At 73.2% G+C, this 55,265-nt stretch carries 57 protein-coding genes, 1 pseudogene and 2 riboswitches (2 of these 60 cut by a window edge); of the genes and pseudogenes, 33 read left to right on the top strand and 25 right to left on the bottom strand.

The genetic code is table 11. The features are described 5' to 3' along the window. The 4 genes from NP048_RS15290 to NP048_RS15275 form a co-directional block, all read right to left on the bottom strand. Positions 1–33, bottom strand: partial view of an SDR family NAD(P)-dependent oxidoreductase gene (locus NP048_RS15290; protein WP_227576478.1) — the beginning only. It extends 720 nt beyond the left edge of the window; only the first 33 of its 753 coding nucleotides appear in the window; its start codon is at positions 31–33; its stop codon lies beyond the left edge, outside the window. Then, on the bottom strand, positions 30–1,133 hold the full coding sequence (locus NP048_RS15285) for a sugar kinase (protein ID WP_227576477.1): 1,104 nt from the start codon (positions 1,131–1,133) through the stop codon (positions 30–32). Before NP048_RS15285 ends, NP048_RS15290 begins: the two co-directional genes overlap by 4 nt. A 35-nt stretch (positions 1,134–1,168) precedes the next feature. After that, entirely contained in the window at positions 1,169–1,792 is a 624-nt protein-coding gene (gene eda, locus NP048_RS15280; protein ID WP_227576476.1) for a bifunctional 4-hydroxy-2-oxoglutarate aldolase/2-dehydro-3-deoxy-phosphogluconate aldolase, read from the bottom strand. 85 nt (positions 1,793–1,877) lie between these two features. Then, on the bottom strand, positions 1,878–2,891 hold the full coding sequence (locus NP048_RS15275) for an NAD(P)-dependent oxidoreductase (protein WP_227576475.1): 1,014 nt from the start codon (positions 2,889–2,891) through the stop codon (positions 1,878–1,880). 141 nt (positions 2,892–3,032) lie between these two features. On the opposite strand from NP048_RS15275, the gene NP048_RS15270 reads away from it, so the two are divergent. Beyond that, the gene (locus tag NP048_RS15270) at positions 3,033–4,355 is read left to right on the top strand and encodes an L-fuconate dehydratase (protein ID WP_227576474.1); all 1,323 of its coding nucleotides are present in this window, start codon (positions 3,033–3,035) and stop codon (positions 4,353–4,355) included. 62 nt (positions 4,356–4,417) lie between these two features. Next, entirely contained in the window at positions 4,418–5,161 is a 744-nt protein-coding gene (locus NP048_RS15265; RefSeq protein WP_227576473.1) for a FadR/GntR family transcriptional regulator, read from the top strand. A gap of 19 nt (positions 5,162–5,180) precedes the next feature. On the opposite strand, the gene NP048_RS15260 is transcribed toward NP048_RS15265, so the two are convergent. From NP048_RS15260 to NP048_RS15220, 9 genes are all read right to left on the bottom strand, one after another. Beyond that, positions 5,181–5,936, bottom strand: a complete 756-nt coding sequence (locus tag NP048_RS15260; protein ID WP_227576472.1) for an SDR family oxidoreductase — start codon at positions 5,934–5,936, stop codon at positions 5,181–5,183. Continuing rightward, positions 5,933–6,967, bottom strand: coding sequence for a zinc-dependent alcohol dehydrogenase (locus NP048_RS15255; RefSeq protein WP_227576471.1), 1,035 nt, complete (start codon positions 6,965–6,967; stop codon positions 5,933–5,935). The genes NP048_RS15260 and NP048_RS15255 overlap by 4 nt, the downstream gene beginning before the upstream one ends. Before the next feature lie 3 nt (positions 6,968–6,970). Beyond that, positions 6,971–7,990 carry a C-terminal binding protein gene (locus NP048_RS15250; protein ID WP_227576470.1) on the bottom strand — a complete coding sequence of 340 codons (1,020 nt, stop codon included), beginning with the start codon at positions 7,988–7,990 and terminating at the stop codon, positions 6,971–6,973. Then, positions 7,987–8,769: an SDR family oxidoreductase gene (locus NP048_RS15245; RefSeq protein WP_227576469.1), complete on the bottom strand. Its 783-nt coding sequence runs from the start codon at positions 8,767–8,769 to the stop codon at positions 7,987–7,989. Before NP048_RS15245 ends, NP048_RS15250 begins: the two co-directional genes overlap by 4 nt. Before the next feature lie 29 nt (positions 8,770–8,798). Next, positions 8,799–9,587 carry an IclR family transcriptional regulator gene (locus NP048_RS15240; protein WP_227576468.1) on the bottom strand — a complete coding sequence of 263 codons (789 nt, stop codon included), beginning with the start codon at positions 9,585–9,587 and terminating at the stop codon, positions 8,799–8,801. A gap of 31 nt (positions 9,588–9,618) precedes the next feature. Next, positions 9,619–10,449, bottom strand: a complete 831-nt coding sequence (gene kduI, locus NP048_RS15235; protein WP_227576467.1) for a 5-dehydro-4-deoxy-D-glucuronate isomerase — start codon at positions 10,447–10,449, stop codon at positions 9,619–9,621. 101 nt (positions 10,450–10,550) lie between these two features. Further along, positions 10,551–11,861: a TRAP transporter large permease gene (locus NP048_RS15230; protein ID WP_227576466.1), complete on the bottom strand. Its 1,311-nt coding sequence runs from the start codon at positions 11,859–11,861 to the stop codon at positions 10,551–10,553. Between the two features lie 14 nt (positions 11,862–11,875). Further along, entirely contained in the window at positions 11,876–12,379 is a 504-nt protein-coding gene (locus NP048_RS15225) for a TRAP transporter small permease (protein ID WP_227576465.1), read from the bottom strand. A gap of 29 nt (positions 12,380–12,408) precedes the next feature. Continuing rightward, positions 12,409–13,467, bottom strand: a complete 1,059-nt coding sequence (locus tag NP048_RS15220) for a TRAP transporter substrate-binding protein (RefSeq protein ID WP_227576464.1) — start codon at positions 13,465–13,467, stop codon at positions 12,409–12,411. 253 nt (positions 13,468–13,720) lie between these two features. Between NP048_RS15220 and NP048_RS15215 the strand changes: the two genes are divergently transcribed. Both NP048_RS15215 and nhaA read left to right on the top strand, forming a co-directional pair. Beyond that, positions 13,721–14,677 carry a DUF4862 family protein gene (locus NP048_RS15215; protein ID WP_227576463.1) on the top strand — a complete coding sequence of 319 codons (957 nt, stop codon included), beginning with the start codon at positions 13,721–13,723 and terminating at the stop codon, positions 14,675–14,677. Positions 14,678–14,865: 188 nt separating this feature from the next. Next, a complete protein-coding gene (gene nhaA / locus NP048_RS15210) occupies positions 14,866–16,125 on the top strand; it encodes a Na+/H+ antiporter NhaA (protein ID WP_227576462.1) in 1,260 nt (419 codons plus the stop codon). A 43-nt stretch (positions 16,126–16,168) separates the two neighbouring features. On the opposite strand, the gene NP048_RS15205 is transcribed toward nhaA, so the two are convergent. Continuing rightward, positions 16,169–16,957: an IclR family transcriptional regulator gene (locus NP048_RS15205; RefSeq protein WP_227576461.1), complete on the bottom strand. Its 789-nt coding sequence runs from the start codon at positions 16,955–16,957 to the stop codon at positions 16,169–16,171. A 122-nt stretch (positions 16,958–17,079) separates the two neighbouring features. On the opposite strand from NP048_RS15205, the gene NP048_RS15200 reads away from it, so the two are divergent. Both NP048_RS15200 and fbaA read left to right on the top strand, forming a co-directional pair. Then, entirely contained in the window at positions 17,080–17,775 is a 696-nt protein-coding gene (locus tag NP048_RS15200; RefSeq protein WP_255619834.1) for a TrmH family RNA methyltransferase, read from the top strand. Positions 17,776–17,881: 106 nt separating this feature from the next. Next, complete coding sequence (gene fbaA, locus NP048_RS15195) at positions 17,882–18,904, top strand: class II fructose-bisphosphate aldolase (RefSeq protein ID WP_227576460.1); 1,023 nt, start codon at positions 17,882–17,884, stop codon at positions 18,902–18,904. A gap of 73 nt (positions 18,905–18,977) precedes the next feature. Here fbaA and NP048_RS15190 read toward each other — a convergent pair whose 3' ends face one another. Further along, complete coding sequence (locus NP048_RS15190; RefSeq protein WP_227576459.1) at positions 18,978–19,394, bottom strand: STAS domain-containing protein; 417 nt, start codon at positions 19,392–19,394, stop codon at positions 18,978–18,980. 212 nt (positions 19,395–19,606) lie between these two features. Here NP048_RS15190 and NP048_RS15185 point away from each other — a divergent pair, with 212 nt between their 5' ends. After that, a complete protein-coding gene (locus NP048_RS15185; protein WP_227576458.1) occupies positions 19,607–21,625 on the top strand; it encodes an ATP-binding SpoIIE family protein phosphatase in 2,019 nt (672 codons plus the stop codon). Between the two features lie 52 nt (positions 21,626–21,677). Here NP048_RS15185 and NP048_RS15180 read toward each other — a convergent pair whose 3' ends face one another. Next, on the bottom strand, positions 21,678–22,043 hold the full coding sequence (locus NP048_RS15180; RefSeq protein ID WP_227576457.1) for an STAS domain-containing protein: 366 nt from the start codon (positions 22,041–22,043) through the stop codon (positions 21,678–21,680). A 171-nt stretch (positions 22,044–22,214) separates the two neighbouring features. Here NP048_RS15180 and NP048_RS15175 point away from each other — a divergent pair, with 171 nt between their 5' ends. The 5 genes from NP048_RS15175 to NP048_RS15155 all read left to right on the top strand — a co-directional run bounded on the left by NP048_RS15175 (position 22,215) and on the right by NP048_RS15155 (position 28,529). Next, on the top strand, positions 22,215–22,631 hold the full coding sequence (locus NP048_RS15175; RefSeq protein WP_227576456.1) for a DUF3151 domain-containing protein: 417 nt from the start codon (positions 22,215–22,217) through the stop codon (positions 22,629–22,631). Between the two features lie 207 nt (positions 22,632–22,838). Next, entirely contained in the window at positions 22,839–24,125 is a 1,287-nt protein-coding gene (locus tag NP048_RS15170) for an adenylosuccinate synthase (RefSeq protein ID WP_227576455.1), read from the top strand. 124 nt (positions 24,126–24,249) lie between these two features. Continuing rightward, positions 24,250–25,542, top strand: a complete 1,293-nt coding sequence (gene purD / locus NP048_RS15165) for a phosphoribosylamine--glycine ligase (protein WP_227576454.1) — start codon at positions 24,250–24,252, stop codon at positions 25,540–25,542. Positions 25,543–25,720: 178 nt separating this feature from the next. Then, complete coding sequence (locus tag NP048_RS15160; protein ID WP_227576453.1) at positions 25,721–27,514, top strand: fibronectin type III domain-containing protein; 1,794 nt, start codon at positions 25,721–25,723, stop codon at positions 27,512–27,514. Between the two features lie 88 nt (positions 27,515–27,602). Next, positions 27,603–28,529: a phosphoribosylaminoimidazolesuccinocarboxamide synthase gene (locus NP048_RS15155; protein ID WP_227576452.1), complete on the top strand. Its 927-nt coding sequence runs from the start codon at positions 27,603–27,605 to the stop codon at positions 28,527–28,529. A gap of 7 nt (positions 28,530–28,536) precedes the next feature. Here NP048_RS15155 and NP048_RS15150 read toward each other — a convergent pair whose 3' ends face one another. Then, entirely contained in the window at positions 28,537–29,355 is an 819-nt protein-coding gene (locus NP048_RS15150; RefSeq protein ID WP_227576451.1) for a DNA/RNA non-specific endonuclease, read from the bottom strand. A 282-nt stretch (positions 29,356–29,637) separates the two neighbouring features. Here NP048_RS15150 and NP048_RS15145 point away from each other — a divergent pair, with 282 nt between their 5' ends. The 4 genes from NP048_RS15145 (at position 29,638) to NP048_RS15130 (ending at position 33,280) form a co-directional block, all read left to right on the top strand. Then, a complete protein-coding gene (locus NP048_RS15145) occupies positions 29,638–31,161 on the top strand; it encodes an amidohydrolase (RefSeq protein ID WP_227576450.1) in 1,524 nt (507 codons plus the stop codon). Positions 31,162–31,456: 295 nt separating this feature from the next. Beyond that, positions 31,457–31,744, top strand: a complete 288-nt coding sequence (purS, locus tag NP048_RS15140) for a phosphoribosylformylglycinamidine synthase subunit PurS (protein WP_227576449.1) — start codon at positions 31,457–31,459, stop codon at positions 31,742–31,744. After that, positions 31,744–32,439, top strand: a complete 696-nt coding sequence (gene purQ, locus NP048_RS15135) for a phosphoribosylformylglycinamidine synthase subunit PurQ (RefSeq protein ID WP_227576448.1) — start codon at positions 31,744–31,746, stop codon at positions 32,437–32,439. Before purS ends, purQ begins: the two co-directional genes overlap by 1 nt. A 112-nt stretch (positions 32,440–32,551) precedes the next feature. Then, a complete protein-coding gene (locus NP048_RS15130; RefSeq protein WP_227576447.1) occupies positions 32,552–33,280 on the top strand; it encodes a DUF72 domain-containing protein in 729 nt (242 codons plus the stop codon). Between the two features lie 3 nt (positions 33,281–33,283). Here NP048_RS15130 and NP048_RS15125 read toward each other — a convergent pair whose 3' ends face one another. Continuing rightward, a complete protein-coding gene (locus NP048_RS15125; protein WP_227576446.1) occupies positions 33,284–33,928 on the bottom strand; it encodes a DUF1345 domain-containing protein in 645 nt (214 codons plus the stop codon). A gap of 201 nt (positions 33,929–34,129) precedes the next feature. Here NP048_RS15125 and NP048_RS15120 point away from each other — a divergent pair, with 201 nt between their 5' ends. Further along, positions 34,130–34,669: a hypothetical protein gene (locus NP048_RS15120; RefSeq protein WP_227576445.1), complete on the top strand. Its 540-nt coding sequence runs from the start codon at positions 34,130–34,132 to the stop codon at positions 34,667–34,669. A 105-nt stretch (positions 34,670–34,774) separates the two neighbouring features. Next, positions 34,775–35,377 (top strand): pyridoxamine 5'-phosphate oxidase family protein, encoded by a 603-nt coding sequence (locus tag NP048_RS15115; RefSeq protein WP_227576444.1) that lies wholly within the window; start codon positions 34,775–34,777, stop codon positions 35,375–35,377. Positions 35,378–35,447: 70 nt separating this feature from the next. On the opposite strand, the gene NP048_RS15110 is transcribed toward NP048_RS15115, so the two are convergent. After that, positions 35,448–36,458 carry an aldo/keto reductase family protein gene (locus NP048_RS15110; RefSeq protein WP_227576443.1) on the bottom strand — a complete coding sequence of 337 codons (1,011 nt, stop codon included), beginning with the start codon at positions 36,456–36,458 and terminating at the stop codon, positions 35,448–35,450. Positions 36,459–36,587: 129 nt separating this feature from the next. On the opposite strand from NP048_RS15110, the gene NP048_RS15105 reads away from it, so the two are divergent. After that, complete coding sequence (locus NP048_RS15105) at positions 36,588–37,085, top strand: hypothetical protein (protein WP_227576442.1); 498 nt, start codon at positions 36,588–36,590, stop codon at positions 37,083–37,085. A gap of 24 nt (positions 37,086–37,109) precedes the next feature. On the opposite strand, the gene NP048_RS15100 is transcribed toward NP048_RS15105, so the two are convergent. Then, entirely contained in the window at positions 37,110–38,366 is a 1,257-nt protein-coding gene (locus tag NP048_RS15100; RefSeq protein ID WP_227576441.1) for an O-succinylhomoserine sulfhydrylase, read from the bottom strand. Further along, the gene (locus NP048_RS15095) at positions 38,363–38,806 is read right to left on the bottom strand and encodes a rhodanese-like domain-containing protein (protein ID WP_227576440.1); all 444 of its coding nucleotides are present in this window, start codon (positions 38,804–38,806) and stop codon (positions 38,363–38,365) included. Before NP048_RS15095 ends, NP048_RS15100 begins: the two co-directional genes overlap by 4 nt. A 4-nt stretch (positions 38,807–38,810) precedes the next feature. Next, positions 38,811–38,908: riboswitch (SAM riboswitch) on the bottom strand. Between the two features lie 100 nt (positions 38,909–39,008). Between NP048_RS15095 and NP048_RS15090 the strand changes: the two genes are divergently transcribed. The 3 genes from NP048_RS15090 to NP048_RS19360 all read left to right on the top strand — a co-directional run bounded on the left by NP048_RS15090 (position 39,009) and on the right by NP048_RS19360 (position 42,516). Continuing rightward, positions 39,009–39,629 (top strand): GNAT family N-acetyltransferase, encoded by a 621-nt coding sequence (locus NP048_RS15090; RefSeq protein WP_227576439.1) that lies wholly within the window; start codon positions 39,009–39,011, stop codon positions 39,627–39,629. 33 nt (positions 39,630–39,662) lie between these two features. Then, a riboswitch (SAM riboswitch) is annotated at positions 39,663–39,776 on the top strand. 36 nt (positions 39,777–39,812) lie between these two features. Beyond that, positions 39,813–41,255: an aminotransferase class V-fold PLP-dependent enzyme gene (locus NP048_RS15085; protein WP_227576438.1), complete on the top strand. Its 1,443-nt coding sequence runs from the start codon at positions 39,813–39,815 to the stop codon at positions 41,253–41,255. 175 nt (positions 41,256–41,430) lie between these two features. Further along, entirely contained in the window at positions 41,431–42,516 is a 1,086-nt protein-coding gene (locus tag NP048_RS19360; RefSeq protein ID WP_308054100.1) for a GNAT family N-acetyltransferase, read from the top strand. 6 nt (positions 42,517–42,522) lie between these two features. Here NP048_RS19360 and NP048_RS15070 read toward each other — a convergent pair whose 3' ends face one another. The 4 genes from NP048_RS15070 to NP048_RS15055 all read right to left on the bottom strand — a co-directional run bounded on the left by NP048_RS15070 (position 42,523) and on the right by NP048_RS15055 (position 47,128). Then, positions 42,523–43,128, bottom strand: a complete 606-nt coding sequence (locus tag NP048_RS15070; protein WP_227576437.1) for a pentapeptide repeat-containing protein — start codon at positions 43,126–43,128, stop codon at positions 42,523–42,525. A 202-nt stretch (positions 43,129–43,330) separates the two neighbouring features. Then, positions 43,331–44,260 carry a MaoC/PaaZ C-terminal domain-containing protein gene (locus tag NP048_RS15065; RefSeq protein WP_227576436.1) on the bottom strand — a complete coding sequence of 310 codons (930 nt, stop codon included), beginning with the start codon at positions 44,258–44,260 and terminating at the stop codon, positions 43,331–43,333. Continuing rightward, positions 44,257–45,648 carry a 3-oxoacyl-ACP reductase gene (locus NP048_RS15060; protein WP_227576435.1) on the bottom strand — a complete coding sequence of 464 codons (1,392 nt, stop codon included), beginning with the start codon at positions 45,646–45,648 and terminating at the stop codon, positions 44,257–44,259. Before NP048_RS15060 ends, NP048_RS15065 begins: the two co-directional genes overlap by 4 nt. Positions 45,649–45,760: 112 nt before the next feature. Beyond that, a complete protein-coding gene (locus NP048_RS15055; RefSeq protein ID WP_227576434.1) occupies positions 45,761–47,128 on the bottom strand; it encodes an acetyl-CoA C-acetyltransferase in 1,368 nt (455 codons plus the stop codon). Positions 47,129–47,244: 116 nt separating this feature from the next. On the opposite strand from NP048_RS15055, the gene NP048_RS15050 reads away from it, so the two are divergent. From NP048_RS15050 to NP048_RS15010, 11 genes and pseudogenes are all read left to right on the top strand, one after another. Next, on the top strand, positions 47,245–48,162 hold the full coding sequence (locus tag NP048_RS15050; RefSeq protein WP_372456799.1) for a TetR/AcrR family transcriptional regulator: 918 nt from the start codon (positions 47,245–47,247) through the stop codon (positions 48,160–48,162). Then, a complete protein-coding gene (locus tag NP048_RS15045) occupies positions 48,159–50,234 on the top strand; it encodes an acyl-CoA dehydrogenase family protein (protein ID WP_227576433.1) in 2,076 nt (691 codons plus the stop codon). The genes NP048_RS15050 and NP048_RS15045 overlap by 4 nt, the downstream gene beginning before the upstream one ends. A 179-nt stretch (positions 50,235–50,413) precedes the next feature. Then, complete coding sequence (locus NP048_RS19435) at positions 50,414–50,782, top strand: hypothetical protein (RefSeq protein ID WP_489146103.1); 369 nt, start codon at positions 50,414–50,416, stop codon at positions 50,780–50,782. Positions 50,783–50,974: 192 nt separating this feature from the next. Continuing rightward, positions 50,975–51,466 carry a hypothetical protein gene (locus NP048_RS15040; protein WP_227576432.1) on the top strand — a complete coding sequence of 164 codons (492 nt, stop codon included), beginning with the start codon at positions 50,975–50,977 and terminating at the stop codon, positions 51,464–51,466. 335 nt (positions 51,467–51,801) lie between these two features. Next, positions 51,802–51,879 (top strand): annotated as a pseudogene (locus NP048_RS15035) (hypothetical protein); the annotation flags it as partial. A 184-nt stretch (positions 51,880–52,063) separates the two neighbouring features. Beyond that, the gene (locus tag NP048_RS15030) at positions 52,064–52,645 is read left to right on the top strand and encodes a hypothetical protein (protein WP_227576431.1); all 582 of its coding nucleotides are present in this window, start codon (positions 52,064–52,066) and stop codon (positions 52,643–52,645) included. Positions 52,646–52,669: 24 nt separating this feature from the next. Further along, complete coding sequence (locus NP048_RS19405; protein ID WP_227576430.1) at positions 52,670–53,071, top strand: DUF4259 domain-containing protein; 402 nt, start codon at positions 52,670–52,672, stop codon at positions 53,069–53,071. Between the two features lie 103 nt (positions 53,072–53,174). Then, the gene (locus NP048_RS15025) at positions 53,175–54,506 is read left to right on the top strand and encodes a Hint domain-containing protein (protein ID WP_227576429.1); all 1,332 of its coding nucleotides are present in this window, start codon (positions 53,175–53,177) and stop codon (positions 54,504–54,506) included. 10 nt (positions 54,507–54,516) lie between these two features. Beyond that, positions 54,517–54,867, top strand: a complete 351-nt coding sequence (locus tag NP048_RS15020) for a hypothetical protein (RefSeq protein WP_227576428.1) — start codon at positions 54,517–54,519, stop codon at positions 54,865–54,867. Positions 54,868–55,016: 149 nt separating this feature from the next. Next, entirely contained in the window at positions 55,017–55,178 is a 162-nt protein-coding gene (locus NP048_RS15015) for a hypothetical protein (protein ID WP_227576427.1), read from the top strand. Positions 55,179–55,199: 21 nt separating this feature from the next. Beyond that, positions 55,200–55,265: the start of a DUF4265 domain-containing protein gene (locus tag NP048_RS15010; RefSeq protein WP_227576426.1), read on the top strand. Its footprint extends 393 nt past the window's final position; only the first 66 of its 459 coding nucleotides appear in the window; its start codon is at positions 55,200–55,202; its stop codon lies off the right edge, out of view.

Here is a 55,265-nt window from a genome sequence, read left to right as displayed (position 1 = left end):
GAGCGCGGTGCGACCCTGCAGGGGACCGGTCACCGGTCGACCCGCGCGCTGCCGCCGCCCGCGAGCTTGAGCACCTCGGCCTTGGTCACCATGGTGGTGTCGCCCGGGGTCGTCATGGCCAGCGCACCGTGCGCGGCGCCGTACTCGACGGCCGTGGCGAGCGGCTGCTCGTCGAGCAGCCCGTAGACCAGGCCGGACGCGAACGAGTCGCCGCCGCCGACGCGGTCGAGGATCTCCAGGCGCTCGCGGTACGTGGCCTGCACGACGCCCGTCTCGCGCGACCACGCGAGCGCGCCCCAGTCGTTGCAGCTCGCGGAGTGCACGGTGCGCAGCGTCGTGCCGATGACCTTGAAGTTCGGGTAGGCGGCTGCGGCCGTCTCGATCATGGCGGCGAACGCGTCGACCTCGATGGCGGAGATGTTCTCGTCGACGCCCTCGACCTCGAACCCGAGGGAGGCCGTGAAGTCCTCCTCGTTGCCGATCATGACGTCCACGTGCTCCGCGATGCGCCGGTTGACCTCCTGCGCCTTCGCCTGCCCGCCGATGGACTTCCACAGCGACGGCCGGTAGTTGAGGTCGTAGGAGACGACGGTGCCGTGGCGCTGGGCGGCGGTCACGGCCTCCACGACGACCTCGGCGGTGGTCTCGCTCAGCGCGGCGTAGATGCCGCCGGTGTGCAGCCAGCGCACCCCGAGGTCCCCGAACAGGTGGTCCCAGTCGACGTCGCCGGGCTTCATCTGCGAGGCCGCCGTCAGCCCACGGTCGGAGACGCCGACGGCGCCGCGGACGCCGAAGCCGCGCTCGGTGAAGTTGAGGCCGTTGCGCACGCCACGCCCGATGCCGTCGTACGGCGCCCACCGGATGAACGACGTGTCGACGCCGCCGGTGAGGATGAAGTCCTCGACGAGGCGGCCGACCTCGTTGTCCGCCAGCGCGGTGACGACGGCCGCGCGCAGGCCGAACGCGCGGCGCAGGCCGCGTGCGACGTTGTACTCGCCGCCGCCCTCCCAGGCGCGGAACTGCCGGGCGGTGCGGATGCGGCCCTCGCCCGGGTCGAGACGCAGCATCACCTCGCCGAGGGAGACGACGTCGTAGCGGCAGTCGGCCGCGGGGCGGATGGACAGGGCGGTCATGGTGGTCCTCGGTCTCGTGGTCGGTGCGGGTGGGGTCAGCGCCGGGTCAGGGCGACGGCCTCGGCGGTGAGGCGCGTGATGCCCGCGAAGTCGCCCGCGCGGACCAGGTCCTTGCTCACCATCCACGAGCCCCCGACGGCGACGACCGACGGCACGGCGAGGTACTCGTGGAGGTTGGCGGCGCTCACGCCGCCGGTCGGGACGAAGCGCACGCCGCCGAACGGCGCCGCGAGGGCCGCGATGGCCTTGGCGCCGCCAGACGTGCCGGCGGGGAAGAACTTCACGGTCGTCAGCCCCAGCTCGAGCGCGGCCTGGATCTCCGTGGCGGTGACGGCACCGGGCAGCGCGAGGATGCCGTGCTCCTGGCAGCGCTCGACGACGGCGCGGCTGAGGCCGGGGGAGACGACGTACGAGGCGCCCGCGGCGACGGCCTGGTCGACCTGGGCCGGGGTCAGCACGGTGCCGGCGCCGACGAGCATGTCGCCGCGCTCGCTCATCGCGCGGATCGAGTCGGCGGCCGCGGCGGTGCGGAACGTGACCTCGGCAACCGGCAGCCCGCCCGCGGCGAGCGCGGCGGCGAGCGGTGCGGCGTCGGCGGCGTCGTCGAGCACCACGACCGGGACGAGCCGGGCGGCGGCGAGCTGGTCCAGGGTGTCCATCGGGGGTTCTCCTCGTGTGCGTTGCGCTAGGCGGAACGAGCGTCCCGTTGTGAGGAACACACTCTCACAACGGGACGCTCCGGCGTCAGCCGGCGTGCCGCTCGTGGTGCAGCGCGGACGGGTCCAGCGCGTGCACCGGCCGGCGGCCCTGGGCGACGTCGATGATCGCCTCCACCGCACTCGTCGCGACCGCGTCGGTGAAGTCCTGCGTCCAGCACAGCGCGTGCGGCGTCACGATGACGTCCGGGTGCGTCGGCAGCGGGTCGTCCGGCGCGGGCGGCTCGGGCTCGAGCACGTCCAGCCCGGCCCCCGCGATCCGGCCCGCGAGCAGCGCGGACCGCAGCGCGTCGTGGTCGACGAGCCCGCCGCGGCCCACGTTGACGAGGTAGGACGTCGGTCGCATCGCCGCCAGGAGGCCCGCGTCGACCAGGTGGTACGACGACGGCGTGAGGGCGGCCGTGAGGACGACGTAGTCCGACTCGGCGGCGAGCCGGTCGAGCGGCACGAGCTGCGCGCCGACGCTCTCGGCGCGCGCCGTGTCGGCGCCCGGGTCGGCGGCCAGCACGCGGACCCCGAGGGGGCGGACGAGCTCGGCCAGCTCGCACCCCACGCCGCCGAGGCCGACGATGCCGACGGTGCGGCCCGCGACGCCCGGCCCCCGGTACAGGCCGCGGTCGCCCCAGCGTCCCTCGGCCGCCGCCTGGTGGTTCTCGGGCAGCCGGTGGGCGAGCGCCAGCAGGAGGGTCAGCGCGGCGAGGGCGAGCGGCCGACGGACGGCGGTCGGGGTGTTGGTCACGACGACGCCCTCGGCCGCCACGCCCGGGACGTCGATGCCGTCGTAGCCCGCGCCGTAGCGCGCGAGGTGGCGCAGGCGGGGAGCCGCGGCCGCGGCGTCCCGCGTCAGTCCGAGGTGGCCCAGGGACAGGACCGCGTCGTACGGGGCCAGCACGTCGGGCGTGAGCTGGTGCTCGACGGACGGCAGGTACTCCCAGGTGAGGCCGGCCGCGGTGAGCCGGTCGAGGCCGAGGTCGCCGAACCGGGACGAGCCGTCGGGCAGGAAGCCGTCGGCGGTGACGCCGACGTGGTACGTGTCGCGCATGAAACCCTCCCTAATCATCTGATGTATCGAGTCCAACATAGCCGTCCCGCCGGGCGTGTGATGCGGAACGGCGCACGCTAGGCGCTCCAAAGGTCTGATGAATCGAGTACGGTGTCCTCACCCCCACTGAGAGGAAGCCTCGTGAAGATCACCGCCGTCGACGTCGAGGACGTCCGGTTCCCCACCTCGCTCACCGCCGACGGCTCCGACGCCATGAACAAGGACGGCGACTACTCCGCCGCCTACGTCGTCCTGCGCACCGACGGCACCGACGCCGACGGAGCGCCGCTCGCCGGCTACGGCCTGACGTTCACGACCGGTCGTGGCAACGACATCGTCGGCATCGCGGCGCGCCAGCAGGCGGCGCTGCTCGTCGGCCGGGACGTCGAGGAGATGGTGGCCGACATGGGCGGCGTCTACCGCGACCTCACCGCTGATGCCCAGATGCGTTGGCTCGGCCCTGAGAAGGGCGTCGTGCACCTGTCGCTGTCGGCCGTCATGAACGCCGCGTGGGACCTCGCCGGTCGCGTGGCCGGCAAGCCGGTGTGGCGGCTGCTCGCCGACATGACTCCCGAGCAGCTCGTCGACGTCGCCGACCTGCGCTACCTCTCCGACGCACTGACGCGCGACGAGGCGATCGCGCTCCTGCGCGCCCAGGAGGGCGGCAAGGCCGAGCGCATCGCCGAGCTCGAGCGCACCGGGTACCCCTGCTACACGACGTCCGCGGGCTGGCTCGGGTACAGCGACGAGAAGCTGCGCCGGCTCTGCCAGGAGGCGGTCGACGAGGGCTACCAGCACATCAAGCTCAAGGTCGGCGCCGACCTCGAGGAGGACGTGCGCCGCTGCGGCATCGCGCGCGACGTCATCGGGCCCGACCGTGCGCTCATGATCGACGCCAACCAGGTGTGGGACGTCGACCAGGCGATCGAGTGGACCAACGCCCTGGCGCGGTTCGACCTGCTGTGGATCGAGGAGCCGACGAGCCCCGACGACGTGCTCGGGCACGCCGCGATCCGCCGCGGCGTCGCACCCGTGGGCGTCGCGACGGGCGAGCACGGCCACAACCGCGTGATGTTCAAGCAGTTCATGCAGGCCGGTGCCATGGACTACTGCCAGCTCGACGCCGGGCGCCTCGCGAGCCTCAACGAGATCGTCGCGGTCCTGCTGCTCGCCGCGAAGTTCGGCGTCAAGGTCTGCCCGCACGGCGGCGGCGTCGGCCTGTGCGAGATGGTCCAGCACATCTCGATGCTCGACTTCGTCGCGGTCTCGGGGTCGCGCGAGGGCCGCGTCACCGAGTACGTCGACCACCTGCACGAGCACTTCACCGACCCCTGCGTCGTGCGCGAGGCCGCCTACGTCCTGCCGAGCCGGCCGGGGTACTCGACGCAGATGCACGAGGCGTCGGTCGCCGAGTTCCGCTTCCCCGACGGCGCGTACTGGGCCGGACGGCTCGCGTCGGCGTGAGCGACCCGACCAGGACGGCGGGGGTGGCGGTGGCCGCCCCCGCCGTTCGGCATACTCCAGGCATGTCACGCACGGACCGGGTCGTCGACGGCGTCACCGCGATGATCCTCGACGGCCGCCTCGGGCCGGGGCAGCGGCTGCCCGTGGAGAAGGACCTCGCGGACGCGCTCGGCGTGTCCCGCGGGTCGTTGCGCGAGGGCATCCGGGCGCTGGCCGTGCTCGGGGTCGTCGAGACCCGGCAGGGCGACGGCACGTACGTCACGGCGCTCGACCCCGGCAGCCTGGTGGCACCGCTCGGGCTCGTCGTCGAGCTGCAGGCCGCCGGGCACGCGCTGCACGTGCACACCGTGCGCCGGCTGCTCGAGACGGAGGTCGCGGGCCTCGCCGCGGCCGGTGCGCGGGCACCGGGAGCCGACCTCACGGCGGCGCGCGACGCGCTCGCGCAGGGCGCGGCGGTGCTGGCGCGGGCCGGGTCGCGGGAGCCCGCCGCGTCAGGTGACGCGGAGTCCGGCGACGGGCTCTGCGACCACGAGGCCCTCCTCGCCGCCGACCTCGCGTTCCACCGCGCCCTCGGGGCGCTCGCCGGCAACCCCGTGCTCGCGGCGCTCACCGACGCCATGGGCGGGCGCACGGCCCGGCACCGGCTGTCGCGCGGCGTCAGCGAGGCCGGTGCCGAGGCGCGGACGCAGCGCGAGCACGAGGCGATCCTCGACGCGGTCGCGGCCGGGGACGTCGACCGCGCCCGCGTCCGGATGGCGGCCCACCTGCTCGCGGTCGAGGACTTCCTGCGTACCGACGCGGGCTGAGGCGGGCCGCCGGTCGCGCTCAGCGCGCGAGCCACCCGCCGTCCACCGCGAGCACCTGGCCGTGCACGTACGCGGCCGCGGGGGACGCGAGGAACACGACGACGTTGCCGATGTCCTCGGGACGGCCCCAGCGCCCGGCGGGGATGCGCACCGAGAGCTGCTCGAGGCGCACGGGGTCGGCCAGCAGGGCCGCGTTCATGTCGGTGTCCATGTAGCCCGGCGCCACCGCGTTGACGTTGACGCCCTTGGCCGACCACTCGTTGCACAGCGCCTTGGTGAGCTGCGCGACCGCGCCCTTGCTCGCCGCGTACGCCGGCACCGTCAGCCCGCCCTGGAACGACAGCAGCGACGCGAGGTTGACGATCTTGCCGTCACCGCGCTCGAGCATCGGCCGCCCGAAGAGCTGGCAGAGCTGGAACACCGAGCGGAGGTTGACGTCGATGACGCGGTCCCACGCCTCGAGGGGGAAGTCGACGGCGGGGTAGCGGTCCTGCGTGCCGGCGTTGTTGACGAGGATGTCGACGCGGTGCTCGGCGAGCACGCGCTCCGCCGTGGCGGCGATCGCGTCGCCGTCGCCCAGGTCCAGCGGCTCGAACGCGAGCGTGCGCCCGAGCGCCGCCGCCTGGTCCGCCAGGTCGGACGGCACCGGGTTGCGCGCGAGCACGACGACGTCCGCGCCGGCCTCCAGCAGGGCCTGCGTGATGCCGCGGCCCAGGCCGCGGCCGCCGCCGGTGACGACGGCCGTGCGGCCCGTCAGGTCGAAGGGGGTGGTCATGCGTCTGCCTTCCCGTGCAGGGGGGTGAGGAGGACCTTGAGGCAGTCCTGGCCGGACGTCGCGGCCGCGAAGGCGGCGTCCACGTCGGCCAGGTCGAAGGCCCGGGTGGGGAACGCGGCCAGGCCGAGCTCGTCGGACGCGAGCAGCTCGATCGCGCGCCGGACGTCGGCGGACGTGTAGACCCGCACGCCGACCATCGACTGCTCCTTGAAGCACACGGCCTGCAGGTCCAGCGGCGTGGGCTGCTTGTAGACGCCCACGATGACGATCCGGCCGAGCACGCGGGTCGCGGCGGCGAGATCGGCTGCGACGGTCGGGTGCGCGGCGGAGTCGAACGTCGTGTCGGCGCCCTCGCCGTCGGTGAGCGGCGCGAGCACCTCGGACATGGTCGAGCCCTCGGGGACGACCGTGAGGCCCAGCTCCGCGGCGACCTGACGACGCCACGGGCTGGGCTCGGTGACCACCACGGTCCCGGCCCCGGCGTGCCGCGCCACGAGCGCGGTCAGCACCCCGATGGGCCCGGCGCCGTAGACGGCGACCGTGTCACCCTGCTCCATGCCGGACAGGTCGAGCGCGTGCACCGCGACGGCCAGCGGCTCGACGAGCGCCGCGAGGCGCGGGTCGACGCCCGCGGGCACCTCGTGCAGCACCTCGGGGGGCAGCGCGACGTACTCGGCCATGCCGCCGGGGGCGTCGATGCCGTACAGGCCGAGGCGGCGACACACGTGCCCGTGCCCGTCGCGGCAGGCCTTGCACTCGCCGCACGAGATGAGGGGCTCGGCGATGACGAGCGCGCCCTCCCGCGGACCCGTCGCACCGGCCTGCTCGACCCAGCCCGACAGCTCGTGCCCGGGGATCAGCGGGGCCTGCGCCCGCGGGTGCTTGCCGTGGAGGATCGACAGGTCGGTGCCGCAGATGCCGTTGTAGGCGACGCGGACCAGGGCCCAGCCGTCGGGGACCTGCGGCAGGGGGACCTGCTGGACGGCGATCTCGTCCGGGCCGGTCCACACCGCCGCGCGCATGGTGCTCATCGTTCAGGCTCCTGTCCGGGCCGCCGCGCCCACGGGCGCGCAGTCCTGGTTGCGGCCCGGGGCGCCGAGCACCTCGGGGTTGACGACGTTGCGCGGCGCCCGGCCCGCGCAGACCTCGACGACGTTGGCGACCGTGCGTCGCTTCAGCTCGTCGTAGGACTCCTCGCTGTACCAGGCGAGGTGCGGCGTCAGCACCACGGAGTCGAGGTCCATGAGCGGGTGGTCGACCGGCAGGGGCTCGGTCTCGTGCACGTCGATCGCGGCCGCGCGGATGCTGCCGGTGCGCAGCGCCTCGACGAGCGCGGCGGTGTCGACGACCCCGCCGCGGCTCGTGTTCACGAGGATCGCGTCGGTGCGCATGCGGGCGAGCTGGGCGGCGCCGATCATGCCGCGCGTGCTCTCGTCCAGCGGCGTGTGCAGGGAGACCACCTGCGCGCGCTCGAGCAGCTCGTCGAGGCCCACGGACGGGAAGCCGCGGTGCTCGGCGGCGTCGGGGTCGGCCGCGACGTCGTACCCGATGACCTCGTAGCCCAGGCCGGCGGCCTTGCGCGCGGTCGCGGTGCCGATCAGGCCCATGCCGACGACCCCGAACACCCGACCCCGCGTCTGGTACGCGGGCCGGATGGCGGCGAGGTCGAACGAGCCGGCCCGCATGCCGCGGTCGAGCCGCGGGATGCCCCGGGCTGCCGCGAGCGTCATGCCGATCGCGTGGTCGGACACGGCCTCGGTGCCGTAGTCGGGGACGTTGCACACGGCGATGCCGCGCGCGGTCGCGGCGGCGACGTCGACAGAGTCGATGCCGACGCCGTAGCGGCCGATCGCCCGCAGGCTCGGCAGCGCGTCCATGATCTCGGCGGTGATCGACGCGTACTGCACGAGGACCGCGTCGGCGCCGGCGGCGTTGGCGACCAGGGCCTCGGGCGTGAACGACTGCGTGACGACGAGCTCGGCCCCCGCGGCCGCGACGATCTCGCGCTCGGCGTCGAAGGAGTCGTGGTCGCACTCGGTGACGACGATCCTCATCGCGCGAGCCAGCCGCCGTCGACGGGCAGCACGGCGCCGTGCACGTAGTCCGCGGCGCGCGAGGACAGGTACAGCACGGCTCCGGCGATGTCCTGGGGGGTGGCCCAGCGGCCCGCGGGGATGCGGTCGAGGATCGCCTGGCTGCGGGCGGCGTCCTGGCGCAGGTCGTGCGTGTTGGCGGTGGCGACGTACCCCGGGGCGACGGCGTTGACGTTGACGCCCGCACCGGCCCACTCGTTCGCGAACGCCTTGGTCAGGCCCGCGATGGCGGACTTCGACGCCGTGTAGCCGGGGACGTTGATGCCGCCCTGGAAGCTCAGCATCGAGGCGGTGTTGACGATCTTGCCGTGCCCGCGATCGAGCATGCGGCGCCCGACCTCGCGCGAGAGCACGAACGCGGTGCGCATGTTGACGTCCAGGACGTGGTCGAAGTCCTCGTCCGAGTGCTGCGCGGCGGGCGTGCGGCGGATCGTGCCGCCGTTGTTCACGAGGATGTCTACGTCCCGCGCACCGAGGTCCGCGGCGAGCGCCGCGACCTGCGCGCGGTCCGAGAAGTCGGACCGCAGCGGCGTGAAGGCCCGTCCCGTGGCCTCGACCGCGCGGCGCACCTCGCTGTCGCCGTCCTCCATGTCGTAGCTGACGCCGATGACGTCTGCCCCGGCCGAGGCGAGGGTCTGCGCGATCGCCAGGCCGATGCCCTGGCTCGCACCGGTGACCACGGCCAGGCGGCCCTCGAGGGTGAACAGGCTCGCCGTGTACTCGGCCGGGTTCGTCGTCATGACGTGCTCTCTTCCTTCGGTGGTGCGCCTCAGGGCGTGTGGCCCAGGGCGGTGGATATCAGGCCGGCGGTCTCGACGACGGCCGGCGCGTGGGCCTCGAGCTGCTCGGGCGAGCACTCGACGGCCAGGGTGGAGATGCTGACGCCGTACGTGACGGTGCCGGTGTGGTCGTACACGGGGGCGGCGACGCAGACGATCCCGGGGACGTTCTCCTCCAGGTCGAACGCGTACCCGCGCTCCCGGACGCGCGCCAGCTCGGCCTGCAGGTCGCTGAGCTGCGTGATCGTGCGCTCGGTGCGCCGCAGCAGGCCCGAGCGGGCGACGAAGCGCTGGATCTCCTCGTCGCCGCGCGCGGCGAGCACGACCTTCCCGATCCCCGACGAGTGCATGGGGATCGCGTGCCCCACGCGCGACGGCATCTGGTACGGCTTGTCGGAGTCCATGCGGACGAGGTAGACGATCTCGTCGCCGTTGGCGACGCCGACGTGGGCGGTGCAGTGGACCCGGTCGACCAGCTCACCGACGAACGGCTGCGCGATCGCCGAGATGTCGAGCCGCTGCAGCGCCTGCCCCGCCAGGGACAGGATCTGCGGGCCGGGCTGGTAGAGCCCGTCCGACGTCACGACGATGAAGCCCCGGTCGACGAGCGTGGCGAGGACCCGGTGGGTCGTGGCCTTCGCCAGGCCCGTCGCCTCCACGACGTCGGTGAACCGCGAGTGGCGCAGCGCCGCCTCGAGCACGAGCAGCGTCTTCTCGCTCGCGCTCGTCTTCGCGCCCTCGACGTCGTGCTCGGGGGGCGTGGGCTGGGTCTGGGCCATGGGGCTCACCTCTCGTCGCGGGTCAGGACCGTCAACGCATGTCGGTGATGGGGAAGCCGTCCATGTCGTCGAACGACTGATTCTCGCCCGCCATGGCCCACACGAAGCTGTAGCTCGCGGTGCCGACACCCGAGTGGACGGACCAGCTGGGGGAGATGATCGCCTCCTCGTTGCCGACGACCAGGTGCCGCGTCTCGTCGGGGCGTCCGAGCAGGTGGACGACGCGCGCGTCGTCGGGCAGGTCGAAGTAGAGGTACGCCTCCATGCGGCGGTCGTGCGTGTGCGCCGGCATGGTGTTCCACATGCTGCCGGGGTGCAGCGTCGTCACGCCCATGACGACCTGGCACGAGCGCACGCCGTTCTCGTGGATGTACTGGTTGAGCGTGCGGCGGTTGGACGTCAGCGCGTCGCCGAGCTCGCGGACCGTGCCCTTGCCGGCCTCGACGAGCGTCGTCGGGTAGGCGGTGTGGGCGGGGGCGGAGACGACGTAGAAGCGCGCGGGGGTCGCCGCGTCGACGGACGCGAACGTCACGTCACGCGCGCCGCGCCCGAGGTAGAGGCACGAGCCGTGCGCGAGGTCGTACGTCGTGCCGTCGACCGTGACGGTCCCGCTGCCGCCGACGTTGACGACGCCCGCCTCGCGGTGCTCGAGGAAGTACTCGGAGCGGATCTCGGGGAACGTCGGCAGGGCGACCGGCCCGGTGACCGGCTTGGCGCCCAGCAGGACGACGCGGTCGTGGTGGGTGTACACCGCGTTCGCCTCGTCGTCGACGAAGAGGCCGGGCACGAGGTAACGGCGGCGGAGCTCGGCGGTGTCCATGCCGGGGACCTGCTCGGGGCTGGTCGCGTAGCGCTGTTCCATGAGGGACCTTCCTGGGGTGGGGCGTGCGGCGGCGCGGCGTGCGGCCGCCTGCCCGGGACGCTGCGCGACCTGCGCCGCGCAGCGTCCGGGCGGGGTGGTGGTCAGGGCGTGACGAGGCCGAGCTGCGTGGGCAGCCACATCGACAGCGCCGGCGTGAAGATGACCATGATCAGGACGAGGATCAGGGCGCCGAAGAAGGGCAGCAGGCGCCGGATCACGGCTTCGATCGAGATGTCGGCGACCTTGGCGCCGACGAAGAGGATCGGCCCGACCGGTGGCGTGATGGTCCCGATGGACAGGTTGAAGACCATCATGATGCCGAAGTGGACGGGGTGGATCCCCATGGCCGTGACGATCGGCAGGAAGATCGGCGCGAAGATCAGCACCGCGGGCGTCGGGTCCATGAAGCACCCGAGGATCAGCAGGATCACCGCGATGAGCAGCAGGATGACCACCGGGTTGGTGCTGACGGAGAAGATCGCCTCGGACGCCATCTGCGGGATCTGGGCGAACGCCATGACGAAGCCCATGATCGAGCTGACCCCGACGAGGAACATGACGACGGCCGTGGTGCGGGCGGCGTCCATGAGCATCGTGGGGATCTGGCGCGTCTTGATGGTCCGGTAGAAGAACGACAGGACGAGCGAGTAGACGACCGCGATGACCGAGCCCTCGGTCGGCGTGAACATCCCGGCGAGGATGCCGCCGATCACGATGACGATGAGCAGCAGGGCCGGCACGGCGGCGAGGATCGTCTTGGCGCCTTCGCGGAAGCCGATCCGCTCGGTCATCTTGAGCTCGGGCCGCTTGCGGGCGTACAGGTAGACGATGATCATGCAGGCCGCGGCCCACATGGCGCCGGGGATGTAGCCCGCGACGAACAGCGCGGCGACCGAGGCGCTCGAGACGAGCGAGTACACGATCATCAGGTTGCTCGGCGGGATGATCATGCCCGAGGGCGCCGAGGCGATGTTGACGGCCGCTGCGAAGGACTTGTCGTAGCCCTCGCGCTTCTGGATCGGGCCGATGGTGGAGCCGATCGCGGCGGCTGCCGCGACGCCCGAGCCGGACACCGCGCCGAACAGCGCGTTGGCGGCGACGTTGGTCTGGGCCAGCGAGCCGGGCATGCGCCCGACCATCACCTTGGCGGCGTTGACGAGCCGTAGCGCGATCCCGCCTTGGTTCATGATCACGCCGGCGAGCACGAAGAACGGGATCGCCAGCAGGGGGAACGAGTTGATGCCGCGGAAGACCTGCTGGGCGGCAGTGAGCACACCGTTCTCGACACCGAGTGCGGTGACGATCGCGGCGAGCGACGACAAGCCGACCGCGATGCTGATGGGTGCTCCGAGGAGCAGGAAGACGACGATGCCGGCGAGCAGGATGAGTGCTGCGAGCGCTGCGGGGTCCATGGGTCAGGCCTCCTTCACAGGACGTCAGGCTCGGCGTCCTCGACGGCGCGCTCGGCGCCGGTGAGGATCCTGACCAGGTGGTAGACGGTGTAGAGGGCGATGAGCACCCCGGAGATCGGCAGCGCCAGGTACAGCGGGCCGACGTTCACCGGCAGGCCGGTGAGGTTCTGGTCCCACGCCAGGTCGACGACCCGCAGCCCGCCCCAGATCAGGACGAGGGCGGTGAAGACGAGGATCGCGAGCTGGACGAGGACGGCAACGGCGACCTGGACCTTGGCCGGGAGTCTCTTCACGGCGAAGTCGACCGCGATGTGGCCGCGCTCGCCGAAGACGAGCGCCGACGCGAAGAGGCCCAGCCAGATGAACAGGTACTTGGCGAGCTCCTCGGACCACGTGCTGGGCTGGTCGAGGACCTGTCGGGTGAAGACCTGCCACGTGACGTCGACGACGAGCACGGCGAACAACACCACGCACGCCCACGTCAGCAGCTGGTCGAGGAGCAACTTTGCTCTGGTCATGAGTCGAGCCTCTTCGCGTCGGTCGCCGGTCACTTGGCCGCGGCGCGGACCTGGTCGTAGATCGTCTTGGTGACGTCGTTCGTCAGCTTCTTCTCCGTCAGCGGAGCGATCGCTGCGTTGAACGCGTCGGTGTCGACCTCGTTGAACTTCGCGCCGGCGGCCTCGGCTGCCTTGATGCCCTCGACGACCTGCTCCTTCCAGAGCTTGGCCTCCTCGACGCGCGCCTCGGCGAGGAGCTCGGTGAAGATCTCCTGGTGCTCGGGCGTCATGGCGTCGAAGACGTCAGGGCTGATGATCAGGTAGTCGGGGAACATGAGGTGGCGCGTGTAGCTGTAGTACGGCGCGACCTCGGCGTGCTTGAGGTTCGCGTAGATGAGCTCGTTGTTCTCGCCGCCCTCGATGACGCCGGACTGGATGGCCGTGTAGACCTCGCCCTGGCCCATCGGGGTGCCCGTGCCGCCCATCAGCGACATCATCTCGATGTTGGTGTCGGACTCGATGACGCGGATCTTCATGCCCTCGAGGTCGGCCGGCGTGTAGATCGGCTTCTCGGCGTTGTAGACCGACCGGACGCCGCCGTGGAACGCGCTGACGACCTTGATGCCCTCGTCCTCGAGGGAGGAGTACAGGTCGCCCACGATCTCCGGGTCGTTCGTGGTCGCGCTCTGGTGCTCCGGGGAGTCGAAGACGAACGGCAGGTTGAAGACCACGAAGTCCGGGTTGAAGTTCTCGAGCAGCGAGCCGCCGACGTAGGCCATCTCGATCGTGCCGGCCTGGACCAGCTCGATGGTCTCGCGCTGCGCGCCGAGCGTCTCGTTCGGGAACACCTCGATGTCGTACGCGCCGTCGGTCGCCTCGAACAGCTTGTCGCCGAGCTCGTCGAGCACGATGTACTGGGGGTGGTTCTCGGGCTGGTTGAACGCGGCCTTCATGACCAGCGTGTCCACGTTCGGCTTTGCCGCGTCACCCTCGGCCGTCGCGCTGGGGGTGTCCTTCGCGGCGGGTGACGTGCCCGCGCTGCACGCCGTGAGCGCCAGCACGGAGGCGCCGATGAGCGCGGTGATCGTCGCGGCCTTGTTTCGCCTCATGGGGGGTGTACTCCTCTGTCGGCTCACCGGGGGGGTGAGCGGGTGGTGCTCGGTGAGCGCCGCCCGGGTGGGGGCTGGGTCCCGACGACCGTGTCGCGACCCGTGCTGACCTCGCTGTCAGTGCCACGGGTATGGAACCATGTTCCGAGGCACGGAACAAACCTTGCCCGACGCCGAGGTCCCGAAGCACAACTTTGGTCCCGGGTGGGGGGTGATCCGCCGTGCCGTAGCCGACATCTGAGACGGAGCAACGATGCTTTCCACCCTCACCTCCGACCGCCCCCTGCTCGGGGCGTACGCGATGGCGCCGCGGGAGGGGGACCAGCGGGCGCAGTTCTGGGACGCCGTGGCCGACCTGCCGGTCGGCGGCCTCGAGCTGCCGCTGCCCGCGCCGGGCACGGGACCCGAGCCGGCGGCCCTCGCCGCGCGCAGCGACCTGCGCCTGCTCGTGACCTGCATCCCCACCGTCATGGGCCGCCTCGCGGAGCAGCCCGCGTACGGCCTGGCCTCGACCGACGAGGACGCGCGACGCAGCGCGCTGGCGGACGTCCGCCGGGCCCGTGACCTGGCCGAGGTCCAGGCCGCGACCGGGGGCGCACGCGTCGCTGCCATCCAGGTGCACAGCGCGCCCGGGCCCCGTTGCGGCAGCCGCGACGCCCTCGCCCGCTCGCTGGAGGAGATCCTCGCGTGGGACCTCGCCGGGGCCCGGCTGCTCGTCGAGCACTGCGACGCGCTGGTCGCCGGGCAGCAGCCCGCCAAGGGGTTCCTGTCGGTCGAGGAGGAGCTCGCCGTCCTCGCCGGTTGTGCAGGGTCCGACGGCGCCGGCCCCGGCCTCGCGGTCAACTGGGGCCGCTCCGCCATCGAGGGGCGCAGCCTGCACACCCCGCTCGAGCACCTGCACGCCGCGTCCGAGGCCGGGCTCCTCGGCGCCCTCGTCCTGTCCGGTGCGACCGACGCGCAGACGCCGTGGGGAGCGCCGTGGTCGGACGCCCACATCCCGCCGCGCGGTGACGCCCCCGCGCTCGGTTCTTCCGCCGACTCGCTGCTGGGGCCGGACGAGGTCGCCGCGGCCCTCGCGCTCACCGGTCCGGGCTGCCTCGTCGCCGTCAAGGTCGCCGTGCGGCCCGCGGACGCCGACGTCGCCACCCGGATCGCGGTCGCCCGCGCCGCGCTCGCCCAGGTGACCGCGGCGGGCACACCCCCGAGGTGACCGCGGCGGGCCGTGCACGACGGTGCTCGCACTCATCTCCGCGTGGCGCGGGCGGGTGCGAGTACCACCCACGGCGGGCGTCCTTCGGGGACGTCGCGCCTCCGAGGGGCTCGTGCCCCTCGACTACGTTTCCACCGCCGCTCCCGGGCACCGGCGCCCGGAGGGCCTGAGCACACGCGAGGACCGCCATGACCGACCCCACCCCTGATCCCCACGCCCGCGTCGGCGGGCGGTTGACGCCCGGTGCCCTGCGCAACCTGGCCGACACGCTGCGCGCCGAGAACGCCGGAGCGATCCTCCTGCTGCTCGGCGCGGTCGTCGCCCTGGCCTGGGCCAACTCCCCGTGGTCCGCCGGCTACGACACGCTGAGCGACACCGTCGTCGGGCCGGCGGCCCTGCACCTCGACCTCACCGTCGCGCAGTGGGCGACGGACGGGCTGCTCGCGATCTTCTTCTTCGTGGTCGGGCTCGAGCTCAAGCGCGAGATGGTCGACGGGCAGCTCCGGCGCCCGTCGACCGCGATCGTCCCGATCCTCGCCGCCGTCGGCGGCATGGCGGTGCCCGCGCTCATCTACACGGTGGTCAACCTGCAGGCCGGCGGTTCCTCCGAGGGCTGGGCGATCCCCGTCGCCACCGACATCGCGTTCGCGGTGGCCGTCCTGACGGTCTTCGGCAAGCGGCTGCCGACCGCGCTGCGCGCTTTCCTGCTCACGCTCGCGGTGGTCGACGACCTGCTCGGCATCGTCGTGATCGCGGTGTTCTACGCGGTCGGGCTGCAGATCGTGTGGCTCGCGGTGTCGCTCGCGACGATCGCCGTGTTCGCGGTGCTCGTGCGGCGCCGGACCTCGGCGTGGGTGCTGGTGCCGCTCGCCGTGCTGGCGTGGGCCTTCATGCACATGTCCGGTGTCCACGCGACCATCGCGGGCGTCATCCTCGGGTTCACGGTGCCGGCGCTGGCCCGCAAGGGCGAGTCGATCAGCCGCGCCGAGCGGCTCGAGCACCTGTGGCGGCCGGTGTCCGCCGGCGTCGCCGTGCCGGTCTTCGCGCTGTTCGCGGCAGGGGTCAGCATGAGCCCCACCGCGCTCGCGAGCGCGCTCGGCGACCCCGCGGCGCAGGGAGTCGCGCTGGGCCTGGTGCTCGGCAAGCCCGCGGGGATCCTGCTGGCGACGTTCCTGCTGGTCAAGCTCACGAAGGCGACCCTCGACCCGAGCGTGCGGTGGCCCGACCTCGCGGCTGTCAGCGTCGTGGCGGGCGTCGGGTTCACGGTCTCGCTGCTCATCGGTGAGCTGTCGTTCGCCGCCGACTCGCCGCACAGCGAGAACGTCAAGGCCGCGATCCTGCTGGGCTCGCTGACGGCGGCCGCGTTCGGTGGCGCGCTGCTCACCTGGCGGACCCGTGTGCAGGCCCGGCGGACGGTCGCCGCGGACGAGGTCACCGCAGCCGCCTGACGACGCACGCCCCCGGCGCCCGTGCGGTGCCGGGGGCGCGCGCTCAGGGACGGGGGAGGGTGAGCCCGTCGGGCAGCAGCGGCGGCAGCACCCGCAGGACGGTCGCGTGCAGGTCGGCGACGCGCCGGGGCGTCATGCGCTCGACAGGTGCCGTGACGGACACCGCCGCGACCGCGGCCCCCGCGCGCACGAGCGGCACGGCGACACAGCTGATGCCCGCCTCGTTCTCCTCGACCTCCGTCGCGTAGCCGGTGCGGCGGGCGCGCTCGACCACCTCCCACACGTGGTCGCCGTCGACCCTCGCGGCCGTGAGGTACCCGTCGAGCGCGGCGCGGTCCGTGCCGCGGTACGCGAGCAGCGCCCGCCCCAGCGCCGTGGTCACCGCGGGGCTGCGGCGCCCGATCGCCGACCACACGCGCAGCGGCCGCTCGGGCTCGACCTTGTCGAGGTAGACGACCTCGCGGCCGCTCAGCACGCCGAGGTGCACCAGCTCGTCGACCTCGCGGCTCAGCGCCAGCAGGGCCGGGTGCAGCAGCACCGGCAGGTTCTCGTCACTGAAGTAGGCGTCGCCGAGCCGCGTCGCCGCGGCACCCAGCGCGTACCGTCCCGACGGCTCCTGCGTCGCGAAGCCGCGGTGCCGCAGCGCCGCGAGCGTCCGGTGCACGGTCGTCTTGTTCAGGCCCAGGTCGACCGCCAGCTCCGCGAGCCCGGTGCCCGCCGGCCCCGCGGCGGCCAGCGCCTCGAGCACGCGCAGCGCCCGGTCGACCGCCTCGACGGGCGACGCGGCGCCGTCCCCGGAGGCGGGGGGCGCGGCGTCGTCCGGGTCTGCCATGCCTGCAGCCTAGGAGCCGTGCGGACACGGTGAGGACCACGCGCGTCGGCGACCGGGGGCCGGTGGTGCGCCGCCGCTAGTCTCGACGGGTGCCGATCCCCGACGACGCCGCAGGTCACGGACTGGACGGTGGCGCGCACGACGCCCCCGTGCCCGGGACGCCGCACGACACTCCCGCGGAGGTCGGCGTCGGTCCGTGGCCGGGCGGTCCGGACGCATGGCCCCGGCTCGCGTCGGGTGCGCCCGACCCGCGCTACGACCCTGAGCTGCTCGCCCACGGCGACCGGCGCAACGTCGTCGACGCGTACCGGTACCAGACCGTCGAGGCGATCGTCGCGGACCTGGACACCCGGCGGAACCCGTTCCACGTCGCGATCGAGAACTGGGCCCACGACCTCAACATCGGGTCGGTCGTGCGCACCGCGAACGCGTTCAACAGCGCGGGCGTCCACGTCGTGGGTCGTCGCCGGTGGAACCGTCGTGGCGCCATGGTCACCGACCGCTACCTGCACGTCCACCACCACCCCGACGCGGCCGCGCTCGCCACGTGGGCCGCCGGCGCGGGGCCCGACGGGGCGCGCCTGCCGATCGTCGGCGTCGACAACGTGCCCGGCTCCGTCGCCCTGGAGACGTACGTCCTCCCGCCGCGGTGCGTCCTGCTGCTCGGGCAGGAGTCGACGGGTCTGACCGCGGCGGCGCAGGAGGTGTGCGACGTGGTCGTGCACATCACGCAGCACGGCAGCACGCGCTCCCTGAACGCCGGTGCGGCCGCGGCGATCGCGATGCACACGTGGGCCCTCCAGCACGTGCCGAGGTGACGCCGGCAGGGCGTGACGGGGGTCCCGGTGGACGTCCCGGAACGCTTCCGGCCCGGTGGTGGCAGACTCGTGTCGTACCGCACCCCGATCACCAGGAGATGCCGCGATGCCCATCGCAACCCCCGAGGTCTACGCCGAGATGATCGACCGGGCGAAGGCCGGCAAGTTCGCCTACCCCGCCGTGAACATCACGTCGTCCCAGACCGTCACCGCTGCCATCCAGGGCTTCGCGGAGGCCGAGTCGGACGGCATCATCCAGGTCTCCGTCGGTGGCGCCGAGTACGCCTCCGGCTCGACGATCAAGAACCGCGTCTCCGGCACGCTCGCGCTCGCCGCGTACGCCACCGAGGTCGCGAAGAACTACGGCGTGACCATCGCGCTGCACACGGACCACTGCGTCAAGAAGAACCTCGACTCGTGGGTCCGCCCGCTGCTCGAGCTCGAGGCGGAGCAGGTCAAGCGCGGCGAGAACCCCACGTTCCAGTCGCACATGTTCGACGGCTCGGACATCCCGCTCGACGAGAACCTCGTCATCGCGGCGGAGCTCCTCGAGATGTCGCAGGCGGCACGCACGATCCTCGAGATCGAGGTCGGCGTCGTCGGTGGCGAGGAGGACGGCCACGAGGCCGAGATCAACGAGAAGCTCTACACGACGGCCGAGGACGGCCTGGCGACGGTCCGCGCGCTCGGCGCGGGCGAGAAGGGCCGCTACCTGACGGCCCTGACGTTCGGCAACGTGCACGGCGTGTACAAGCCGGGTGCCGTCAAGCTGCGTCCGTCGATCCTCCTGGACATCCAGAAGGCCGTCGGCGCCGAGATCGGCAAGGAGAACCCGTTCGACCTCGTGTTCCACGGCGGGTCGGGCTCCACGGCCGAGGAGATCTCGGAGGCCGTCGACAACGGCGTCATCAAGATGAACATCGACACCGACACGCAGTACGCGTTCACGCGTCCCGTCGTCGGCCACATGTTCACCAACTACGACGGCGTCCTGAAGATCGACGGCGAGGTCGGCAACAAGAAGGCGTACGACCCCCGCGCGTGGGGCAAGCTCGCCGAGGCCGGCATGGCCGCCCGCATCGTCGAGGCGTGCCAGCAGCTGCGGTCGGCGGGCACCAAGATCTCCTGATCACCCGCCCGCTCGACGCCGACGGCCCCGGTCCCCGCAAGGGGGCCGGGGCCGTCCGCGTCAGGTGAGGGGCTCAGGACGAGGGGTCCACCGGCTCGAACGGCTCGTCCACGTCGTCGTCGACGACGTCGAGGAGCTCGCCGATGCGGGTCACCTCGAGCAGGAAGCGCACGGTCGGCGGCACGCGCAGCAGACGCACCCGGTGCTCGCTGCGGATCGACAGCCGCGCGAGGAACGCCACGCCGGACGAGTCCATGAACGTCACGTGGTGCGCGTCGACCTCGATCGGGACGCCGTGCTGCTCCGCCTCGGCGGTCGCCTCCTGCAGCTCGGGGCCGAGGTCCGCGTCGACCTCCCCCGAGAGGACGATGCGGGTGCGGTCCGCACCCACGATGACCTGCACGGCGCCGGGTTCCCCGACCGTCGTGGCTTCGGTAGCGTCCGACGTGGCGGCGTCCTGGCCGGTGGAAGGACTGTTAACGTCTCGCACGATGCTCCTTCCGGGCGCTGGCGGGGCTCACCGGGGTGGTCGAGCCGTCCGTCGTTCGGCACGCTAGACGATCGGAGGTGGTGGTGGTCAACTCCCGCGCCACCGAGCCGATGCCAGAGCCTACGCTGCAGACGTCCGTCGACGGTGCAGCGAGCCGGACCGGGACGTCCCGCCCAGTGCTGGGGGCGGCCCTCGCCGCCACCCAGATCCCCATGGCGCTGCTGCACGCCGGCCGCGGCGTGCTGCGGGTCGGGTGGGTGAACGACGCGCTCGCCCAGGCCGTCGGTCACGCGGCGGACGAGGTCGTCGGCGTCGACGTGCTCGCCGACCCGCGGGTGCGGCCCTGCGACCCCGACGCCGTCCGCGACGTGTCGCGCGGACCGTCCGCCCACCCGGTCGTGCTGCGTCGAGCGGACGGCACGCACGTGCGCTGCGTCGTCCACGTGTCGCCGCTGCCGCCGGGTCCCGGCGTACCCGCCGGCACGCTCGTCGCCGCCGTCCAGGACCTCACGGCCGAGCTGACGGCGTCCGCCGAGCAGGCGGCGCTCGTCGCCGAGGAACGTCGTGAGCGGCGGAGCCTGGCGCTCATCGCGCGCGTCTCGGACCTGCTGATGGACGTCGACGAGCCGCGTGGGCTGCGGGAGATCGCCACCCTGCTGGAGTCGCAGGTCGTCGACCGCGCGGACTTCTTCCTCTTCGACCACGGGCTGTGGGCCGCCGACGGGTTCGCACCGTCCCACGGGTCGACGGCACGGCACCACGGCCCGTCGGGCCGGGTGCTGTCGCACTGCTCCCGCGACCCTGTGGGGCAGCTGCTGTCCGGCACGCGCGACGGCCTCGTCGAGCTCGACCTGGCCGGTGACCACCCCGAGGGCACGTACTCGAGGTGGCTGTCCGGGCAGCTGGCGGCGCGGGGCGCGGACGCCCGCGACCGGGTCGTCGTGCAGCCGGTCCCCGGGCGGCGGCGCGTCGTGGGCGTGCTCGTCGTTCGCCCCCACGGCGGTGGGGGGCGTGCCGCGCTCGGGGCGTCGGAGCGCACGGTCGTCGAGCTCGTCGCGCGGCGCGTGGGCCTGTCGATCGACAACGTGCGCCTCTACGACCGCGAGCACCGCCTGGCCGAGACGCTGCAGCGCGCGATGCTGCCGGAGCAGGCGGAGGTCGACGGGCTCGACGTGTGGACGTACTACTCGCCCAACGCCGACGACGCCCAGGTCGGCGGCGACTGGTACGACGTCCTGCAGATCGACCCCGAGACGGTGAGCGTCGTCATCGGTGACGTCGTGGGGCACGACATCGAGGCGGCCGCCACGATGGGCCAGCTCCGCTCGGTCGTCCGGTCCTACGCGTTCGACATCACGACGCCCGGGCCCGTGCTGGACCGCGTCGACCAGCTCTTCGGCGGCATGCGGATCCCGCGCGCCGCGAGCATGGTGTACTCCACGCTGCGGCGCGACGGCGAGGACGGCTGGGGCCTGCAGTACACCCGTGCCGGCCACCTGCCGCTGCTCCTCGTGCGGGACGGGCGCGCCCAGCAGCTGCGGGGCACCGGCGGGCGGCTCGTGGGCTTCGGCTCCGGCGGCCGGGCGACGGACGAGGTCGCGCTGGTGCCCGGGGACGTCGTGGTGTTCTACACCGACGGCCTGGTCGAGCGCCGCGACCGCAGCCTGCGGGACGGCCTGGAGGTCCTGGAGACGGTCGCCGAGGGCATCACGGCACGGGACGCGGCCGGGATCGGCGAGGACCTGCTGTCCCGGCTCGCCGACCACCCGGAGGACGACGTCGCGATGGTCGTGCTGCGCGTGCCGGGCGGCCACGACGACCTCGCGGGCGCCGTCAGCCCGCGTCGCCGACGCTGGGCGCTGCCGAGCGAGCCCGCGTCGATCGGGCGGGCGCGGCACGCGGTGCTGCGCACCTGCGAGGCGTGGGAGGTGCCCGACGCGTCGAACGCCGAGCTGGTCGTGTCCGAGCTGGTCGCCAACGCCGTGCTGCACGGCTGGGGGCACGTGGCGCTCCAGCTGTACGACACCGGCGACGGACTGCGCATCGAGGTCGAGGACGGCAACCCGGCGCCGCCCGTGACGACCGACGGGCACCCCGGTCGCGTCGGGGGGTTCGGGATGCAGATCGTCGAGCGGCTGGCCGACTGGGGCTGGCGCCAGTCGCGCGGCGGCAAGGTCGTGTGGGCGAAGGTGCGCCCGGGGTCCCTGCCTGCGGCGGCCCGACGGGCGTAACGAGCGCAGGCGTCGTCGCCCGGGGGGCCGGCGGTGCGGTCGCGCCGGCGGGTCAGACCGGAGCGGGCGCGCCCTCGGGGCTGCTCGGCAGCTCGGCGCCGAGCTCGCAGCGGTGGTCCGCGTCGATGCGGAACAGCTCGAGCGCGCCGCAGATCTCCAGGACGAACAGGTCGCGGTCGGCCGCGCCGCGCAGGACGGTCGCACCGCCGCGGCGCCGGCCCGCGTCGGCGAGCGAGATGAGGAACGCGGCGCCCGTCGAGTCCATGAAGGTGACCCGGCACATGTCGATGACCAGCAGCTGCCGGCGCAGACCGACGACGCGGGCGGTCACCTCGGGGAACTGCTCGCGCTCCGCCAGGTCGAGGTCACCGGCGACCAGGAGCGTCGTGGTGGTGGAGGACGTCGATATCTCGATCATGGGTGTCCTGTGGTCCGAGCCGACCGGGGGAGGGGGAGTCCGCGAGGTGTGCTGGTCGGCCGTTCGACTCTAACGGCGGCGTCCTGCGGGTGCGACCGCAGGTCCGTGTCGCGGCGGTTCGCGCGGGTCGGGTGTCGCACCTCCCGCGTACGCCGGTGCGAGACTGGCGCCATGACCCAGGAGAACCTGCTCGACGGCCCCGCCCCGACGCTGCTGCCCGCCGACGGTCCGGACGCGACGGCGCGTGCCGCCCTCGCCTCCGGGGCCGACCCGCGCGACGTGGTGAGCGCGGCGCCGGCGGCCTCGCTGGTGTGGGCCCTGCTGGCGGAGCGGGCGGACGACCCGGTCGCCGCGTACGCGTACGCGCGGACGGGCTACCACCGCGGCCTGGACGCGCTGCGCGGTGCCGGCTGGCGCGGGCGCGGCCCGGTGCCGGTCGCCCACGAGCCCAACCAGGGCTTCCTGCGGTCGCTGCTCGCGCTCGCGACGGCGGCGGACGCGCTCGGCGAGACCGCGGAGGGTGAGCGCTGCCGCCAGTTCCTGCGGGACTGCGGGACGTCGGCCGACGAGGTCGCCGCGCTGCGCTGAGGGCGTCGGCGCGAGCTCCTCGACGCTCGCGCCGTCGTGCACCGGACCTCGCGGTGTGGACGCGCACCGCTGGCCGACGCGGTCCTCCGGTACCCTTCCGGTGGTACGCGTCACTGCCGCGCGTCCTCGGGTCACCCGCGCCGCGAGCCCGCTCGCGCCCGTCTGCGGGCGGAGCCGCATCGCAGGCAGCGGGGAGTGGTGATCGTCATGCCGGCCGTCGTGGTGCTCGGGGCGCAGTGGGGCGACGAGGGCAAGGGGAAGGCGACCGACCAGCTCGGGGACCGCACGGACGTCGTCGTGAAGTTCAACGGCGGCAACAACGCCGGTCACACGGTCGTCATCGAGGGCGAGAAGTACGCCCTGCACCTCCTGCCGTCGGGGATCCTCACGCCGGGCGTCGTCCCGGTGATCGCCAACGGCGTCGTCATCGACATCGAGGTGCTCTTCGAGGAGATCGACGCGCTCGAGGCCCGGGGCGTCGACACCTCACGCTTGCTGGTCTCGTCCGCGGCGCACGTCATCGCGCCGTACAACCGCACGATGGACAAGGTCGCCGAGCGCTTCCTGGGCAAGCGTCGCATCGGCACGACCGGCCGGGGCATCGGCCCCACGTACGCCGACAAGATCAACCGCATCGGCGTCCGCGTGCAGGACCTGTTCGACGAGGGGATCCTGCGGCAGAAGGTCGAGGGTGCGCTCGACCAGAAGAACCACCTGCTGGTGAAGGTCTACAACCGGCGCGCGATCACGGTCGAGGAGACGCTCGACGACCTGCTGCGCCACGCCGAGCGCCTGCGCCCGTTCGTCGCGGACACCCCGCAGTTCCTCAACCGCTCGCTCGACGAGGGCAAGACCCTGGTCTTCGAGGCGGGGCAGGCCACGATGCTCGACGTCGACCACGGCACGTATCCCTTCGTCACGTCGTCCGCGTGCACCGCGGGCGGGGCGTGCACGGGCTCGGGCGTGGGACCGACCCGCATCGACCGTGTCGTCGCGGTCGCCAAGGCGTACACGACGCGCGTGGGTGAGGGGCCGTTCCCGACCGAGCTGCTCGACGACGACGGCGAGTGGCTGCGCCAGACCGGCGGCGAGTTCGGCACCACGACGGGCCGCCCGCGCCGCACCGGCTGGTACGACGCGGTGGTGGTGCGCTACGCGTCGATGGTCAACGGCCTGACGGACCTCGTCGTGACCAAGCTCGACGTCCTGACGGGCCGCGAGCGGATCCCGGTGTGCGTGGCGTACGACGTGGAGGGCCGGCGCGTCGAGGACATGCCGATCGACCAGAGCGACTTCCACCACGCCCGGCCGGTGTACGAGTACCTCGACGGCTGGACCGAGGACATCAGCGGCGCCCGCTCCGTCGAGGACCTGCCGAAGGCCGCGCAGCGCTACCTGCAGTACCTCGAGGACGTCTCCGGCACGCGCATCTCGTCGGTCGGCGTCGGGCCGGGGCGCGAGGCGACGATCGTCAAGCACGAGCTGCTGTCCTGACGTCCCCGCCGGGCACTGAGCCTGCGTCGTGAGGGGTTGCCGTCGTGTCGCGACGGCAACCCCTCACGTTCTTCCGGGGTCGAGCGGGTCAGGCGGCGGCGCCGGGCCGGTAGGGTCGGGCGCCGTGGAGATCCTCGTCATCGGCACCGGTGCCCGTGAGCACGCCCTCGCCCGCACGCTGTCCCTCGACCCGGCGGTGACGCGCGTCCACGCGGCCCCGGGCAACCCCGGGATCGCGCAGCGCGCGACGCTGCACGCGGTCGACCCGCTCGACGGCGCCGCGGTCGCGGACCTCGCGCGCTCGCTGGGCGTCGACCTCGTGGTCGTGGGCCCCGAGGCGCCGCTCGTCGCCGGCGTCGCGGACGCCGTGCGTGCGGCCGGGATCCCGGTGTTCGGGCCGTCGGCACAGGCCGCGCGGCTCGAGGGGTCGAAGGCGTTCGCGAAGGACGTCATGGCGGCGGCGGGAGTGCCGACGGCGGCCGCGCGGGTCGCGACGACGATCGAGGAGGTCGCCGCCGCGCTCGAGGAGTTCGGCGCGCCGCACGTCGTCAAGGAGGACGGGCTCGCCGCGGGCAAGGGCGTCGTCGTCACCGACGACCGCGAGGCCGCGCTCGCCCACGCCGCCGCCTGCCTGGCCAAGGAGGGGGGCAGCGTCGTCGTCGAGGAGTTCCTCGACGGTCCCGAGGTCTCGCTGTTCGTCCTGTGCGACGGCACCGACGTCCTCCCGCTCGTGCCGGCCCAGGACTTCAAGCGCGCGTTCGACGGTGACCAGGGGCCCAACACCGGTGGCATGGGCGCCTACTCGCCGCTGCCGTGGGCGCCCGAGGGGCTGGTGGACGAGGTCGTCGAGACCGTCGCACGCCCGACCGTCGCCGAGATGGCGCGCCGCGGCACGCCCTTCGTCGGTGTCCTGTACTGCGGCCTGGCGCTGACGAGCCGGGGCCTGCGCGTCGTGGAGTTCAACGCGCGCTTCGGGGACCCGGAGACGCAGGTGGTGCTCGCACGCCTGGCGTCGCCGCTCGCCGAGGTGCTGCTCGCCGCGGCGCAGGGACGCCTCGCGCAGGTCGGGCCGCTGCACTGGCGCGCGGACGCCGCGGTGACCGTGGTGATCGCGTCGCACGGCTACCCGGGGACGGTCCGCACGGGCGACCCCATCACGGGCCTGGACGGGGCCGGCACGGTCCCCGGCGTGCACGTGCTGCACGCGGGCACCGCGGTCCGTACCACGAGCGACGACCCGGAGAACCCGATCAACGACCCGCTGCTCGTGTCCGACGGGGGGCGCGTGCTGTCCGTCGTGGGCGTGGGCGAGACCCTCGCCGAGGCGCGGCGGGCCGCGTACGTCGCGGTCGACCAGGTCAACCTGGCCGGCTCGCAGCACCGCACGGACATCGCCCAGGCCGTGAGCGAGGGCTGAGCGGCATATCACGCCCACCCCGTCGGTCGTCACCCGTCCGGGGTGCCGGGTGTGCACCGTGCGCCGACGTACCGGGACATTGACGACCGGCTGCGGCTGAACCTGGACGATCGTCCTGGTCGGAGGCCCGTCTGCGGGACCCTTGCGCTGACCAGGGGCCCTCGTCCACGGAGCTGACATGACCTTCCGCCTCACCGGCAGGCGGGGCGCACGCGCCGCCGCCGTGCTGTCGCTCGCGCTCGCCGCGGTGCTCGTCCCCACCGCCGCGCACGCGGCCGAGACCGCCGGGGGTACCCGGACCGCCCCCGTGCCGCTGCCCATCGCGACGCTCGACGACTCGTTCGTGGCGTCCAACGCCCACGTCGACTCGGGCTCCGGCGCTGGCCAGCGCCACCACAACGTCGCGTGGTACTCGCTCACGCCGGCGGCGGACGTGTTGGTGTCGATCCGTGCCACGGCGCTCGAGCCGTCGTGGGACAACACGCTCGAGGTCTGGGACGGCGACACGCTGGTGCAGCACGTCGACGACCACATCGGTCTCGACGCCGCGCTCGCCATCGACCTCGACGCCGGGACGACGTACCTCATCGGCCTCGGCTCCTACTACCGTTTCGGCGGCGGCTGGGCCGTGAAGGGCTCCGCGACGCTCACGTTCTCCACGCGCGTCCCGACGGCGCCCACCGGCCTCGCCGGCGCCCCCGGCGACCGCAGCGTCACGCTCGCGTGGACCCCGCCCACGGACCTGGCGGGCGGCATCGACGCGTACGAGGTGTGGTGCGCGGCCCCGGGCGAGGACGAGGAGTGGTGCGACGCCGCCTACGGCTGGGACCCGGAGCCCTCCATCACGGTCGACGGGCTGACGAACGGTGAGCCGTACACGTTCCGCGTCGTCGCGACCAACGTGCTCGGCGAGTCCGAGCCGTCCGCGCCCGTGACCGTCACCCCGCGGGTCCCCACCACCACCACCGTCGCCGTCGACCCGGCCGCGCTCGAGGTCGGTCAGACGTTCGACGTCGTCGTCGAGGTCGCCGAGCACCCGGCCGAGGACGAGGACGAGGACGGGGAGGACGAGAGCCGCGAGGTGGGCCCGCTGGTCGACGAGGACTCGGCCGCCCGCCCCGCCGTCGGGACCGTCGACGTCACGGTCGGCGGCACGGACTACGACGACCTCGCGCTCGTGGACGGCGTCGCGGTGGTCGACGGCCTCGTGGCGACCGGTGGTGCCCTGACGATCACGGCCCGGTACGCGGGCTCCGACGAGGTGCAGGCGTCGTCCGGCTCGCTCGAGCTCGACGTCGCGCTCCTCCCCGACTCCGTGACGCTCGAGGTCTCGGACCTGCGGCTCGGTCAGCAGGTGCGCCCGGTCACGACGTCCACGTCGGGTCTGCCGGTGACGCTGAGCGCGACCGGCGCGTGCACCGTGGCGGACGGTGTCCTCACGGGGACCGGCGCGGGCGACTGCGTCGTCACCGCGAGCACGGCAGGCGACCGCGACACCCATCCCGCGACGGCCACGGCGACGGTCCGCGTGACGGTCCCCGACGCGGCCCTCGCCATCGACGTCGCCGCGCGGCCTGGTGACCGCGTCGCCGGGGCCGTCGTCACGGTCACGGGCCAGGGTCTGCAGCCCGGCTCCGGCGTGACGCTCGTGGTGCACTCGACGCCGCGCACGCTCGCGACGGGCGTCGTCGGCGCCGACGGTGCGGTCGTCGTCACCGGTGTCCTGCCCACCGGGCTGGAGATCGGCTCGCACCGCCTCGTCGTGAACGGCGTGGCGTTCGACGGGACGGCCGTGACCAGCGAGGTCGCCTTCACGATGGCGTCGGACGGCACGTTCCTGCGGATCGGGGACGTGCGCGCGCAGCTCGCGGCGACCGGTGCGGACCCGATCGACGCGGCCGGTCTCGCAGCCGCGTGGATCGTGCTGGGTGCCGGCCTCCTCCTCGTCGCCCGCCGGCGCACGGCGGCCTGACCCCGACGGACGGAGGGTACGGGGCGACGCACGACCGCTGGACGGTCGTGCGTAGCCCCGTACCCGCGTCGCACGCCACACTGTGCCCGTGAACGCACCTCTCGACGTCCCCGCGCAGCTGCCCGGATGGCGGCACGTCTACTCCGGGAAGGTCCGCGACCTGTACGAGCCCGACGGCTCGCCCGCCGGTGCCGCGCTGCGGGACCTGCACGGCGACGTCGTGCTCGTCGTCGCGTCGGACCGCGTGTCCGCGTACGACCACGTGCTGTCGCCCGGGATCCCCGGCAAGGGTGTCGTCCTGACGCAGCTGAGCCTGTGGTGGTTCGAGCACCTCACGGACCTCGTGCCGAACCACGTCGTGTCGACCGACGTGCCCGACGCCGTGGCCGGGCGCGCGATGGTGTGCCGACGGCTGGACATGTTCCCCGTCGAGTGCGTCGCGCGGGGCTACCTGACGGGCTCGGGGCTCGCGGAGTACCAGGAGGGCGGCGAGGTCACGGGCATCCCGCTGCCCGCGGGGCTCGTCGACGGCTCACGGCTCCCCGAGCCGATCTTCACACCCGCCGCCAAGGCCGAGCTCGGCGAGCACGACGAGAACGTGCGGTTCTCGGTCGTCGTCGACACCGTGGGCCCCGCCGCTGCCGAGACGCTGCGTGACCTCACGCTGGCCGTGTACGCGCGGGCCGAGGGCGTCGCCCGCGAGCGCGGGGTCATCCTCGCGGACACCAAGCTCGAGTTCGGCACGGACCCGGTGACGGGCGCGATCACGCTCGGCGACGAGGTGCTGACCCCCGACTCGTCGCGCTTCTGGCCGGCCGACGCGTGGGAGCCGGGTCGCCCGCAGCCGAGCTTCGACAAGCAGTACGTGCGGGACTGGCTGACGTCGCCCGCGTCGGGCTGGGACCAGACGTCGGACGCGACCCCGCCCGCGCTCCCGGCGGACGTCGTCGCCCGCACCCGCGACCGCTACCTCGACGCGTACCGGCGGCTGACGGGACGCGCGCTGGACGTGTGAGTGCTGGTCACGTGCCGAGCTCGACCTCGGGCAGCGCGTGCAGCTCGCGCCAGGGGAGCGCCTGCGCGGCGGTCACGCCCAGGACGTCGGCGGCCACGAGCGGCCCCAGGTCGAGGCCCGTGAGGTCCGCGACGTCGGCGACCGGGACCTGGAAGGTGCGGAACGGCCCGAGCGGCGGCGGTTCGTCGGCCAGCGCGGCCGCGTGCGTGCGCGCCGCGAGCTCGGTGGCGGGCAGCAGCGGCGTCTGGTCGAGGACGAAGGCGGCGGCCGCCAGGCGACGGCCCCCGTCGAGCGCCCACGCCGCCACCTTCCAGAACCGGCGCGGCAGGCCGATTCCCCGGTAGACGGGGTCGTCACCGGCGAGCACGGGCCCGGTGAGCACCGACAGCCGCAGCCGCTGCGCGCGGGCGTGCTCCAGCACGTGGTCCTCCAGGCCCAGCCACAGCTCCCGGCTCTGGTTGAAGCCCGACGCCTGCGGCGCCGCGTTGGGGTACGCGAACGTGTCGCGGTTGGCCTGCGCGGCGACGCCCGGCTCGCCCCACACCGGGTCGCGGCGACGCACGAGGTGCCCCCGGTCCAGGTCGTTGCGGGCGTACAGCGCCGGTCCGGCCTGCTCGTCGGCGTCGACGCGCGGGTCGAGGTACCAGTCGTCGTCGCGCGGGACGTCGAGCAGCGTGACCCCGTCGACGTTGACCGCCGTCGCGGCGGCCAGGCGGCGGACCGGGTCCAGCAGCACGGTGAAGTGCGTCGCGGGCAGCTCGCGCACGGTCTGCGCCGGGACGGGCAGCGGGACCTGCGGCCCCAGGAACGTCGGGTCGTACCCCATGTGTCACCCCTGCCCACGAGCGGACCGTCGGACGGTCCTCACGGTACCCACGTGCCGCCGTCCCGGGGGGGTGGGACGGACGGTTCGCGAGACCGGGCCGGGAACGCGGACGACGGGGCGGAGGACGACTGCGGCCGGTCTCGCGGAGGGCGCGTCCCACGGTGCGGACGTGCCTCGGGGTGGCGGCCGTGCGGCTGCAGGGGACCGGCCACGGCGCGGCGTAGTGTCACAGCAGCTCACCCTTCACGTCGACGTCGTGTCATGTCCTGTCCCGGAGGTCCGGTGGACGTCTTCCGCCCGCTCGTCCTGCGTCGTGCGCGCCTGCTCGGCCAGGACGCACCTGTCGACGTCGTGCTGCGCGACGGACACATCGCCTCGGTCCGGCCGGCGGCAGCCACGGCGGGCGGCTCGGCCTCCGCCGCGGCGTCCGGCGCGGCCGGGAGCGCCGTCGAGGCCGTGGACCTCGACGGGCGGCTCGTCCTGCCCGGGCTGTGGGACCAGCACACGCACCTCACGCAGTGGGCGCTCTCGCGCGGCCGGCTCGACGTCTCCGGCGCGACGTCGGCCGCGCACGCCGCCGCCCTCGTCCGCGAGCGGCTGGCGACCGACCCGCCGACGAGCGGGCGGCCGCTCGTCGGTATCGGGTTCCGGGACGGCTCGTGGCCCGACCGGCCGACCTCGGCGCTGCTCGACGCGGTCGCCGGCGACGTGCCCGTCGTGCTCGTGTCCGGGGACCTGCACTGCGCCTGGGTGTCCACCGCGGGCCTGCGCCTGTTCGGCGTCCCGACGCACCCCACGGGCGTCCTGCGCGAGACCGAGTGGATGCCGCTCATGGGGGCGCTCGACCACGTCCCGGACGACGTGCAGGACCGGCTCGTCGCCGACGCCCTGCGCGCCGCGGCCGCCCGGGGCGTCGTCGGGGTCGTCGACCTGGAGATCGCGGACAACGTGTCGGTCTGGCGGCGCCGGGTCGAGGCGGGGGACCCGGTGGCGCGGGTGCGCGCGGGCGTGTGGCCGGCGTACCTGGACCGCGTCGTCGCCGAGGAGCTCGGCACGGGCGACCGTGTCGCGGGGTCACGCGTCACGCAGGGGCCGCTCAAGATCATCGTCGACGGGTCGCTCAACACGCGGACCGCGTGGTGCCACGCGCCGTACCCGGGCGTCGAGGGGCCGCTGTCGCACGGCGTGCTCAACGTGCCGGCCGACGAGCTGGTCCCGCTGCTGCGGCACGCGCGTGCCCACGGGCTGACCTGCGCCGTCCACGCCATCGGCGACGCGGCGAACGCCCTGGTCCTCGACGCCTTCGCGGCCACCGGTGCGCGCGGGTCGGTCGAGCACGCCCAGCTGCTCGGCACCGGTGACGTCGCACGGTTCGCCGCCCTGGGGCTGACCGCGAGCGTGCAGCCGGGTCACATCCCCGACGACCGGGACGTCGCCGACCGGCACTGGGCGGGCCGCACGCACCGGGCGTTCCCGCTGGCCGACCTGCACGCGGCCGGGGTCGAGCTCGCGTTCGGGTCGGACGCGCCCGTGGCACCCCTGGACCCGTGGCTCGCCGTGGACGCGGCGGTCTGGCGCACGGGCGACGCGCGCCCGTCCTGGCACCCCGAGCAGGCGGTCGACGCCCTGACGGCGCTCGCGTCGTCCGTCGACGGCCGCCCCCTGACGCCGCGTGCTGGCGACCCGGCGGACCTCGTCGTCCTGGACGACGACCCGCTGGCTCTCGCCACGACGCCCGGCGCCGTGCGCACGACCCGCGTCGCCGCCACCCTCGTCGCCGCCACCTGGACCCACACGACCCTCTGACCCCACCCTCTGCCCCCACCCCCTGCCCCCACCCCCTGCCCCCACCCTCTGCCCCCACCACCTCCACACCCACCTCCACGGCGAACTCGTCCTTCGGCGGCTTCTGAGGCCTGAGAAGCCGCCGAACGACAAGGTCGTCGGGCGGTGAGTCCAAGGTCCGGGATGGGAGGCCGATCGGCCGGCGGGGCCGGGGAGACCGGCACGTGGACCGGCACGTGGGACGGCGCCCGGGGTGCGCGCGCAGCGCCGTAGGATCGGCAGCGATCCCCACCGCCGCGAACCAGGGAGCACCCCCGTGGGACGAGTCGTCGTCGACGTCATGCCGAAGCCCGAGATCCTCGACCCGCAGGGCAAGGCCGTCGCGAACGCGCTGCCGCGCCTCGGCTTCGGCCAGTTCACCGCTGTCCGCCAGGGCAAGCGGTTCGAGCTCGAGGTCGACGGGCCGGTGACGCCCGAGGTCCTCGAGGCCGCCGCCGCGGCCGCCGAGCAGGTGCTGTCGAACCCCGTGATCGAGGACGTCGTGCGCGTCGCCGACATCGAGGCCGACGCCGCCGCCACCGTCACGTCGCAGGGTCTGGCCTGATGGGTCGCGTCGGGGTCGTCACGTTCCCCGGCACGCTGGACGACCGGGACGCGGCGCGTGCCGTGCGCCTGGCGGGGGGCGAGCCGGTCGCGCTGTGGCACGCGGACGCCGACCTCAAGGGTGTCGACGCGGTCGTGCTGCCCGGCGGGTTCTCCTACGGCGACTACCTGCGCGCCGGGGCGATCAGCCGGTTCGCGCCCGTCATGGGCGAGATCGTCGACGCCGCCGGCAAGGGCCTGCCCGTACTCGGCATCTGCAACGGCTTCCAGGTCCTCACCGAGGCGCACCTGCTGCCCGGCTCGATGATCAAGAACGACCACCTGCACTTCGTGTGCCGCGAGCAGGTGCTGTCCGTGGAGAACGCGGCCACCGCCTGGACGCGCGCGTTCACGGCCGGTGAGCGGATCACGATCCCGCTGAAGAACCAGGACGGCCAGTACGTCGCCGACGAGCGGACCCTCGACGAGCTCGAGGGCGAGGGGCGCGTCGTCTTCCGCTACCAGGGCGTCAATCCCAACGGGTCCCGGCGGGACATCGCGGGCATCGCCAACGCCGCAGGCAACGTCGTGGGGCTCATGCCGCACCCCGAGCACGCGGTCGAGGCCGGCTTCGGGCCGGACGGTGCCAAGGGGCCCCGGTCCGGCACCGACGGCCTGCGGTTCTTCACCTCGGTCCTGCAGGCGCTCGTCGGCTGACGCGCGTGACGGCGCCGACGTCGCAGGACGTGCACGTCGCCGCACGTCCGCGCTCCCCGTCTCCCTGTGGTTCGCGCGCGACGTCTGAGGTCGGGCGGGCGAGGGGACGAGGATGACGATCCGCATCGGCACGTCGGGGTGGTCGTACGACCACTGGGACGGGGTCCTGTACCGCCCGGGCCTGCCGGCCCGTGAGCGGCTCGCGCGGTACGTCGAAGCGTTCGACACCGTCGAGCTCAACGCGAGCTTCTACCGCTGGCCGCGCGAGGCGGCGTTCGCGTCGTGGCGCGAGCGGCTGCCCGAGGGCTTCACGATGTCGGTCAAGGCGCCGCGCGGCCTGACGCACGCGCGGCGGCTGTACGGGCCGGAGGTGTGGTCCGAGCGGATCGCGCGGTCCTGGCACGAGCTGCGGGGACGCCGGGAGGCGCTGCTCGTGCAGCTGCGGCCCGACGCCGAGCGGGACGACGCCCGGCTCGACTGGTTCCTGGGCACGCTGCCGGACTGGGTGCAGGTCGCGGTCGAGCTGCGGCACCCGTCGTGGCAGACCGATGCCGTCTTCGACCTGCTCGCGCGGCGCGGCGCGGCGTACTGCGTGGTGTCCGGAGCGGGCATCCCGTGCGTCCTGCGGGCGACGTCGCGCCTCGTGTACGTGCGCCTGCACGGCCCGGACCACCAGCACCTGTACGCCGGGTCGTACTCCGACGACGACCTGCGCTGGTGGGCCGACCGCATCGGCGAGTGGTCGGCCGGCGGGCACGACGTCGTCGCGTACTTCAACAACGACGGCGGCGGCCACGCGGTCCGCAACGCGTGGACGCTGCGGTCTCTGCTGGGCGCGTGAGGCTCACAGACCGGCGACGACGTTGACGAGCAGCGCGACGAGGAAGGTCCCGAACAGGTAGGCCAGCAGCGCGTTCAGCAGCAGGAGCCGTCGGGTGCCGGAGTCGGTGACGTTCGGGTCGGACGTCGCGAAGCTCATCGCGACCGTGAGGGCGACGTACGCGAAGTCCGAGTACTGCGGTGGTGCGGACTGGTTGAAGTCGATGCCGCCGAGCGGCTCGGTGTACCAGGACCACGCGTACCGCACGGCGAAGAGGGTGTTCAGCGCGAGCCACGAGGCGACGACGGCGGCGAACGCCGCGATGAGCGCCACGTCCCGGTGGGGGCCCGACTGCTGCCCCAGCACGACGACGATGCTCACGAGGCTCGTCGCGCACGCCGTGAGGACCAGACCGTCCGCGACGGGGCGCGTCGGTTCCTCGCGGGTCGCGTGGTCCCGAGTCTGGGCGGCGTCGAGGCCCCACAGGAAGACCCAGCTCGACACGGCGAACCCGGTTGCGGCGACAGCCCAGCCCGCGAGCACCGCCGTCAGGACCGTCACGTACGGCACGCCCCGCAGCACGAGGACGCCCGCGACGACGCCCCCCGCCACCGAGAGCGTCAGGCGGGTCGCCGGGGAGACGTCCCCGAACGCGATGTCCCGGTCCACGCTACCCATGAAACCGCCCGCGCCGTGCTCGTGCGACCGCCCGCCGGTCCACGCTGCGGGAGAGGGCTGGTCGGTGCCCGCTCCGGCGGCTAGGGTGTGGCGCATGTTCTCGGTCCGGGTGTGTTGTCGCTGATCTAGCGACCTCGCGCGCCTGCGGCTCGGCCCCGGCTGCGCACCCCGTCCGACTCGAGGACATCCCCCGTGGCACAGCCCCTTCTCGCGCTCGCCCGCCCAGCCGGCACCCGCCGTCCGTCGTCCCGTCCTGACGTCTCGCGCGTCGAGGTCGCCACGGACGCGCCGCGCCCTGGTGTCGTCGAGTTCCTGCTCGACGCCGACGCGCTCGACGCCACGAGCGTCGCGCTCGCCGCGGCCCGCGCCGACGTGGTCCGCATCGTCCACTCGGCCGCACTGCCGACCGTGGCGGCCGTCGGTGCCCTCGTCAGCGTCCTCGACGACGAGGTGCGGGCCGTCGGGCGTCACCGCCACGAGGTCAGGTTCGTCCTCGAGGTCGAGACGGTCGTCGCCGCCGACGAGGCCGACGCCGCCAGGCGGCGCACCGCGGTCGCGTACGCCGAGGCCTTCGCAGGGCTGACGTGGGCGCCGTCGTCGACGTGGCTCGTCGCACCGCTCGACCGGATCACCGCCGACGCGGCCGCGCTGGCCGCTCGTACCGGCGTCGACACGGTCGCCCTCGCGCTGGTCGGTGCGTCCCGACGCCACGCGGCCGTGCTCGGCGCCTGACGGCACCGCCGAACCCGTCGCCGCCCCGCGTGCGGGACGTCGGACCCGTGCCTAGCGTGGCCGGGGACGGGCGCCCCCGGGCGCCGCCGACGGACGGAGGACGAGATGACGACCACGCCGCACGCGCAGGACGGACCTTCGCAGCCCGGGTCGACGCAGCCCGGGTCGACGCAGCCCGGTTCCGCGCAGACCACGGCGACGGACGCGCGTCCGGCGCCCGACGAGCCCACGCACGCCGAGGCCCTGGCGAAGGTCCGCGAGCTGCTGGATGAGCACCACCTGGCGATGCTCACGACCCTGGACGCGTCCGGCGCGCTGGTCAGCCGGCCGATGGGCGTGCAGGACGTCGAGTTCGACGGCGACCTGTGGTTCTTCACGACGCTCGACTCGCACAAGGTCGCCGAGATCCGGGCCGGCTCGCCCGCCAATGCCGCGTTCGCGGGGGCGTCGTCGTGGGTGTCGGTGTCCGGGACGGCCGAGGTCGTGCAGGACCAGGCCAAGATCGAGGAGCTGTGGAACCCCGTCGCGGCGGCGTGGTACCCCGACGGCCCGACGACCCCGCAGCTGTGCCTCGTCCGGCTGCGCGCGCAGAGCGTCGAGTACTGGGACAGCCCCGGCGGGCGGCTCGCGACCGTCGTCAGCCTCGTGAAGGCCAAGGTCACCGGCCGCGCGTACGACGGCGGCGAGAACGCGACCGTCGAGCTCTGAGCGCATCACCTGGCACGACGACGCCCCGCACCGGACAGCCGGTGCGGGGCGTCGGACGTGATCGGGACGGTCAGATCAGACGCTTCGGCGGGGATGCCTTGGCGGTCTCGGCGGGGTCCGCCACGACGACGTCGCCGAGGACCTCGTCGATGCGCGTGAGCACCTCGGCGGGCAGCTCGACGCCCGCGGCCTTCGAGTTGTCGAGGACCTGCTCGGGGCGGGACGCGCCGATGATGGCGGCCGACACGTTGTCGTTGGCGAGCACCCACGCGATCGCGAGCTGGGCCATCGTCAGGCCGAGCTCGTCGGCGACCGGCCGCAGGCCCTGGACGCGCTCGAGCACGTCGTCGCGCAGGAACGACTGGATCATCTTCGCGCCGCCCTTGTCGTCGGTCGCACGCGACCCCGCGGGCAGCGGGGCGCCCGGCTGGTACTTGCCGGTCAGGACGCCCTGCGCGATGGGGGACCAGACGATCTGCGAGATGCCGAGCTCACGCGACGTGGGCACGACCTCGGGCTCGATGACCCGCCACAGCATCGAGTACTGCGGCTGGTTGGAGATCAGCTGGACGCCGAGCTCCTTGGCGAGTGCGTGCCCGGCGCGGATCTGGTCCGCGGTCCACTCGCTGACGCCGATGTAGAGGGCCTTGCCCTGGCGGACGACGTCCGCGAACGCCTGCATCGTCTCCTCGAGCGGCGTCTCGTGGTCGTACCGGTGCGCCTGGTACAGGTCGACGTAGTCGGTGCGCAGGCGCCGGAGCGAGCCGTCGATGGACTCGCGGATGTGCTTGCGGGACAGGCCGGTGTCGTTGGGGCCCTTCGGCCCGGTGGGCCAGAAGACCTTGGTGAGGATCTCGAGCGACTCGCGCCGCTCGCCGGCGAGCGCGTCGCCCAGGACCGACTCGGCCACCGTGTTCGCGTACACGTCCGCGGTGTCGAACGTCGTGATGCCGACGTCGAGCGCCGCGCGGACGCACGCGCTGGCGGTGTCGTTCTCGACCTGGGACCCGTGGGTCAGCCAGTTGCCGTAGGTGAGCTCGGAGATCTTGAGGCCGGAGTTGCCGAGGAAGCGGAAGTCCATCTCCCCAGCCTCTCACCCGTTCGGGTGGGGGCACCTGGGCGCCGCCCGCGCCCGTGTGGATCCTCCCGGTTCGTCCCTCTGGTGGACGGGGGTGCCGGTCGCACAGGTCTCTGCGCTACCGTCCCCGCCATGCGATCCCGACGACGTCTCGCAGTGGTCCCGTTCCTGCTCCTCGCGCTCGGTGCGTGCTCCCAGGGCACGACGCCGGAGCCACAGGACGACGCCCCGGACATGGGCGCGCCGACGATCGAGGGCCGAGGTGACACCGAGCTGCCGACGCCGGAGGACCAGCAGGCTGTGCTCGAGGACTCGGGCGATGCGACCTCGGTCGTCACGGCCCTGCTCGCCGCAGGGGCCTCGGAGTCCGGGCAGGTCACCGGTGCGCAGGCCGGGTCGCACGTGCTGCGCGTCGTGTGCACGTCGTCCGACGGTGGGCCCGTGACCGTCACCGTGACCGCGGGCGACAGCGAGCTGACGTCGTACTCGGCGCCGTGCGTGCCGGTGTTCCAGGGCGGCACGACCATGGCCGACAGCGACGCGTTCGAGGTGCCCGCCGGTGACCTCGGCATCAGCGTCACGGCCGCAGCGGAGTCCACGGTCGCGGTCGGGCTGGTCCCGGCCGGCTGACGGCGGCCGACCAGGCCCGACGCGTCAGGCGCCCAGCGTCGCCAGGGCGCGCTCGAGGTCGTCGCGCAGGTCGGCGACGTCCTCGAGGCCGACCGACAGTCGCACGGTCGCCTCACCGATGCCGACGGCGGCACGCCCGGCGGCGCCGAGCCGACGGTGCGTCGTCGTCGCGGGGTGCGTGACGATCGACTTGGCGTCGCCCAGGTTGTTCGAGATGTCGACGACCCGCAGGGTGTCGAGCACGCCGAACGTCGCCTTCTTCGCGACCTCGGGCGTCGCCCCGTCCGGGACGGCGAGGTCGAACGTCACGACCGTGCCGCCACCGGTCTGCTGCGCACGCGCCAGGGCGTGCTGCGGGTGCGACTCCAGGAACGGGTAGCGCACGCGTGCCACGCCGGGATGCTCCTCCAGCCACCGCGCGAGCGTCAGCGCCGACGCCGCCTGGTGCCGGACCCGCAGGCTCAGGGTCTCCAGGCCCTTGAGCAGCACCCAGGCGTTGAACGGCGACAGCGACGGCCCGGTGTTGCGCAGCAGGGTCTGCACCGGGCCCCGCACGTAGTCCGACGACCCGAGGATCGCCCCGCCGAGGACCCGGCCCTGACCGTCGATGTGCTTGGTCGCCGAGTACACGACGACGTCGGCACCGTGGTCGAGCGGGCGGGAGAACACGGGAGTGGCGAACACGTTGTCGACGATGACCTTGGCGCCGGCGGCGTGCGCGAGACGGCTGACGTGCGCGATGTCGACGAGGTCCTGCATCGGGTTGGACGGCGTCTCGAAGAAGACGACGTCCGCGGGCGTGGCGAGCGCCTGCTCCCACTGCTCCGGGACGTGCCCGTCGACGTAGTCGGTGCGCACGCCCCACTTCGCGAGGATCTCGTCGAAGATCACGACCGACGAGCCGAACAGCGCCCGGGCCGCGACGACGCGCGAGCCGGAGCGCACCAGCGCGGCGAGCGACGTGAAGACGGCCGACATGCCCGTCGCGGTCGCGTAGCAGGCCTCCGCGCCCTCGAGCAGGCGCAGCCGCTCCTCGAACGTCGAGACCGTCGGGTTGCCGTACCGCGAGTACAGGAAGCGGTCGACCTCCCCGGCGAAGCCGGCCTCGGCCTGGGCGGCGGTGGGGTAGCTGTACCCCTGCGTGAGGAACACCGCCTCGGACATCTCGCCGAACCCGCTGCGCACGAGCCCGCCGCGCACCGCGAGCGTGTCGGGCCGCAGGGTGGAGCGGTCGACGCGGTGGTCGTCCCAGTCGCCGGGGCCGGGGGGCGGCGTGCTCACGGCTGGACCCACGGCAGGCCGTCGGCCCGCCAGCCGGTGTGGCCGCGGTGGCCGTCCGGCCCGGTCGCGCCCTCGAAGCCGTCCAGGACGTTGTACGCCGGCCCGTAGCCCGCGGCCGTCGCGGCCTGGGCCGCGCCGATGGACCGCTGGCCGGACCGGCACAGGAAGACGACGGGTCGCCCGTCGCCCGGCGTGACGCCCGCGGCCGCGACCTGCTCGACGAACCGCGGGTTCGGCTGCCCCGACGGGTACGACACCCACTCCACGAGCGCCGCCTGGCGCCCCAGCGCGCGCAGGTCCGGGACGCCCACGTACCGCCACTCGGCGTCGGTGCGCACGTCGACGAGCACGGCGTCGTCGCGCTCGGCGAGCAGGTCCCAGGCCTCGGTCGGCGTGATGTCCCCGGCGTAACCGGGGGCGGGGCGCGGCTGCACGCTCATGGTCCTCCCATCGTCTCTGGCGGTAGCACCCTCGGCCACGGTCTCCCGTGCGGGTTGCTGCGGCGTCGTCGAGCCAGATCTCTCGGCCGCTCTGGATGGTCGGGCGAGATGCTACGCCACGTCCCTCGGCGCCCGGCAGGTCGTCTCAGATCGGGTGCGCGACCGTGCGCGTGGTCCCGGGGGCGTGCCAGGGTGGTGGGCGATGGACGCCCCCGACGACCTCCTGCTGCGCCCCGTGACACCGGACGACGTGCCTGCCCTGACGCGTCTCCTGCACGACGCGTACGCCGAGCTCGCGGCGCAGGGGCTGAACTTCACGGGCGCGTCGCAGGACGAGGTGACGACCGCGAGCCGGAGCCTGAGGGTCGGCGCGTCGTGGGTGCTGGCCGAGCCGGGAGGGCGCCTCGTGGGGACGGTCGCGGCGTCGAGCCCTCCGGGCCGGGGGATCAAGGCCCTGACGGACCTCGCGCTGGAGCCGGACCGCGTCTGGCTCAACCAGCTCGCCGTGCACCCGGACGTGCGACGTCGCGGGCTCGCGACCCTGCTGTGGCGGACCGTGCGGGAGTGGTCGCTCGAGCACGGCATGCGCTCGGTGGGTCTCGACACCGCAGTGCCCGCGGTCGCGCTGCGCGACCTGTACCGGAGGTGGGGCTTCGTCGAGGCGGACACCGTGCAGTGGCCGGGCAAGACGTACCGCAGCGTCGTCATGGTGCACGACCTGACCCGGTCGGGTGCCCGCGGCAGCACCGGCGCCGTCGTCGGCGGCCGGCGTGTTCCCGGACGTGAGGTCTCGGATGCTGGACGGGACCCGCATCCGCGTTGACACGCGCGCCCGGTCGCGTCGATCCTCGACGCAGGTCATGAGCGCCAGCGTCAAGCCCCGGCTCGCTGGCCGGCAACCCTCCTCCGCGGTGGGGTGCCCCGGGTGACGACCTGGCCGTGCGCCGTTCGGTGCCGGCAAGCGCGGGACCCCTCGGGTCCCCGGACCGTTCCCGGAGGGGTACCCATGACCACCATCACCGAGCTGCTCTCGTGTGCCGACGAGGTCTCGGGCACCGCGACCTCGGCCCCGGCGGCGCGTCCCTCGGGTGAGCCGCTGCTGCCCGTCGTCGGCGCGTCGACGACCGTGCCCCTGGTCGACGGCACGAGCCGCGCGTACGCCAACCTCGACTGCGCGGCGAGCGCCCCGGCGCTCGAGGCCGTCACGGCACGCATCACCGAGGTGCTCCCGCTCTACGCGTCGGTGCACCGCGGCGCCGGGTACCTGTCCCAGGTCTCGACCGCGCTGTACGAGACGTCGCGGGAGTCGATCGCGCGCTTCGTGGGTGCGCGTCCGGACGACGTCGCGATCATCACGCGCAACACCACCGACTCGCTCAACCTGCTCGCGGGCGTCGTGCCCCCCGGCGGGGCGGTGCTCGTCCTCGACGTCGAGCACCACGCCAACCTGCTGCCGTGGGTGCAGCGCAGCGGCGGCGGCCACGCGGGGACGGGTCGCGTCGCGACGGTGCTGCCGCTGCAGCCGACGGTCGCGGCGACCCTCGACGCGCTGCGGACCGAGCTCGCGCGCCTGCCCTACGCGCTCCTGACCCTCACGGGGGCGTCGAACGTCACGGGGGAGTCGCTGCCGCTCGACCGCGTGGTCGAGATCGCGCACGCCGCGGGTGCGCGCGTCGCGGTCGACGGCGCCCAGCTCGTGCCGCACCGCGGGTTCTCGCTCGCGGACACGGAGGTCGACTACGTCGCGTTCTCCGGCCACAAGACGTACGCACCCTTCGGCGCGGGTGCGCTGGTGGGACGCCGGGACTGGCTCGACACGGGCACGCCGTACCTCGCAGGGGGAGGTGCGGTGCGCGACGTGCGGACCGACCGGACGGTCTGGCAGCCGGCACCGGCACGCCACGAGGCGGGTTCGCCGAACGTCCTGGGGGCCATCGCGCTCGCCCAGGCGTGCGACACGCTCGCCGCGCTGCCGGCCGGTGCGCTCGAGGCGCACGAGCAGGCGCTGCGCACGCGCCTGGTCACCGGTCTGGAGTCGCTCGACGGCGTGCGCGTCGCGCGGATCTGGCCGGACTCGGCCGACCCGGTCGGGGTCGTGACGTTCACCGTGGGCGACCTCAACCCGGGGCTCGTCGCGGCGTACCTGTCGGCCGAGCACGGCATCGGCGTGCGCGACGGCCGGTTCTGCGCGCACCCGCTGCTGGCTCACCTGGGCGCGTCGAACGGTGCCGTGCGCGCGTCGGTCGGCGTCGGGACGACGACCGAGCACGTCGACCGGCTCGTCGACGCGCTCGGCGCGCTCGTGCGGCGCGGGGCGCAGGCCGAGTACGAGGTCGTCGACGGGTGCTGGTCCGTCGTCGACGACACGCGCCCGCTCATCGAGGTCGCGGGCCTGGACCACCTGGCAGCCACCGCGGCGGCCGCCTGCGGCCCTGCCCTCGACGACTGAACCCACTGCTCTACTGCCGCCCTCCCGCCGTCCTGCCCCCCACTCCCACCGGCGAACTCGTCGTTCGGCGGCTTCTCACGGCTCATACGCCGCCGAACCGCAGGTTCGGCAGCGGCGCGTCTCAGCAGGTGGGCGGGCGGACGAATGCGGGATGCTCTCGACCGAGCATGGGCGCGTGCTGCACGAACTCACGCTCGAGGGTCACGGTGTCCGGCTCGCCCCGCTCGCGGTCGAGCACGCCGAGGCGCTGGCGCGATTCGTGGACGACCGCGTGTGGGCGGGCATGACGTCGCCGACACCCCGGGGTGCGGACGGCCTGCGCGACGTCGTCGAGGCCGCGCTGACGACACCCGCGAGGTACGCGTTCGCGGTGCTCGTCGACGGGGAGGTGGTCGGCTCGACGTCGTTCTACGACGTGGACCTGCGGATGGGCCGCCTCGAGGTCGGGCACACGTTCTACGCCCCGCGCGTCTGGGGCACCCACGTGAACCCCGCGTGCAAGCGGTTGCTGATGTCGCAGGCCTTCGAGACGTGGGGCGTCGCGCGCGTCGCCTACCGCGTGGAGGCGCGCAACGCGCGGTCGATCGCGGCTGTCACGAAGCTCGGCGCGCGTCCCGAGGGGCGGCTGCGCGGTCACCGGGTCGCGGCGGACGGCACACGTCAGGACTCGCTGTACTTCTCCGTCCTCGCCGACGAGTGGCCGGACGTCCGGTCGCGGCTCGACGCCCGCCTCGCGGGGCGGGACGTCGCCGACGAGCGCACGTCGGTGCTGCTGATCGGGGGTCGGTCGGGGGTCGGCAAGTCGACCGTGGCGTCGGCCGTCCACGACCTGCTCGTCGCGCGGGACGTGCCGCACGCCGTCGTCGAGGGAGACGTGCTCGACCTCGCGCACCCCGCGCCCTGGGAGCACGGCGTCGCCGCGGCCAACCTCGCGGACGTGTGGCGCCGGTACCGGGCGCTGGGGCACAGGCGGCTGGTCTACACCAACACGGTGTCGGTCCTGGAGGCAGACGCTCTCGCGGCCGCCGTGGGGGACCGCCCGCGCGTGACGTCCGTGCTGCTCACCGCGTCGGACGACACCGCCCGGGAGCGTCTGGGTCGCCGGGAGCACGGTGCGTCGTACGACGCGCACGTGGCCCGCTCCGACGCGGCGGCAGGCCGGCTCGAGGCCGCGGCGGCCGACGCCGTGCACCGGGTGGCGACCGACGACCGCAGTCCGGCGGAGATCGCCGCGGAGGTCGTCGCGCTCGCGGGGTGGTGACGCAGGTCAGTCGTCGACCACCAGGCCGACGTGGTGCGCCAGCAGGGGCGCCAGGTCCAGCAGCTGGTCGCGCGTGACCTTCGCGCCGCCCAGCCCGCCGACGCCCTCCAGCACGTGCAGCCGCGCACCGCGCAGGTCGCACTCGGCGAGGCGGGCCTCGGTCGTGTCGAGGCGGCGCACGTCGCAGTCGACGACCACGAGCCGCTTGACCCGCGCGTGGCTCAGGTCGAGGTCGCCGAGCGTGACGTCCACCAGCCGCAGCTCCTGGACCGTGGACTCGCGCAGGTCGAGGTAGTCGATCTTGCCGCCGGTCACGGTCACACGCGTCCACGTCGAGGCGAACGCGGTGAACGCGCCGACGCGCAGGTCGGTGAGGGTCACGTCGCGCCACGTCGAGGCCGGAGCCCGCAGCGCGCCGGCCCGCACCGCCGTCCACGACGTGTCGAGGACGCGCGCACCGTCGAGCACGACCCCGTCGACGTCGCAGTCGTCCATCTCGCACTCGAGGAACCGCGCGCGCGACGCGTCCCGCCCCGTGAGGTCGAGGCCGTGGAACCGCACGGCGTCGAGGTCGGCGTCGGGTTCGAGGTCGTACGCGTCGCCGGTCAGCATCCCCCGAGCCTGTCACGCCCCACCGACCCACCCGCCCCCCCTCGCGGTGAGAGCGCGATCCAGTCACCCGCGAGGGGTGCTGGATTGCTCTCTCACCGCGAGAGGGTGATCCAGTTGCGGGTGGGGGTGTGCTGGATTGCTCTCTCACCGCGAGAGGGTGATCCAGTTGCGGGTGGGGGTGTGCTGGATTGCACTCTCGCGCTCAGGGTGCGGGCGGGTCAGGGGTGGGGGGAGGGGGCAGCCTGCGGACCTTGCCCGAGAGGTGGAGGCGGCCCGTGCGGGGGTGCCAGACCGTGAACTCGTGCCCGTCGTCGAGCGGGGCGACGCGGACGTCCGGCGTCGCGGGCAGCAGGACGGGCGCCGCGAACTCCACCGACCACGTGAACGCGTCGCCGCGCGCCGCGCCCACGTCGGCCAGCGCGCGCGACGCGGTGTACATGCCGTGCGCGATCGCTCGCTTGAACCCCAGCGCGCGCGCGGTCACCGGGGACAGGTGGATCGGGTTGCGGTCGCCCGACACCGCGGCGTAGCGCCGACCCACGTCGGCGGGCAGCTCCCAGCGCCCCGTGCGCACGGGCGGCGTGAACGCGGGACGCTCGGAGTCGTCGCGGGGGGCGTCGGGCAGGCGCACGCCCTTGGCGAGGTACGTCGAGACGCCGCGCCACGCGACGTCGCCGCCGGACGCGACCTCGGTGACCAGGTCGACCTGCGTGCCCGACCGGTGCGGGCGCAGGTCCTGCGCCCACGCGCGCACGGCCAGCCGCTCGCCCAGCACCAGGCCGCGGCGCTGCTCCACGCGGTTGGCGAGGTGCACCATGCCGAGCAGCGGCAGCGGGAAGTCGGGGCGCACCATGAGCGCCATCGCCACGGGGAACGCCAGGACGTGCACGTACCCGGCGGGCAACGCGTCCGTCGCGGGCTCGTGCAGCAGGTGCTGGTAGGCCGTGAGGTGGTCCGCGTCGGCGCGGACGTCGTCGACGACGTACGTCACGTCGGGGAGCGTCCGCTTGCCTGAGCGTGCCCCGCCCGTGACGCCGAGTCGAGCGGAGGCGACCAGGCCGCGCCCGTACAGCCCGCCGAGCGCGGGGACGCGCGGCAGCGCGACCTGCGTGGCCGGGGCGGGCGACGTCACCGTCCCACCATGTTCTGCCCGCACACGCGCAGCGTGCGCCCGACGACCCCGCCGGCCGCGGGCGACGCGAGGAACGCGATGGCCTCGGCCACGTCGACGGGCTGCCCGCCCTGCTGCAGCGAGTTCAGCCGGCGCGCGACCTGCCGCGTCACCGCGGGGATGCGTGCCGTCATCTCCGTCTCGATGAAGCCCGGCGCCACCGCGTTGGCGGTGCCCCCGAACGGCACGAGCAGCGGTGCGGTCGCCCGCACCATGCCGATGACGCCGCCCTTGGACGCCGCGTAGTTGGTCTGGCCGCGGTTGCCCGCGATGCCGGACGTCGACGCGAGCGACACGATCCGCGGCGCGTCGACGAAGTCACCGGACGTCAGCAGCGCCTCGTTGATGCGCAGCTGCGCGGCGATGTTCACGGCCAGCACGGACGCCCACTTGTCGTCGCTCATGTTGGCGAGCAGCTTGTCGCGCGTGATGCCCGCGTTGTGGACGACGATGTCGAGGCGGCCGTGGCGGGCCTTGGCGTGCTCGAGGATCCGGTCGCCCGCGTCGGGTGCGGTGACGTCGAGCTGCAGTGCCGTGCCGCGCACCCGGTTGGCGACCTGCGCGAGCTGCTCGCCTGCCGCGGGCACGTCGACGGCGACGACCGTGGCACCGTCGCGCGCGAGGACGTCGGCGATGGACGCACCGATGCCGCGTGCGGCACCCGTGACGACGGCGACCTTGCCGGCCAGCGGCTTCTCCCAGTCGGTCGGCAGCTCACCGGCGTCGGAGTCGACCTCGAGCAGCTGCCCGTCGACGAACGCGGAGCGCGCCGACAGGAAGAACCGCAACGCCGCGACGACGCTCGGCGCGGTGACCGGCACGTCCTGCGCGACGACCACGCCGTTGCCGGTCGCGCCGTTGCGCAGCTCCTTGGCCAGGGACCGCAGGAACCCGTCGACGCCCTGACGGGCCGCGGCGACGGCGGGTGCGTCCGAGTCGAGCGCCGGGCGGGACACCGTCACGACGCGCGCGCCGCGGCGCAGACCCTTGAGGGTCGACGCGGCCGCGAGCACGGGTGCCGTCAGGTCGTCGGGGTGCTCGACGCCGGTCAGGACGAGGACGACCGCGGCGTACCGCACCTCGGGGGACGGGTGCCGGTGCACCTCGAGGTCCCAGCCGTCGAGGACGGCCGGTGCGTCACCCGTCGGCGTGGCGCCGCCCGCGGGGGACGACAGCAGCGACGCGAGCGCGTCGGCGTCGGGTCCCGAGCCCAGCACGAGCGCGGGCCCGTCGAGCAGCGGCTGCCCCGGGCGGTAGCGGCGCAGCACGGCGGGCCGGGGCAGGCCGAGCTGCTTGGCGAGCTTCTGGGTGAGCCCGCTGTTGACGAGCTCGAGGTAACGGTCGGACATCGCGACTCCTGCATCGTCGGTGCGGGTCTGAACGGCTGGGCCGGGAGGGGCGGTGACTGGATTGCTCTCTCACGCCCTGGGGTGGGGGGTGAGAGAGCGATCCAGGGTCCCGTCAGGCGGCTTCGAGGAGGGCTGTCAGGCCCAGGCCGCCGGCGGCGCAGACGGAGACGAGGGCGCGGACGGGGGAGTCGTCCCCGGCGGCGACCTGGGCCGCGCGCCGGGTGTGGAGCTCCTTGGCGATCGTCGCGATGATCCGTCCGCCTGTCGCGGCGAACGGGTGCCCGGCGGCCAGCGACGACCCGTGGACGTTGAGCCGCGCGGGGTCGACCGTGCCGAACGCGCCCGGCAGGCCCAGGCGCTCGCGGCCGAACTCCGGCGACTCCCACGCGGCGAGCGTCGTCAGCACGGTCGAGGCGAACGCCTCGTGGATCTCGACGTAGTCCAGGTCCGCCAGCGCCAGGCCGTGGCGCGCCAGCAGGCGCGGGACGGCGAAGACCGGCGCCATGAGCAGCCCGTCGACCCCGTGAACGAAGTCGACGGCGCCGGCCTCGGCGTCGAGGACCGCGGCGAGCGGCGTCAGGTCGTGCTCGGCGGCCCACTGGGCGGAGCCGAGCAGAACGGTCGACGCGCCGTCGGTCAGCGGTGTGGAGTTGCCGGCCGTCATCGTGGCGGGCACGTCCAGGCCCAGGCCGAACGTCGGCTTGAGCTTCGCGAGCTTCTCCAGCGAGGTGTCCGCGCGCAGGTTCGCGTCGCGCGTCAGGCCACGGTACGGCGTGACGAGGTCGTCGAAGAAGCCGGCGTCGTACGCGGCCGCGAGGCGATGGTGGCTGCGCAGCGCGACCTCGTCCTGCGCCTCGCGCGTGATGCCCCACTGCGCGGTCGTCAGCGCCTGGTGCTCACCCATCGACAGGTGGGTGCGCGGCTCGGACGTGCGCGGCGTGGCCGGGGCCAGGTCCTTGGGGCGCAGGCGCGCGACCGCCTTGAGCCGCTGCTGCGGGGTCTTGGCGTGCGACAGGTCGAGCAGCACGCGACGCAGCCGGTCGCTGACCGCGATGGGGGCGTCGGACGTCGTGTCGACACCGCCGGCGATCGCGGACTCGAGCTGCCCGAGGCGGATCTTGTTGGATAGCGACACGACGGTCTCCAGGCCCGTGGCGCAGGCCTGCTGCACGTCGTACGCGGGCGTGGTGGCGGCGAGCGCCGAACCGAGCACGGCCTCGCGCGTGAGGTTGAAGTCGCGGCTGTGCTTGAGCACGGCGCCGGCGGCGACCTCGCCGATGGACTCGCCCTGCAGGCCGTACCGGGCGACGAGCCCGTCGAGGGCCGCGGTCAGCATGTCCTGGTTGCTCGCCTGGGCGTACTTGCCCCCGGCGCGGGCGAACGGGATCCGGTTGCCGCCGAGGACGTACGCGCGGCGGGGCGCCGGGTCCTGGGCTGCGGGCGGGGTGGACGGGGAGGTGCTCGGCTTGCGGGTGGCCATGTGGCGCTCCCTCTCGCATCGGCGTCGATGACGGGCGGACCCCGGGCCCTCGGTGTCGAGGGACGATGGTCCCGGAATGATGTCCGGAACTGACAGTACCTGATACCTTCGGTTTCGTGAGCCCCGTCACTCCGGGAGCGTCGACGACGACCTCCTCGAACCGAGCACGCGACGACGCGCCCGACCCGCGTGTCGTCCCGTCCCTCGCGCCGCCGGCACCCGGGCCTGCCCCGGCGGACGACGACCTGCCCGCCGACGGCCGGTCGACCCGCTGGGCCGACCACCGCGAGGCGCGGCGCGCGGAGCTCGTCCGGGTCGCCCGCCGGACGGTCCACCACCGCGGCCCCGACGTCTCGATGGAGGAGATCGCCGCCGCCGCGGGCACCTCCAAGTCGATCGTCTACCGGTACTTCGCCGACAAGACCGGCCTGCAGATCGCGGTGGCCGAGCTCGTCGTCCGGCAGATCCGGGACGCCCTCGAGGACGTGCTGCGTCACGTGTCGACGCCCCGCGAGGCGTCCCGCGCGATGGTCGCCGTGTACCTGGAGATGATCGAGGCGTCGCCGCACGTCTACGCCTTCGTCACCCGCGACGGGTCGGTGGAGTCCGGAGGGCCGCTCGGGCACTTCCTCGACGCCGTCACCGCGCTCGTCGCCGCACCCTTCGCTCGCGCCCTCACCGAGGAGCGCCCGGCCGACGGTTCCCCCGCCGCACCGGGGACGACCGCGAGCGCCGCTGCGCTCGCGGGCACCTGGGCGGCCGGTGCCGTCGGGTTCGTCCGCGGCGCAGGCGAGTGGTGGCTGGCCCACCGCGACGAGCCCGGCACCCCCGACCGCGCCGCGCTGACCGCACAGGTCGCCGCGTGGCTGTGGGCCGGACCCGTCGGCCTCCTCGCGCGCGAGCACCGCACCCCGAGCACCACCACCCCCACGAGCTCCACCCCGACCACCACCACCACCGCCTCCGCCCACCCGGCGGACCGGCAAGCCGACGGCGGCGACGAGGCCGCCCGCACCTCCTGGGAGCAGCGATGACGACGACGACAGACCGCCCCGCCACCGGCGCCACGGTTCCGGCCACGTCCCCCCGGGTGGACGTCGCCGCCCTCGAGGACCTGCTGCTGGGCACGTACGCGCAGCTGCGCCGCGAGTCGCGCGCCGTCGTCGGGGACCCGGCGTTCCAGAAGATCGAGGGCCTGTCGATGGCCGAGCACCGCGAGCGCGTGCTCGACCAGTTGCGGCGCCTCGAGGCGGAGCACGACGTGCTGCGGTCCTTCCCGACGCACCTCGGCGGCGCCGACGACCACGGCGGCTCGCTCGCGCGGTTCGAGGAGCTGGTGGCCGGGGACCCGTCGCTGCAGATCAAGGCGGGCGTGCAGTGGGGGCTGTTCGCCTCCGCGATCCTGCACCTGGGCACGGCGCACCACCACGACACGTTCCTCTCCGACGCCATGCACCTGCAGGTGCCGGGCGCTTTCGCGATGACCGAGGCGGGCCACGGCTCGGACGTCGCGTCGATCGGCACGACGGCCGAGTACGACGTCGCGACGCAGGAGTTCGTCATCCACACGCCGTTCCGGGCGGCCTGGAAGGACTACCTGGGCAACGCGGCCGTGCACGGCACCGCGGCGGTGGTCTTCGCGCAGCTGGTCACGGCCGATCCGGGCGGCCCGCGCGTCAACCACGGCGTGCACGCGTTCTACGTCCCGATCCGCGACCCGCAGACGATGGAGTTCCTGCCCGGCATCGGTGGTGAGGACGACGGGGTCAAGGGTGGTCTCAACGGCATCGACAACGGTCGGCTGCACTTCACGCACGTGCGCGTCCCGCGCACCAACCTGCTCAACCGGTACGGCGACGTCGCGCCGGACGGCACCTACTCCTCGCCCATCAAGAGCCCGGGCCGCCGGTTCTTCACGATGCTCGGCACGCTCGTGCAGGGCCGTGTCTCGCTCGACGGCGCTGCGGCCAACGCCAGCAAGATCGCCCTCGCCATCGCGGTGACCTACGCGAACCAGCGCCGCCAGTTCGCCGGGGGTACCGGTGACGAGGTCGTCCTGCTCGACTACGGGCAGCACCAGCGCCGCCTGCTGCCCCTGCTCGCCGACGCGTACGCGACGTCGTTCGCGCACGAGGAGCTGCTCGCCGCGTTCGACGAGGTCTTCTCGGGCAGGGGTGACACCCCGGAGAACCGGGAGGACCTCGAGACCCTCGCGGCGGCGCTCAAGCCCACGTCGTCGTGGAACGCGCTGCGGACGCTGCAGGAGTGCCGCGAGGCGTGCGGCGGCGCCGGGTACATGGCGGAGAACCGGCTGACGGGCCTGCACGCCGACCTCGACGTGTACGCGACGTTCGAGGGCGACAACACGGTGCTCTACCAGCTGGTCGCCAAGCGGCTGCTGGGCGACTACGCCAAGTCCCTCGCCGCGATGCAGACGGACCGCGGCGACCTCGCGCGGTTCGTCGTCGACCGTGTCACGGACGCGGCGCTGCACCGCACCCCGCTCGTGCGGGCCGTCCAGACGCTGGGTGACCGGGGTGACACGCGACGGTCCGTCGGGCAGCTGCGCGACACGCAGACGCAGCGTGACCTGCTGACCGACCGGGTCGAGACGATGGTCGCCCACGTCGCGCAGGCGCTGGCCCCGGCCCGCAAGATGAGCCCCGACAAGGCTGCGGAGCTGTTCAACGCCCACCAGCACGAGCTCATCGAGGCAGCGCGCGCGCACGCCGAGCGCGTGCAGTGGGAGGCGTTCACGGGCGCGCTCGAGCGCGTCGAGGACCCGGGGACCCAGCAGGTCCTGACGTGGGTGCGCGACCTGTTCGGTCTGACCCTCGTCGAGCGGAACCTCGCCTGGTACCTGGTCAACGGCCGGCTGTCCGCCGGGCGCGCACGGGCCGTGACGTCGTACATCGAGCGGCTGCTCGTGCGGCTGCGCCCGCACGCGCAGGACCTCGTCGACGCGTTCGGCTACGGGCCTGAGCACCTGCGCGCGCCCATCGCCTCCGGCCAGGAGCAGCAGCGCCAGGACGAGGCGCGGGCGTACTACCGCGCGCAGCGGGCGAGTGGTGACGCGCCGATCCCGGAGAAGAACGTGGCGCGCTGACGGCGCGCCGACGGGCGACCCCCACCGGTGAGAACTGCCTCATGGGAACAGGTGGCCATCGCCGCCCGGTCTGACCCCGTACGTGCGGTCGCGTGCGCCTGACCAGCAGCGTCATCGTCGCGCACGCCCAACGAGGCCCGATCCGCTGGTTCCGGCGGGTCGGGCCTCGTTGTCTCGGGATGCGGGATCCCTGTGGCGTGCGATCACTCGCCTCCCCTTGGGTGGGGACCGGCTCGACCGCTGCAGGGGCGGTCGCGAGGCGAGGCGACGACGCGCGTGGTGTCGGAAGTGGTGGTGCTCCTGCAGTGGCGAAGTTCGCATGTGTGTGCGGCCAGGTGCTCACGACGAGTGGGTACATGCCGCACCCGTATCAGTGGAGTCTCATCTCGGACGTCGACTTCGACGGGCTCTCAGGCATGGTCGATGCAGATCGTCTCTACATCCAGTCGACACTCATGTTCCGGTGTCCCGCGAGCGGGCACCTGTGGATCTTCTGGTCCGGCCTCGATGGACTGCCGACGCTGTATGACCCTGCAGAGCCGCCGTAGAGCGGCCTGGTGCGTCGGTGCGCGGGCCGGTCGTCCGGGTGCTCGACGCTGCGGGAGGCATGGTGGCCCGCGACAGGGCTGCGCTACTCGCAGCGAGGGCATACCCGTCTGCGCGAGGGTATGCCAGCCGCAGTTCGGGCCAGAGCTGTTTCCGGCGGGTACGCCCGGTCAGGCGGGAGGAGCATGGGGAAGGTGAGCGCATCGGTCGCGGGGCGGCAGCTGAAGTTGGTGCCCTGGGACAAATTGGAGTCCGGAGACGGCCCGGATGCGGCAACAGTGGCCAGGGACCTGGAGTTGCTGCTCTTCGCGGCTGCGGACGTTGACGACGGTGCCTATGAACGCCTCGAGAACATGATCGAATCGCAGGGGTACTTGTTCGAGTGCGCGCCAGCGGCGGTGTCCGTCATTGTCGCGGCCGCTACCGAGGGCTCGATCCAGCATGCGGCTCTCGCACCGTCTCTCGACGTTCTCGGCCGTATCGTCGGACCTTGCGCGTCGCCACCTAGCCCCGAGCCGAAGCAGAATCAGCTGCGAGAGGCGTGCCGCGCCGAGGCGATGAAGGGGTATTGGGCGTTGATCCGGATCGCGATGGAGCGTGACCGGTACAGGGCCTGGGCGGTTGCCGAGAGCGTCCTGGCTGTCCTTGATGAAGAGCACTCTAGAGCGATCTTGAACGAAGAGTGACGCGATGGTGACGATCGGCGCAGCCACCACTCAGAGGTGAGAGCAAAGTTGTCGTCCTACGTGGCGTTCCGACCTCTTCTTCGCGAGTCCAGATCGCGTCGATCCTCACGCCGGCTGGGCGCGCAGCTGGCGGTGCTTCCCCTGCGCCCGCGGAGGGGTGGCACGGGGAGCCATCTGACTGAGGCCGTTCCGGTGTGCCGAGACGACGGACGATGTGCGCTCAGAGGTAGAGACATGGCCCGACGGTGTCGCGCCCTGTCTCTACGGTGCGGTTGACGTCCGGTTCTCCGCGATCGAGATAGTCGTGCGACGACACGCAGTCGGGTCGGCACCACCTGCGGGCGCGCAACTACGACACCGGGACGGGCCGGTTCGACTCGGTGGACCCGGTGGTGGGGTCCGGGCAGGTGACCGCGGTCTCGTCGTACGCCTACGCGTCGAACCGTCCCACGGCGATGACGGACCCCACGGGCAGGGAGCCCCGCCCGCATCACCTCACCGGGGCGACGCAGCCGACGGCGACCGACCCGTACGTGACGCAGCGGGCGGCGGCGAAGAAGGCGGTGGCGGAGGCTGAGGCGTTCGTCGCGCAGATCGGTGACGAGATCGTCGGGCTGGTGCTGGCTCGTCGACCCCGACGGCACGCCGGTCACGATCGGAGCGGTCGAGCGCGACTCGGTCGTCGCGACGGTCCACAACCTGACCGTCGACACCGACCACACGTACACCGTCGTCACCGGCGCCGGAACCGACGTCGTCACCCACAACGACAACCTCCTTGACGCGGTCGACGGCGCGCAGGCGGCGAACGCATGCCCAGTGGGTTCGGCGGGCGGGTCCGGCCGCGGCCCGCGTCCCGGGTCAGCCTTCGATGTCCCCGAATCTCCAGGGGTCTATACGATCCATCTCAACGACGGCTCAAAGTATGTCGGAAAGGCCGACCGCAGCATGCGCGATGGGGCTCATGCCTCGGCGGGACCGAGTCACGCGCTTGCGGCAGCAGGGAAGAGCCCTGCGGACATTGTGAACATCACATGGATCGACCTTCCTGGTGGTCGTCCGAGCAAGTTCTACCGCACGGTCGAGCAGGCGGTCATGGATGGACTCTCAGGTAGTGGAGTTCGATTGCTGAACCGTCGAAATCCCGAGATCCGGCTCCACTATGGCGGGTTCTTCTAGTGGCTTCTGATAGAGGTGTGCGTGATGGGAACATGGGGCGTAAGGCCATTCGCGAACGACTCGGCGGACGAGTTGCTCGATTCGTTGCGAGAAGCAGCCCCTGACGTGCGAGTGGTTGCTTTGGAAGGCCTGCTGAGCAGTGCGATCAGCGAGGGTCAGGATGCGGATCCTTCAGAGGTGATCGCGGCGGGAACGATCGTGGCCGCCAGTCTTCCGGGCTCCCCGTCTGGGCGGGAGTCCGGGAGTTTCGTCGACGGGTGGTTGACGGCTGAGACCGCCGTCATGCTCAGCCGGTTGGCTGTGCAAGCGATCGATACCTGCCTACCCGATGGCGGGTGGTACTGGGACTCGTGGACCAGCGAGAGTGATCGTGTGCAGGCGCGGGAGAGCGTCGCTGCACTCCGAGCCTCGCTGGCGGCCGGCTGACGTCGTGCTGCGGTATTGACCGGCTCGTCACGGCTGGCGCAGGGCGACGCAGCCGACGCCGATCGACCGGTACGCGCCGCAGCCGACGGCGACGGACCCGTACGTGACGCAGCGGGCGGCGGCGAAGAAGGCGGTGGCCGAGGCGGAGGCGTTCGTCGCGCAGATCGGTGACGAGATCGTCGGGCTGGTGCTGGACCTCATCGGGTTCACCGATGCGAAGAAGTGCATCAGTGAGGGTGATGTCGGGGCGTGCATCTCCACGGCGTTGAACGCGGTGCCGTGGGGAAAGATGTTCAAGGCGGCGAAGGTCGCGATCAAGGCGATCGGTGTGGGCAAGCGGCTGGTGGAGGGGTACTCCAAGCTCAAGGCCGCGAGCAAGGCGTTGGCGGACATCCCGAAGTGGAATCCGGAGGTCGTGCCGGACGCGGCGGCGTTGAAGCAGGCGAACGCGGCTGCGGAGCAGGCGAAGGCGGCGGCGAACCAGTCGCGCACGGTGGCGTCTCGCACGTCGCGGGAGGTCGACGACGCCAAGCGTGCGAATGACCAGGCGCGCAAGGCGGCGGAGAACAAGAAGGCCGACACCTGCAACTCGTTCGTGCCGGGCACTGGTGTGGTGATGGGGGACGGGTCGGTCAAGGCGGTCGACGACGTGGCCGTGGGTGACACGGTCGTGGCGGTCGCTGCGGACGGGACCCGCACGCACCGGCAGGTGGTCGCCACGATCACCGGCCACGGCGCGAAGGACCTGGTCGGGCTGACGCTGGTCGGGTCCGGGGGTGGTGGGCCGCCGGCGGCCGAGACGATCACGGCGACCGACGGTCACCTGTTCCTCACCGCCGACGGTGCGTGGGTGCCGGCGAAGGACCTGCAGGTCGGTGACCGGCTCGTCGACCCCGACGGCACGCCGGTCACGATCGGAGCGGTCGAGCGCGACTCGGTCGTCGCGACGGTCCACAACCTGACCGTCGACACCGACCACACGTACACCGTCGTCACCGGCGCCGGAACCGACGTCGTCACCCACAACGACAACCTCCTTGACGCGGTCGACGGCGCGCAGAAGGCCAACGCGTGCCCGGTGTCCGGTTCTGGGCGAGTCGTGGGGAAGGCTGACGATCCACTCGTGCCGGGCCTCATCGACGACATCGAGGCGAGGTACCCGGGTCACGTGACCGGCCAAGGGGTCAACGTCCATCGGGCCGACGGGTCGGTCCTGACCGACTTCGATATCGTGACGCGCAATGCTGTGATCCAGGTGAAGTCCGGAAGTGGGAAGGGTGCGTTGAAGCAGATGCTTGCGACGCAGTCAGCGACCGGCCTGCCCGTCATCGCGTATCTCCCACAAGCACGGGGTTCGGTGATCAAGGCCCTCGAGAGTGCTGGGATGATGGTGACCCGTGACAAGTCGATGCTGCTCGATGTGATCCGGCCATGAGGAGCGAATTATGAAGCCGACGGCCGTGATCGTGTCCGACCCCGCAACGATCTCCGTCATTCATGGAAGGCTTCGGGAGATAGGCTCCTACGTGGAACGAGAATTTTTCGACACGCTCGTCACGGATGAGTGCACACTGGGTGTGGACGCGAGCGGTGCCGTTCTCATAGAATATGATGAAGCTGAGCTTGAATCACTCCGATCGCGATTTGGAGATATCGCGGCGATCTTGTTTGAGTACGAGTCCGTCGGGTGCTTCCAGCGGATCGTCGGCCGTGCTGTCGAGGGTCTCGAGGGGATAGTGGATGACAATTCAGGACGGTTGAGAGAATTCTCCGTCAATTCGTGGCGCACCACCTGACTCGTGAGGTCGAGGAGCCTCGTGACGCCAAGGTGAGGTGCGAATGGACAGCATGGCGATGACCGCCAGGCACGCGGGCGCCGGGTGCGACGTCGCGTTCGCGCTAGACCCTCGCTCGACGGGTTCGGGCGGAGCGGTTCTCGTCCTATGTGCGCGACTGGTTGGGTGGCACGTCGGCGGTGGTGTCGGCGGGCGGTGAGGCGCAGTGGGCGTACGACTACGACCCGTTCGGCGGGGCGCGCGGCACGGACCTGGAGGCCGGTGGGCAGCAGCTGGCCGAGGACGCTCGTATGAGTTCGCGGATGGGTTGAGCTAATTTCGAGGACGGGCTGATGGCAGCAACCATGCGGATCTGGGCCGGTGAGAAGACGTCTGGTGAGCGGGTTGACGAGGAAGTC

The organism is Cellulomonas xiejunii (genome assembly GCF_024508315.1).
GTDB classification, from domain to species: Bacteria; Actinomycetota; Actinomycetes; order Actinomycetales; family Cellulomonadaceae; genus Cellulomonas; species Cellulomonas xiejunii.
The sequence above is the reverse complement of the archived record's forward strand: the minus strand, read 5'-3'. Positions and strand labels throughout refer to the sequence as shown.

What these genes read in the sequence shown, in the direction of transcription:
- NP048_RS15205 (WP_227576461.1), bottom strand. Translation starts at nt 16,957, where the DNA reads ATGGCAGACCCGGACGACGCCGCGCCCCCCGCCTCCGGGGACGGCGCC.
- NP048_RS15220 (WP_227576464.1), bottom strand. Translation starts at nt 13,467, where the DNA reads ATGAGGCGAAACAAGGCCGCGACGATCACCGCGCTCATCGGCGCCTCC.
- NP048_RS15090 (WP_227576439.1), top strand. Translation starts at nt 39,009, where the DNA reads ATGGACGCCCCCGACGACCTCCTGCTGCGCCCCGTGACACCGGACGAC.
- fbaA (WP_227576460.1), top strand. Translation starts at nt 17,882, where the DNA reads ATGCCCATCGCAACCCCCGAGGTCTACGCCGAGATGATCGACCGGGCG.
- NP048_RS15055 (WP_227576434.1), bottom strand. Translation starts at nt 47,128, where the DNA reads ATGGCCACCCGCAAGCCGAGCACCTCCCCGTCCACCCCGCCCGCAGCC.
- NP048_RS15045 (WP_227576433.1), top strand. Translation starts at nt 48,159, where the DNA reads ATGACGACGACGACAGACCGCCCCGCCACCGGCGCCACGGTTCCGGCC.
- purQ (WP_227576448.1), top strand. Translation starts at nt 31,744, where the DNA reads ATGGGTCGCGTCGGGGTCGTCACGTTCCCCGGCACGCTGGACGACCGG.
- NP048_RS15245 (WP_227576469.1), bottom strand. Translation starts at nt 8,769, where the DNA reads ATGACGACGAACCCGGCCGAGTACACGGCGAGCCTGTTCACCCTCGAG.
- NP048_RS15260 (WP_227576472.1), bottom strand. Translation starts at nt 5,936, where the DNA reads ATGACCACCCCCTTCGACCTGACGGGCCGCACGGCCGTCGTCACCGGC.
- NP048_RS15170 (WP_227576455.1), top strand. Translation starts at nt 22,839, where the DNA reads ATGCCGGCCGTCGTGGTGCTCGGGGCGCAGTGGGGCGACGAGGGCAAG.
- NP048_RS15060 (WP_227576435.1), bottom strand. Translation starts at nt 45,648, where the DNA reads ATGTCCGACCGTTACCTCGAGCTCGTCAACAGCGGGCTCACCCAGAAG.
- NP048_RS15230 (WP_227576466.1), bottom strand. Translation starts at nt 11,861, where the DNA reads ATGGACCCCGCAGCGCTCGCAGCACTCATCCTGCTCGCCGGCATCGTC.
- NP048_RS15070 (WP_227576437.1), bottom strand. Translation starts at nt 43,128, where the DNA reads ATGCTGACCGGCGACGCGTACGACCTCGAACCCGACGCCGACCTCGAC.
- NP048_RS19435 (WP_489146103.1), top strand. Translation starts at nt 50,414, where the DNA reads ATGCGGGATCCCTGTGGCGTGCGATCACTCGCCTCCCCTTGGGTGGGG.
- NP048_RS15180 (WP_227576457.1), bottom strand. Translation starts at nt 22,043, where the DNA reads ATGATCGAGATATCGACGTCCTCCACCACCACGACGCTCCTGGTCGCC.
- NP048_RS15110 (WP_227576443.1), bottom strand. Translation starts at nt 36,458, where the DNA reads ATGGACTTCCGCTTCCTCGGCAACTCCGGCCTCAAGATCTCCGAGCTC.
- NP048_RS15240 (WP_227576468.1), bottom strand. Translation starts at nt 9,587, where the DNA reads ATGGCCCAGACCCAGCCCACGCCCCCCGAGCACGACGTCGAGGGCGCG.
- NP048_RS15105 (WP_227576442.1), top strand. Translation starts at nt 36,588, where the DNA reads ATGCGATCCCGACGACGTCTCGCAGTGGTCCCGTTCCTGCTCCTCGCG.
- NP048_RS15225 (WP_227576465.1), bottom strand. Translation starts at nt 12,379, where the DNA reads ATGACCAGAGCAAAGTTGCTCCTCGACCAGCTGCTGACGTGGGCGTGC.
- NP048_RS15115 (WP_227576444.1), top strand. Translation starts at nt 34,775, where the DNA reads ATGACGACCACGCCGCACGCGCAGGACGGACCTTCGCAGCCCGGGTCG.
- kduI (WP_227576467.1), bottom strand. Translation starts at nt 10,449, where the DNA reads ATGGAACAGCGCTACGCGACCAGCCCCGAGCAGGTCCCCGGCATGGAC.
- eda (WP_227576476.1), bottom strand. Translation starts at nt 1,792, where the DNA reads ATGGACACCCTGGACCAGCTCGCCGCCGCCCGGCTCGTCCCGGTCGTG.
- NP048_RS15160 (WP_227576453.1), top strand. Translation starts at nt 25,721, where the DNA reads ATGACCTTCCGCCTCACCGGCAGGCGGGGCGCACGCGCCGCCGCCGTG.
- NP048_RS15255 (WP_227576471.1), bottom strand. Translation starts at nt 6,967, where the DNA reads ATGAGCACCATGCGCGCGGCGGTGTGGACCGGCCCGGACGAGATCGCC.
- NP048_RS19405 (WP_227576430.1), top strand. Translation starts at nt 52,670, where the DNA reads ATGGGAACATGGGGCGTAAGGCCATTCGCGAACGACTCGGCGGACGAG.
- NP048_RS15185 (WP_227576458.1), top strand. Translation starts at nt 19,607, where the DNA reads ATGGCGCTGCTGCACGCCGGCCGCGGCGTGCTGCGGGTCGGGTGGGTG.
- NP048_RS15250 (WP_227576470.1), bottom strand. Translation starts at nt 7,990, where the DNA reads ATGAGGATCGTCGTCACCGAGTGCGACCACGACTCCTTCGACGCCGAG.
- NP048_RS15095 (WP_227576440.1), bottom strand. Translation starts at nt 38,806, where the DNA reads ATGAGCGTGCAGCCGCGCCCCGCCCCCGGTTACGCCGGGGACATCACG.
- NP048_RS15275 (WP_227576475.1), bottom strand. Translation starts at nt 2,891, where the DNA reads ATGCGCGACACGTACCACGTCGGCGTCACCGCCGACGGCTTCCTGCCC.
- NP048_RS15020 (WP_227576428.1), top strand. Translation starts at nt 54,517, where the DNA reads ATGAAGCCGACGGCCGTGATCGTGTCCGACCCCGCAACGATCTCCGTC.
- nhaA (WP_227576462.1), top strand. Translation starts at nt 14,866, where the DNA reads ATGACCGACCCCACCCCTGATCCCCACGCCCGCGTCGGCGGGCGGTTG.
- NP048_RS15175 (WP_227576456.1), top strand. Translation starts at nt 22,215, where the DNA reads ATGACCCAGGAGAACCTGCTCGACGGCCCCGCCCCGACGCTGCTGCCC.
- NP048_RS15085 (WP_227576438.1), top strand. Translation starts at nt 39,813, where the DNA reads ATGACCACCATCACCGAGCTGCTCTCGTGTGCCGACGAGGTCTCGGGC.
- NP048_RS15265 (WP_227576473.1), top strand. Translation starts at nt 4,418, where the DNA reads ATGTCACGCACGGACCGGGTCGTCGACGGCGTCACCGCGATGATCCTC.
- NP048_RS15130 (WP_227576447.1), top strand. Translation starts at nt 32,552, where the DNA reads ATGACGATCCGCATCGGCACGTCGGGGTGGTCGTACGACCACTGGGAC.
- NP048_RS15150 (WP_227576451.1), bottom strand. Translation starts at nt 29,355, where the DNA reads ATGGGGTACGACCCGACGTTCCTGGGGCCGCAGGTCCCGCTGCCCGTC.
- NP048_RS15215 (WP_227576463.1), top strand. Translation starts at nt 13,721, where the DNA reads ATGCTTTCCACCCTCACCTCCGACCGCCCCCTGCTCGGGGCGTACGCG.
- NP048_RS15285 (WP_227576477.1), bottom strand. Translation starts at nt 1,133, where the DNA reads ATGACCGCCCTGTCCATCCGCCCCGCGGCCGACTGCCGCTACGACGTC.